Source organism: Hydrocarboniphaga sp. (genome assembly GCF_965279055.1).
GTDB lineage: Bacteria > Pseudomonadota > Gammaproteobacteria > Nevskiales > Nevskiaceae > Hydrocarboniphaga.
The window spans coordinates 1,933,549-1,991,219 of record NZ_OZ257125.1 but is presented as its reverse complement, the minus strand read 5'-3'; the positions used below and the strand labels follow the sequence as shown (position 1 = coordinate 1,991,219).

Here is a 57,671-nt window from a genome sequence, read left to right as displayed (position 1 = left end):
GCGCCGGCCACACTTTCGGCAGTTGCGCCACGTAGTTGGAGGAGTTGTTGGCCTGCGCTCCGAGGACCAGGTACGGCGCGCCGTCGACGATCAGCGCGGCCTTGCCGTCCTTCTTGACGACTTTCGGTAGGGAGGCCTTGCTCTGCGCCAGCGCAGCACCAGGATGCGCGACGCTCAGCAGTGCCGCCGCTGCGACGGCAACAGACATGGCGATGGCTCCGAGCCCGGGCCGAAAAAACGAGGCTGCAAAAACTGGTGACATTCAATCAGCTCCTCAAATCCATATCGGCACACCCGTGCCGATATCGCTTTTTTCTGTGCCCGGTGTTTCTAGGGATACATCGTCATCGCATCGACAGCGTCACCGCCCCGCGTCGGCACGATCACCAAGGTCAGCGTGTTGACGGATCGCCTTTTTCGGCCCGGACACTGCCGTCGATGGGTATGGCCACGCCGCGCTCGCACATATGATACCGGTACCACTTTTTACCGAAAGCCCATCGCGATGATCAGGCAGCTGCCAGCGGTCACAAATCCACAGTGTCTGCCTGGCAGTTAGATCGTATGAATGCGGCGTGTTCGGGCATCGATTCGGCTGCCTTCAGAATGCCCGCCCTGAGTTCGACGATCGCACGGCTCATGTGGTCGACCGGAATGCTGTCGGCCACGGGATCGTAGCTCCGCGGAACAATGCGCTGCCCGAGCATGACGGCCAGCCAGCTGTTCTCGGCGAACAATTCGTCCTTGTAGCGGAAAATCCGTCCGCTCGTGCGGAACAGTTCCAGCTTCTGCTGCAGGCTGTCCGGGATGTCCATGTCGCGGCAACGCCGCCAGAACGCGGTGTCATCGCGTTGCGTCGCCTTGTAATGCAGGATGATGAAATCGCGGATCTGCTCGTATTCTACCGTGCTCTGGCGGTTGAATTCTTCGATCAGCGCCGGCTCGAAGCCCCGGTCGGGAAACAGCGTCGCCAAGCGCGCCACTCCCATCTGAATGAGGTGGATACCGGTCGATTCCAGCGGCTCGATGAATCCGCCCGCCAAGCCGATGGCGACGACGTTCTTCTCCCACATCCTGCGCCGGTGCCCTCCTTTGAACTTGAGCAGATGCGGCTCGGCCAAGGGCCGGCCTTCGAGGGTCGCTAGCAGCCTCGCGCGGGCCGTGTCGTCGTCCAGATACTGGCTGGAATAGACGTAACCATTGCCCATCCGGTGCTGCAAGGGAATGCGCCAGCGCCATCCGGCCTGGTCGGCCATGGCACGGGTATACGGCAGCAGCGGGCCAACATTCTCCGAGGCAACCGCGAACGCACGATCGCAGGGCAGCCAGTGACTCCAGTCCACATAGCCGGTCTTGAGTGCGCCCTCGATCAGCAGGCCGCGGAATCCGCTGCAGTCAACGAAAAGATCACCTTCAACGCGACGCCCATCCTTCAAAACCACGCCCGATACAAAACCATCGTTCCTTTGCTCGACGCCGATGACGATGCCTTCCAGGCGGTTCACCCCGCGGGCTTCGGCGAACCGGCGCAGGTAGCGGCCATAGAGGCTGGCGTCGAAGTGGTAAGCGTGGCGCATCGTCGCCAGCAGACCTTTGCCACCCGAGGGACTGAAGCGATTCAGTCGCGCCGCGACCAGAGAAAGGTTGTAGTCGCTGATGTCGCCTGCATCCGCCGACAGGGCCCGAAGCTTCAGCCACATCTGGTGGAAGCGGACCTCGGGCCGGTCCAGGCCAAAACCGCCGAAAGGATGGATGTAGCGATCGCCGAGCCGGCCCCAGTCGGTGAACTCGATGCCGAGCTTGAACGTGCCCTGGGTCTGGCGCACGAACTCGGCTTCGTCGATCCCGAGCAGCTTGTTGAGGTCTTTCAGGGTCGGAATGGTCGCCTCTCCGACACCGACCGTACCGATGTCTTTCGACTCGATGAGAGTCACCGCTACCTGCTGCGGGCTCAGCACGCGAGCGAGCACCGCCGCACACATCCAGCCGGCGGTGCCGCCACCGACGATGACGACCTGACGTATGGGCTCAGCCTGCATGGCTGTTCTGCCCGCAAAACCTGGAAAGGTAGTCGCCATGCCGCGGCATGGCGGCGGTCGCCTGATCGATATAGTTGCGGACTGAGTTCATGTGGGCGTGCAGATCGGCATCCGGAATGGTGTCGACCAGCGGATCGTAACCGCGCGGGCGCAGCCCCTGTCCCAGCATCACCGCGAGCCAGCTCCGCCCTGTAAACAGATGATCGGCTCTGATCAGCATGCGTCCGCGCGCTTCAAAAAGCTCGATGGCCTCGCGAACGGCATCGGGAACGTCCATGTCGCGGCAGTAACGCCAGAACGGCGTATCGGCGCGTTGCGTGATCTTGTAATGCAGAATCAAAAAATCGCGCAGCAATTCGTATTCGCCTTGCGTGTGACGATTGAAGGCCGCGATGTCGGCCGGCTCGAACCCCTTGTCCGGAAAAAACGCCAGCAGCTTCAAAATCGCCGTCTGTATCAGATGGATGCTCGTGGACTCCAAAGGCTCCAGAAAACCCGACGCCAGCCCAATGGCGACACAGTTCTTGATCCAGAATTCCTTGCGGCGTCCGGGCACGAAGGAGATGCGGCGCGGCGCCGACAGCGCGGCGCCGTCCAGACTGTCGAGCAGCCGGCGCTCCGCGCCGTCGTCATCCAGAAACGGGCTGGAATAGACGTAGCCGTTGCCGACCCGGTGCTGTAGCGGAATGCGCCAGCGCCAACCCGCCGCGTCGGCCGTCGAACGCGTATAGGGAACCGGCTCCTCGACATTGGCGCAAGGCACGGCGATGGCGCGGTCGCAGGGCAGCCAGTGACGCCAGTCCTCGTAGGCGCTCTTCAGAGTTTGCCCGATCAGTAGAGCTTGCCGACCGGAGCAATCGACGAACAGGTCGCCCTCGACGCTGCGCCCGTCTTCCATGATCAGTGCCTGGATATCCCCGGTTTCGCCATTCTGGAGCACCTGGGCGATCTTGCCTTCCACCCGGGTAACGCCACGGCTTTCGCTGTAGCCGCGCAAAAAACCAGCATAAAGGCTGGCATCGAATTGAAAGGCGTAGTTCAGCAGCCCAACCGGCGCCGGCACCCCACCAACGGGATGGATAAACCGCCCCCGGCGCGCCGCCACGCAGCACAGGTTGTAGTCGTCCATCGAAACCGTCTCGCCGCGCGCTGCCATGCTACCGGCGTACTTGAGCCAAAGCTCGTGAAAGTAGATGTTGTTGAGATCGCAGCCGTAAGTCGTGAACGGATGGATATAGCGGCCACCGACGTCCCCCCAGTCGACAAACTCAATCCCGAGCTTGAATGTCGCCTGGCAGGTGCGCATGAAGTGCGCCTGATCGATACCAAGCATCAGGTTGAAATAGTGGATCGAGGGAACGGTCGCTTCACCGACGCCGATGGTGCCGATCTCCTCGGATTCAACCAGCGTGATCTTCAGTGCCGAGCCAGCGAACGCGCGCGACACCGCTGCCGCCGTCATCCAGCCGGCAGTGCCGCCTCCAGCGATGACCAGATGTTGAATGGCGTTCTGCATTACACATACCCCTCGGCTACGGAGTTCCGCGGCACAACGCCCGCACCGCGACCGCAAATCTCCTCGACCAGCTCGCGATGCGAAGGCAGGATCTTCATCGCCTGAGCGGCCTGGCGTTCAATGTTCCTGAAAGCCTCCTGCGCAAACTGACTGTGACGATACGCCCCACGCCGGGCGGAGAGGTCCGTGCGGAATCCCATCCCATACAGCACCTGACGCCAGTTGCCTTCAATGAAAGTGTCTTGACCGTAGTCGATATCGACGAAATCCGGCACTCGGTAACGCCAGCTCTCGATACGCGCCTGCAACGAGTCGGGAATAGATTGGCGATCGCAGTTATCCGTCCAGAACGCGCTATCGCGTCTCTGGCTCAGGCAGTAGTGCAGCTTGATGAAGTCGGCCACGTTGGCATAGCGGCCACTCATCTTTTCGTTGAACTGCTGGGCCGCGGGTTCATAGGGCCCGTCCCAGGGGAACAGCGCCGCCAGGAGCAAGGCCGCGCTTTCGACGAGTCCGATGCCGGTTGCCTCCAAAGGCTCCATGAATCCGGCCGAAAGGCCGATCGCGACACAGTTCTTGCGCCACTGCAGTTTGCGGTAGCCGGTTTCGAATCGGATATACCGAGGTTCGCCCTGGCTTGCCGCCGGCCCGAGATAATCCTGAAGCGTTCTGACCGCTTCCTCATCGCTGCAATGGTTCGACGAATAGACGTAACCGATGCCCTGCCTGTCGCGCAAGCCGATGTCCCAGATCCATCCCGCCCGGCTGGCCGTCGAGTAGGTACAGGAACGGATCGGGCCGCGCGGATCAGGATAGGGTTGCTGCACGACGACAGCGCGGTCGACAAAGAGCTGATGCCGGCAAGAGCTGAATGGAACACCCAAAGCCTTGCCGATCAACAGCGCGGAGAATCCGCTGCAGTCGATGTAGAGATCGGCCGTCATCGCACCGTTTTTCTCGGTAAGCACGCGATCAATGGCCCCGTCCTCCGAGAGCTGCACCGACAGAACCTTATCGGCGACGTGCTTGACGCCCATTCCGATCGCATGCTGCTTCAACACCTCTGCAAACACGACGGCATTGAAGTGGTAGGCGTAGGCCAGGCTCCTGGCATCGCCGTCCTTTGAAAGACGCTTGGGCGCCTTGTGCATCTCGACGGTCCGGCTTTGTACGTTGGCCACTGCGGACCACGGAACATTTCCGGCTTCGCCCAGCAGCCAGTACGGCAGCAGATCCAGACCCTCCGGCGTTTTGGCCGGCTGAAACAGATGGTAGTAGTGGTCATCGCCTCGCGCCCAGTTCACGAAGCGAACACCTTGCTTGAACGTCGCATCGGCCTGCTGAAACAACACATCTTCGTGCAGCCCGATACGACCAAGGGTTTTCAGGATGCTGGGAAAAGTTCCTTCCCCGACACCGATCGGACCGATCTCTGGCGACTCGACGAGCGTCAACGCGACTCCGCCAGGCAAATCCACCGAGAGCATGCGGGCCAGATAGGCCGCCGTGATCCACCCGGCTGATCCACCGCCGACTATCAGCACTCTTTTCGCCATCACACCGCCCCGGAACGAGGATCCGCGAACCGATAAATGTGGTCGCAGGCCGCCCTCCATCAACCACCGGAGGGAGGCCTGCGCGATGCCTCTAGAAAGAGAAGTTCACGCCTGCATCAACGCGACGATCAGCCTCATAGTAGTTGCGAGGATAGAACTTGCCCGGAAGGATCTCCATCTCGCTTATCGATGTCGCGTTGGTCAGGTTGTTCGCCTGGAGGTAGACCTTGAAGGCCTTTGTGATCTGATAGTTCGTACCGAAATCAAGCTGACCGTAGGCCTTGGCGTATAGCGGCAAGGCGTAGTGGATCTGCTCGGAGGTTCCGTCCTCCTTGTAATAGTTATAGGTGCTGGTGGTCGTTCCGGTTCCGTTGGCGTTGGTCGACATCAGAGAACGGCTGCGCCAGTTATAGGCAAAGCCGGCATAAAACGGCCCCTTCTGGTACATAAACTGGATGTTGTAGCTGTAGCGCGACATACCCGTGACCGGCAGATCCGAAAACTGATTCCCGTCCATGTCGTACGACTTCGGCGAGGGATTCTTGCTGTCGATGAAGGTAAAGTTGGCATCGATACCAAACCCGCTCCAGAAACCCGGCAGCTTGTCGAAGAAGGTGCGGGCACCAAACTCGAAGCCGCGGATCGTGGCCGTCTTGGTCGCGTTGCTGGCCTGGGTTGTCGTCAGAACGTCGGTACCCGTGGCAACGGTCCCGTCCTCCTTGGTGAAGCTGTACGGGAATGGCACATGGCTATCGCCAAAGATGATCAAATCATCGAGACTCTTGGTGAACAGAGACAGGTGCGCTGCGGTGCCTCCCTCGCCGTACCATTCGAACGCGGCGTCGAAGTTGGTCGAGATGGTGGGTTTCAGCGTCGTGTTTCCATACGACGCATTCACGCCGGTGAATACACCCAGGTACTTTTTCTCGACCGGCTGGCCGCTCGTGGGATCGGTCTCGGTGTGGTTATTTTCGTTGTCCTGGGTGGCGACCGAACCACTGCCGGCAACGGTGATGTCACCGAAGGACGGCCGCGACATCGTCTGATTCGCCGCGAGGCGAATGTACATTTTGTCCGTGAGCTTGAAGTTGATATTGAACATCGGCAGGAATCTGTCGTCGCTGCTGTCCGCGGCCATGGCCTGTATGTCTGCCGGCACACTCACGGCACGCGGCGTCAGTTTTCCTTCCGGATCCGCCTCGTAGTCCGCGTCGGCATCTTCCTGAGTCAGGTAGAAACTCGTGCTGTTGAACACGAAGTTGCCGGTAGCTTCAGTTTCCGTGCGCACATAGCGGACACCGATGTTGCCCGTATAAGGCACACCGAAAAACCCTTCGTCCTGGCCGAAATCGGCTTGCAGGTACACGGATTTGGTGACCACATTGGTAGCCGAGGTGCCGTAGTCGTTGTGCAAAGACTCATACGGTGTCGTCGGGTGCTGGCCGTTGGGCAAGGTCTTGCCGACGTTGTACCCATACGTGTTCATCAGGTAGGTGTAATCGCCAGACCGCAACAACGCCTCGGACGGCACATAGAAGCTGCTCGGAACCGCGACGTTGCCGTGGAAGAAATGGTCAAAGCCGTAGTACTCACCGTCCTCCGCCGGGTGCGGGTCGCCCAGGTATTGCTGGCCGGCCTCCCAACCATCCCAGCTGTTCCCGAACGGCTCCCAATAGGTGCCGTCATAGGTGTCGGTTTCCTTGCGCGACGCGTAGCGGACGCCGGCGCCTACCGATTTGAAGAAATCACCCTGCACGTCGAAGACGATGTCCAGGTTGGGGGCCAGCATCGTGCCCTTGTTGTCTGTCGGACGCCAGGACATGTTGCTCCAGGCGTAACTACCCGGATCGTTCAGCGCGGCTGTATCCTGGATCAGGAACTTGGGCTTGTCGCCCGTGATGTCCATGCTGTAATTGCCAACCGGCACGGACAAACCTGCGCTTAAACCCGTCGACTTGGACGTTGAATAAACGTACTGCAGGGCGCCGCTGACGCGAGTCCTGTCATTGGCATGCCAGGTAAACCCTTCACTGAAGTCGCTCGTTAGATTGTCCGTAGTCGAGAAACCGCGGCTGCTGCCGGCGCTCAGGGTTTGCGAGGAGCAAGTCGGATAAGGACTGCTACTCCAGTTCAGTGAGTAGGCCTGCGTCGCATACGGCGTATTGCAGTTGACCTGCTGATCTTCCGGTATCCAGCTCTGCCCGACCGTAGAACCGGCATTGCCGTCGCCCGGGGACCCATAGCCCATGCTACTGGCAGCTACCAGCACGCCATTCTTGTCGAACTTCGTTGTCGATCCATCGATCGGCATCGCATGATCATTGGCGACGTAGGCGCTGGTGCCGTTGTTCTCGCTCTTGTAGCGAGAGGCGAAAGCGGTCTGGAAGATCGTCAGATTGTCGCTGGGGCGCCACTGGAAAGCTTCGTAGAGACCGGTGCGCTCGCGCTGAAAATTATCATCGCCCCAGCCGAAGCCGCCCGGGACATAGACCTGTTTGCCGTCATAGTCTTTCTTGAAGTACGGCTCGACACTCAGGTGGCCGCTTTTCGATTGGAGCTTCGAGTAGGCAACGTCGACCAGCACACCCATTTCACCGATCGGAGTGTCGAAGCGCGTGGTGCCCAGCACCGAGCCCGTCGGATCCGCCTTACCCACGAGGTCGCCATAGCTGAGACCCAGCGCGCCCTGAACCGCCGGCTCCTGGTAATCGAAAGGCATTTTGGTGCGCAAGTCGATCGCGCCGCCGGTACCACCCTCGAGCATGTTGGCGCGGCCCGCCTTGTACACGTCGACTCCCGCCATCAGCTCGGGCGTCACCTCGCCCCAGCTCAGGGCTGAACCACCGTTGGCACCAAAGATCTCGCGCCCGTTCAGCATGCTGCTGGGATTCGACAGGCCGCGCACCTGGATCCCCGTTCCTTCCACGTTGAAACTATCACCGGAAGAATTCCACCGACTCATGGTAATGCCGGGGATGCGCTGCAGAACTTCGGTAATCGAGTTGTCGGGAAGCTTGCCCGCCTCATCGGCGACAACCGAATCGACCATTGTGTCCGAGTTCTTCTTGATATCCGACGCCGCCTGAATCGCCTTGCGGCGACCGGTAACAATAATCTCCTCCGCAGCGCCAGCATCAGCAGAGGCGGCAGGCTCCTCAGGCGCCGCAGAGACCGCAGGTTCCGCTGGTGCCGCAGTTTCCGCGGAGGCGGCAGGTTCCGCTGGTGCCGCACTTTCCGCAGCGGCGGCAGGCTCCGCAGGCGTCGCAACATCCTCCGCGGCCTTGGCGTTCTCGGCCTCGTCTTTTCTGATCGGCACAGCATCCTGTGCCTGCACCTGCGCCGACCAAGCGACCATTGCCAGCGCACTTGCGGCGCTGGCCATTGCCTTAAGTTTGAACTGCTTCATTCCCCGTCTCCTCAGCGCACATATCGGACTTTTCGTCGCTTTAATGTTGGTTGCGGCGCTTAGGTATAAGCGCACCGAACCCACTTATTGAGGCTGATTGTGAACATAATACCGATGTCCAACAAATAATTTTATCGAGATATCCGATACCACTTTGTGTATACGAAGTGTCTGCCCACATTCGGAACTTGGTGTGACTTCCGCCGTAATAAGTCGGCAGTGAAGACCGCTTTTTTCTGCTAGCTGATAACGGTAACCTCAATTCCACCAGAACACTCGGCGGTTGCCCATGCAGCGGGCGCGTGTCGCGCGAGATCTCAGTGAAGCCCGCCAGTTCGCACACGACGGCAGTAAAGATATTGCGGCTCTTACGCTTGCAGGCTCAGTTTTCCGAGATCACGCCGACCTCAACGATGAGTCGCACGCCGTGCACGGCCGTAGCCGATGCGCATGCCGCCGGTTCGGCATGCCCGGTTTCAGTTTTCAGCTCCCTGGCTGTCGACCATCGCGCTGACGAAACCCGAGGCCGTGCCGGGCGAAGTTTCGATCAGCACAGAGAGCTCGCGCTCGCCCTGACCCGGCGGCAGCCGCAGACTGAATTCGCGCGCTCCCGCGTCGTCCTTGCGGCCCAGTAGCTTGTCGTCCAGCCAGATCTCGGCCTTGCCGCTGAGCTGCTCGAACCGCAGCCAGTCGCCACTTTTCTGCGTTTCGGCATAGGGCGTGAAACGGACACGCTGCTGCCGCCACGACGCCTTGTCATCGGTTTCGATGCGGCCGACGCCGAGCCAGGCCCAGGAGTTCATGTCGTTGTCGAGCAGGCGGACATGCGGATCGGGGCGCGAGGCCGAGAACGGCGAGCCGCGCCAACCTTCCAGCACCAGCTGCGCATTACCGGCCGGCACCGCCGGCGGCGGCGATACGGCTGCGACGCCGATCTTCAACTTGGCCGCGCGCAGGCCCGGCGCGCTCGCGCTCAAGCGCAGCGCGCCATGGCCGCCCGGCTGTGACTGCACGATGACCTGCGCCAGACCGTTGAACAGGCTGCGCAGCGTACCCTTCTCCGGCTCGTGCGAGTTGGGATCGCCGTTGCCCAGGCCGATGATGCGGCCGTTGTCGATCGAGAACTCGACCCCTAGATTCGCAGTCGGTACCGGCCGGCCGCGCGCATCGAGCGCCTGCACGGTGACTGGCAGCGCATCACGGCCATCGCCGGCCAGCGTGCGGCGGTCCGGCAGCAGCTGCAGGCGCACCGGCTCGCCGGTGGTTTCGACGATCTGACGCGCGATCACCTCGCCGTCGCGCTTGGCCAGCGCCTCGAGCCGCCCCGGCGCGTAGGGCACCTGCCAGTTCGGCATCGTGTAGCGGTCGACGGCCTGTTCCGACACCAGGCGGCCGTTGAGGCGTAGTTCCACGCGCTCGGCGTTGGTCATCACCATGACCTTGATCGGCTGGCCCTCGCGTCCGGCCCAGTTCCAGTGCGGGAGCAGCTGCAGGATCGGGCGGTCGTCGATCCACTGCGCCTGATGTAGCCAGGCCGCGGCTTTCGGAAATCCGGCCAGGTCGAGCATGCCAAAAAAAGAACCGGCCGAAGGCCAGGTGAACGGCGTCGGTTCGCCACGATAGTCGAAGCCCGTCCAGACGAATGTGCCGGCGACGAAAGGCCGCTCGGCGATCGCCTTCCAGGCCGCGCGGTGCGTCGCGCCCCAGCTCGACGGCTCCTCGTCGTAGGAATTCATGACGTGCTTATCGAGATCGGTCTGGTAGGCGCCGCGCGTCATGAACGACGAGGTGTCCTCCGAGCTGAACATCGGCAGCTTGGGGTTGGCGGCATGGAAACGGTCGTACTCGTTCTGCTGGTAGTTGAAGCCGACCACATCCACCGCCTGCGACACGTTGGCTGTGGCGAACACGCCGTCGTTCATCGCCGCCGTCACCGGCCGCGTAACGTCGAGACGCTTCACCGCGGCGCCCATGCGCCGCACCATCTCGTAGCCGATCTCGGTGCCCTGCACCGGCTCCTCGTTGAACACCGACCACAGGAACACACTCGCACGGCTGCGATCGCGCCGCACCAGCCATTCGAGCTGGCGCATGGTGTCGTCGCTGGTGTTGAAATTGCGGTTCTCGTCCATCACCAGCAGGCCCAGGCGATCGGCCGCGTCCAGCATCTCCTTGGCCGGCGCGTTGTGCGCGGAGCGGATGGCGTTGACGCCCAGTGCCTTGAGCTCGCGCAGCCTGAATTCCCACAGCGAGTCCGGCACGGCGACGCCGACACCGGCGTGATCCTGGTGCAGGCACACGCCCTTGAGCTTCAGCGGCCTGCCGTTGAAGAAGAAGCCGCGATCCGCATCGAAATGGAAGTAACGGAAGCCGACGTCCACAGTATTCTCGTCGATGACCGCGCCCGCCTGCCGCACACGCGTGCGCAGCTGGTATAGCGCGGGATCTTCGAGCGTCCACAGGCGCGGCGCATCGACCGCGAACTCAAGCTTCGCAGCGGCCTGATCGAATAGGCCGACGTTCGCCGCGCCACGCACGCTCGCCACGGTCTTGCCTTGCGCGTCGAGCAGCTCGGCCTCGATCTCGGCCTGCGCAGCGGCCTTGCCGGCGTTGGCCAGTGTGACTTCCACCGGCACTCGCCAGCGGCCGTCTTCATCGCGACGCGGCTGCGCGTAGACACCGTCGGTGACGATATGCAGCGGCGCGCGCTTGACCAGCCAGGCATGACGATAGATGCCGGCGCCCTCGTACCACCAGCCTTCCATCGGCTCGGCATCGACGCGCACCGCGATGGTGTTCTGCTCGCCGCCGTACTTCGCCATCGGCGTGAGGTCGATGTAGAACGAGTTGTAGCCCGAGAAATTGCGCTGCACCAGGCTGCCGTTGAACCACACCGTGGCGTGCGTGGCGATGCCGTCGAACTGCAGCTCGATATGGCGTCCGCGGTCGGCGGCGTCGAGCCGGAAGTTGCGCCGGTACCAGCCGACGCCGCGCGGGCGATAGCCCTGCGACACATTGGCCTTGGGATCGAACGGGCCTTCCACCGCCCAGTCGTGCGGCAGGTCAAGCTGGCGCCACTGCGTGTCGTCGTACTGCGGAGCCGCCGCACCCCAGGCGCGGCCGGCCTTGGCGTTGGCGTAGCTCATGCCGTGGCCGCGGATTTCCGGCGGCGCTATGTCGCCCAAATGAAAGCGCCAGCCGGCGTCGAGCGATAGCGTCTCGCGTGGTAGCGGCGCAGCAGACACTTCGACCGGCAGGCTCACAACGAGCAGCCCCAGCAGCAGGCCGCGCGGCAGGTAAAGGCTTGCAAGCATCGCGATGTACGAAAGCATTTTTTGATTGGTCCTGCCGTGCAACCAACGCGCGATAGACGAGCGCCTGGGTTTTTTGAATCGATGTTCCGGATCTTCGAGTTGCCCTCACCGAATCCTCGTCGAAGGCGACGTTCACGCCGAAGCCGCTCTGCACGCGGAACGCGATGCCCGGCATGGCGCGGATGTTGTCCGCCGGCGACCTGCTGCAGGCGCCGAGCAGTCGCAGGCGCTCGGCGGAGAATCCGACGCTTTGCGGCTCGGCGACCGGGATCTCTCCGACCAGCGAAGCACTGGCGCCGGCCGACCGCCACAGCAGGCAGAATGAAGCCAGCCAGCGCTGCGGACGCGTGCTCATCGTCCTCAGCCGCCGATGCGGATTTCGGCCGTCAGCGGCGTGCTGTCGGAGGCGTTGCCGACGTACACCGTGTAGCGGCCCGCATCGACCTGCCAGTCGTTCTTCTTCACGTCGAAATAAGCGAAGGCGCGGCGGTCGAGCGTCAGGCTGACGCGCTGCGTCGCACCGGCGGCCAGCTGCAGCTTGCTGAAGCCCTTGAGCTCGCGCGCCGGACGCTTCACCTTCGGCGACTTCTGGCCAACGTAGATCTGAGCGACCTCGGCGCCTTCGCGCGCTCCGGTGTTGGTGACGTCGAAAGCCAGCGTCACGCTGCCATCGGCGGCCGGCTTGCCGACGTCGAGCTTGTCGAACTTGAAGCGGGTGTACGACAGGCCATGGCCGAAAGCGAACAGCGGCTGCGGTTTCTTCGGCTGGCTTGCATACCAGCGGTAACCGACGAACACGCCTTCGCCGTAGCGCACGCGCGGTTTTTCGCCGTCCTTGTGCGGCGGCGCGTAGTACCAGTCGTGCGTCGGGTTGTCCTCCCAGCGGCGCTCAAAACTCATCGGCAACTTGCCGGACGGTGAACGCGCGCCGAACAGCACTTCAGCCAGGGCCTGTCCGCCTTCCTGGCCGGGGTACCAGTTCTGCAACAGCGCCGGAATCTGCGGCAGCCAGGATTCGGTGGCGTAAGCGCCGCCGGACGTGACCGTAACCACGGTCTTCGGGTTGACTGCGGCCACCGCCTTGATCAGGGCTTCCTGGCCCCAGGGCAGATTGAAAGTGCGATCGTAGGCTTCGCTTTCCGAAATCGCATCGAAACCGACGGTGACAATTGCGGCATCGGCCGCCTGCGCCATTTTCAGCGCCTCCGGCGTGATCAGGCCCGCCACCGGCGCCACACCCAGGCCGATGCGTGGGTAATCAACGTCAGGCCGGTAATCGAGGGTTACGGTGACTGGCTTGCCGGCTTCCAGCACCTGTGTGGCGTACAAGGGCGCCTGGCCTTCGCGACGCGGCTGGTCGATCAGCTTCTTGCCGTCCACCGTCAGCGTATAGGTGTCGAAGCTCGCAGCCGCGGTCAGAAACAAGTGCTCGCCGCTGACGGCCGGCACGTAGCGGCCGGTCCAGCGAATGCTGCGGCGCTGCTTCGTCGAAGGCGTCCACAACTCGTGTTTCCACGATTCCAGGCGCCACGACGATTCGCTGCTCACTGCCTTGCCGGCGAAGTCGGGATTGTCGAACACCTCCATGCGCAGGCCGGGCTGGCCGGCCTCGGTGACGAAAGTGGTCTGCTTGAAGATGTCTTTCTCGGTCGGCAGGCCGGCGCTGTACAGCACGCGCACGTCTTCGCCCAGGTAGCGGCCGATGCCCGTGAGCAAGCTCACCGGCTCCAGCGGCGTGATCTTGGAGCTGCCGCCCGCAGTCGCTGTCGCCGGCCATGCGCGCGGACCGATCACAGCGATGCTCTTGAGCTTCTTGGGCTGCAGCGGCAGCAGGCCGCCGTCGTTCTTCAGCAGCACGATCGCCTCGCGCGCGGTATCGAGCGCGATTGCGCGATTGTCTTCACCGAACAACGGGATCGTCGGATCCTTCTGCTCGCGATCGAGAAAGCCGAAGCGCGTCGCCACGCGCAGAATGCGCCGAACTTTGTCGTCGAGCGTGTCCATCGTCACGCTGCCATCGGCCAGTGCCTTGAGCATCGTCTCCGGATTCATCGCCTTGCCTACCGGCATTTCCAGATCGAGTCCGGCATTGGCGGCCTTGACGCCGTCGTAGGCCGCCTCCCAGTCCGACATGAAGATGCCGTCGAAGCCCCACTCGTCCTTGAGGATGCCGCGGCTGATGCGGCGGTTCTCGCTGAGGTAGTCGCCGTTGACGAGGTTATAGCTGCTCATCACCGCGCCGACCTGCGCTTCCTTCACCGCGGCTTCGAAGGCCGGCAGGTAGATCTCGCGCATGGCGCGATCGTCGACGAGGCTGTCGAGGTTGCGGCGGTCGTATTCGGAGTTGTTGGCGATGAAATGCTTGACCGTGGCGACCACGCCCTGCTCCTGCACGCCGCGGATCACCGGCACCACCATCTTCGCGGCCAGGTACGGGTCTTCGCCGTAGTACTCCATGTTGCGGCCGTTCATTGGCGCGCGGTAGATGTTGACGCCGGGCGCCAGCCAGAAATGCACGCCGCGGGCGCGCGCGTCGCGGCCGATGGCGCCGCCGAAGCGTGCGGCAAGCGACGGGTTCCAGCTCGCCGCCAGACCGATGCCCCCGGCGTAGGCGGTGGCAGCTCCGCTGCCGCCCACGCCGTAGGGACCGTCGGACATCCGCAGCGGTGGCAGGCCGATCTCCGGCACGCCGCGCACGTAGAAACCGTCGGTGCCACCGATCAGCGCGATCTTCTGTTCGACGCTCAGCTTGTGCAGCGCGGTATCGACGCGCCGCTCGATCGCCGCCTGGTCGGGGGCGACGGACTGCGCGCCCACCAGCAAGGGAAACGCCAGCGAAACGGCCGCGGCGCAACGGAGAATGCTTCTGTTGATGCGCATGTTTCGACCTTCAGTAGTTGGCGAATCGCACCCGCAGTGCCTGCGGGATATCGGTGAAATTGAGTCCGTGGTCGGTCTGATCGCCGTTCCAGGCGCGCACGACTTTCCATTCGCCGTTTTCGTAGCTGACCTCCTCGACGCGGATCATCGTGTAACGGTCCTTGTTGTTGGTGCCGGGGCCGAAGCCGACGCGCACGTGTAGGCCGGTCAGCAGGTACTCGTTCGGAGCGAGTTCGGCAACGATGGCGCCGCCGATGGGCTGCGGGTTTCCCTTGGGCGGATCCGAGCCGAGCTGCGGCCGGCCGTAGGTCAGATAGGCCTTGTAGCGCCCGAGGTCGAGCACCTGCTCCTGCGTACCGTCGTCCGGTTCTCCGGCACCCCAGACCTTGCCCTCGTAGATCAAGCGCGCCAGCTCACCGGCGAACGGCGCGACCAGGCGGTAGTTCGCGGCGAAGGGCTCGACGCTTTCAGCATCGACTTTCTTCGCGCCCAGCGGATAGTTGGAGTAACCGGTGAAGTCCGTGCCGAACGGCGCGAAGCCGATACCGCCGTGACCCAACGTCGAGAAGAAATAGCGCGCGTACGGCAGGTCGTTGCCGATCTCGGGGACGAATAGCGGATTGTCGCTGCGCGTGTAGCGCTCCATCACCGCCGCCACCTTGGCCGACTCGCGCATGTAGATGTCCGGTGCCAGCACGTCGAGAGCCGGCGCGGCCGCCTTCCAGACATCGAGCACGTTGTCGGTGGGCCCGCCGCTGGAGTATCCGCTGCCCGGCAGCCCCGGATGGAAGGGATCGCGCAGCGCGACATTGGCGTACATCGGAAGCCCGTACTCGGCCTTGCCGGCGGTGGCGACGGTATTGATATAGCTCGCGATCGACCAGGCGTGGAAGAACTCCGCGGCGTCGTTGCCGAACACCTGCGGCCAGGTACCGGGCTGCTTGTTGAGCTTCTGCAGCAAGGCCTGCGGCACCGCGGCGTTGAACAGCTTTTCCGCGGCGGGCGAATAATCACGGTCGCTGCCGTAGGTAGCGGCTTCGTTCTCCACCTGCACCATGATCACGGTGCGCCGCGGATCGGACTTCTTCAGGTGCCGCATCAGTTCGACGAAAGCCTTGCGGTCGGCAGCAAGCGCGGTCTCGGCGTGCGGCGATATCGAGTTCAGCGTCCAGCCGTTCTTGGCCACTACACGCGGAAAGCGCTGGTGGTCGAGATCGGCCCAGTCCGGCATGTAGGCCGGGCCATTGTTCTTCCAGGTCGCAAACCACAGCAGCACCAGGCGCATGTGGCGCTCGCGCGCCTGCGCCAGCAGCGTGTCCACGTATGAGAAATCGAAGCGCCCTTCCTCAGGTTCGATCTGTTCCCAGGCCACCGGGATTTCCAGCGTGTTGGCGTGCATCTGTTCCAGCGCCGGCCAGACCTTGGGTAGCATCGCCGGATAGTTGCTGGAGTTGTTGGCCTGCGCACCGAGCATCAGGAACGGCTTGCCGTCCACCATCAGCGCGTAGCGGCCGTTGTCGCCGACGAGTTGGGGGATCGGCGCTTCGGCAGCGTTGCTTCCACGCGACGCGGCGCTCGGCACCAGCTTTTCCACAGTGCCCGCATCGCCGGCCGGGCGGCTGCAGGCAGCCAGGACCAGAATTGCGGACAGCGCCGCATGCCTGAGCGAGCGCAATCCCGCTGCACCATCACATCGCATCATCGAGTCTCCTGTTTCGTTTGTTGCGGCAGCGTCGCTCGCGTCCTCTCTGCCCGGAACGGCGAGGCCGGCAGCCCGTCGCGGTTGATCAGGTCCGCCTGCTTGGGATCGTCATTCCAGGCGTAGCGCAGCGCCTGCGGCTGCACGACGGCTTCGCTGCTGACGACGACAGCGCCGCCGTCGATCAAGGCTTGCGCCGGATGAAAGTGGCCGTCGGCACCGGACAGCTCGAACCCGTGGACGGCGCGTCCACCGCCGCGCACCGCCAGCGCGCTGTGCTGCAGATCGAAAGTGATCCGCGCCTTGGTATCGTCGAACGTCGCGGCACGAAATACCGGGCCGGAATGGACCAGGCTCTCGCCGTAGGCGACCGCGCGCGCCGCCAGCGCCAGACGGCGCCCGACTTCCTGCTTATTGCGCGGATGGATGTCGTTGGATTCGCCGATGTCGATGGCGAGTGCCTGCGCGGTGGCAGGCAACGCCAGCGCCGCGGACTGCGACTCGCGCAGTACCGCCCACGGGCTTTCTCCGGCGGTATCACCCCCGGAATGGAAGCCAGCGAGCTGCACCCACAGGAACGGCAGCTGCGGCGCGCTCCAATCCGCACGCCATCCACGGATCATCGAGGCGAACAGGTCGCGGTAGCGGAAAGCGGCGCCGGGATAGGCATTGGCCTCACCCTGGTACCAGATCGTTCCGCGCAGCGCATACGGCTGCAGCGGACGGATCATTGCGTTGTACAGCGCCGTGTCGACCTGATTGATGTCGTCCTGTGTTGAGGACAGGCGGACATCGGCAGTGCGGAATTTCCACTCGCCTGCGAGCGAACGCAGCGGGCCGCCCGCCGCCCGCAGATAGAGTTGCTCGGCGCTGCCGGCCATGCCGCCGCCGGCGCCCAGATCTGTCACCTGCACCGCGATGGTATTGCGCCCCACACGCAGCGCGGCGGCCGGCACCCGGTAGACGCGCGGCACATTCCAGCTCGCGTCCATGCCGCCGACCGGCTGTCCGTTGACCCAGACCCGATCGGAATCGTCGATCTGTCCCAGGCCGAGCGTCAGCTCCCCTTTGGTTTCGGGCGCGCTCAGCTCGAACGATTTGCGATACCAGGCTACGCCGTCCATGCCGGCGTAGCCCTGCGTCTCCCACTGCGCCGGCACGGAGATACCGGCCCACCCGGACTCTTCCAGCGCGGCCGCAGCCCAGGCCTCGGGCGACGGCGGTGCCGTGTTCCAGGCCGCGATCCGCGCGCGGGTCTGCGTCGCCGCCTGCGCCGCCGCCGCCCCCTTGGCCCGTATCTTTTCAGCCGCCACGGTGGCGTCCGCGCCGAGCATGCCGGCGCTCATCCAGGCTTCGATCGCGCTGCCGCCCCAGGTGCTGTCGACGATGCCGATCGGCACACGGGAATCACGTGTGCGCAGCTCGCGCGCGAAGAAATAACCGACCGCTGAAAAGTCACCCGCGTTGCCAGGCGAAGCGGCCCGCCAGTAGCCGCCGGCCAGTCGCGGTTCGGGCTTGTCCGACCAGGACCTGGGCACCTTGAAGTGGCGGATGCCGGCGTCGCCCGCACGAGCGATCTCGGCCCGCGCGTTTTGCGCCTTCGCTACCGGAAATTCCATGTTCGACTGACCCGAGGCCAGCCATACATCGCCGACCAGCACGTCGCGCACTCTCAGCGTTTCGCCGCCGCGCTCGGCGACGCTCAATTCATAGGGGCCGCCGGCCGCATGCACGGGCAGTTCGACGCGCCATTCGCCGCTTGACGAGGCATGGGTCTTCGCCGTGCCGCCATCGAAAGTGACTGTGATCTGGCTGCCGGGTTTGGCCCAGCCCCAAACCGGCAGCGGCTGGTCGCGCTGGAGCACGGCGCCGTCCGAGAACAGCAGCGGCAGCTCGGTCGCGTGAGCCGGAATCAGCGGCGCGAACACCCAGCCGGCGAGCACCAGCGGCAAGCTGCGAATGAAAACCGGCAGCTCCCGGTTCATCGCTGCTTCTCGTAGAAGTCGTGGATCACTTGCCACGCCAGCTTCTTGTCACCGCCTTCGGACAGCAGCCCCTTGCGGTTGTAGCCCTGCTGGAACGGATGTAGCCGCACCGGCGAGCGGAAATCCATCAGCACCCACGGCACGGTGCCGCTCAGGAACGGGATGCGCCGCAGCATGCGAAATTGCTTGCGGTAGAACTCAGCCTGGAATTCTTCGTTCCAGGCGCTCGCCACATCGTCCGAGCCGTGATTACCAAGACGCGCTTCGGCGCCGAACTCACTGATCAGCATCGGCTTGCCCGGCGCCACCCACCGCACCTGCTCCGGCTCGACTGGCCAAGGCGTATACCAGCCGAAATACTCATTGATACCGATCACGTCGATGGCGCTGAACAGCGGATCGCCGACCACGGCCTTGCCGTCATGGATGCCGGGACCGAAGAAAGCCGCCGCCACCGGGCGCGTCGGATCCAGCTGCCGTGCGCGCGCCGCCAGTGCCGTCAGCGCCGCGTTGCGCACCTCGCTGGGAAAGGTCTCATTGGCGATGCCCCAGAACGCAACCGCAGCACGGTTGCGGTCGCGACCGATCATCTCGGCGAGCATGGTTTCCAGCTTGGCCTGCATCGCGGGCGCGGCGAAATCGATGCTCTGGTAGACCGGCAGCTCCTGCCACAGCAGGATGCCCATGCGGTCGGCGAGCCGCGACAGGTACTCGTTGTGCGGATAGTGCGCGAGGCGCGCGAAGTTCGCGCCCAGCTCGCGCACGCGCTCGAGCATGCGCTGCGCATCCGCCTCGGAGCAGGCGCGGCGGCCATCGATCTCCTCGTGCAGGTTGACGCCGCGCAGGAACAGCGGCTTGCCGTTGAGCAGGATCTGGTCGCCGCGCACCGTCAGGCGACGAAATCCGATCTCTTCTTCCAGCGCGTCCTGCGGCGTGGCGAAGCGCACGCGGTACAGCTTCGGCTGCTCCGGCGACCAGGGTGTGATGTTCGCGTCGAAGGCAAACGGCGCATAGCCGCTTGCATCGGTCTTGACGCGCAGGTCCACGCCCAGTTCGTCGATGCGCAGCCGCACTTTCTGCTGCGCCGCCGTGCCGGCGACGCGGACCCAGCCCTGCACGCGGCGCGGCGAATCCGGCGCCAGCTGGATGAAGTAATCCTGGACGTACGTGGCCGGCGTTTCGACCAGATCCACATCGCGGGTCAGGCCGCCGTAGTTGAACCAGTCGTATCCCGGACCCGGCACGCCGTCATGGCGGCGCTGGTTGTTCACATGCACGAGCAGGTGGTTCTCGCCGTCGGCAAGCAGGCCTGTGATTTCGAACTGGAACGGCGTAAAGCCGCCCTCGTGACTGCCGAGCGGCTTGCCGTTGAGAAACACGTCAGCGCGATAGTTGGCGCCGCCGAAATGGACGAACAGGCGCCGCCCGGCGCGAGCCGCAGCAGCGGCGTCGTAGCCGAAGCTCTTGCGATACCACACCGAGCCTTCGAGATACATCAGCTCCGGACGCTGGGTGTTGAAGTCGCCCGGCACCTGCAGCGTGTTGGAATCGTCGAAGCCGTATTCGTAGAAGTCGGCCTTGCCGGTAGCGACGCGATCCTTCCCCACTGCCTTCCAATCACCGATGCCGGAGGCATAGGGATCGACCAGCGCCTGCCAGCTGCCGTTGAGGCTGCGCCGCTGGCGTCCGGGGAGGTTGGTCAGCACGGAAGCGTCGGTAGCCGGGGCTGCGGCAACGACCACTCCCGCGCCCTGCTGCTGCCCAGGCATTGCGGTGTAGCCCTGTGCAGCGGCCAAGCACGGCAGGCACGCCAGCAGCGCGAGCCAGTGCCAGGGCTTCAGGGCCGACATGGCAGCACCGCGCCGCATGCACGATGCGGCGCGCTTATGGTTCTCACATCCTCCTCCGTCGCAGCTGTTCGGTTCTGGCGGACGGCCGCTTTAAATGCCGGCGCTTTTGTTGGGTATTGCGATCGACATCGCGATCACAATCGCCAAAATTATGTTACCGGTAACAATATAGGGCGGGCTTTCGATCACGTCAACCCGATGCTCAGCGGTGAAAATGGCGGCGATGCGAACCATCGGGCCGCCGAAGAACGCATCCGGATCTCGCCTGATCGGCGAATGCCCTGGCGAGCTGCGCTGAACTGCCAGGAGCACAAGAAGATTCGGCCCGGTCCGCGATCGCGAACCAGGCCGACGTCCAGCTACTGACCGACGATCAAGGAGTCAGACCATCACTGAGCACTCGGGGTGTGTAGGTGACATCCCCTCCCGGCACCGGTGACGTGAAGTTGAGTGTGGCCTTGGCCTTGTCGCCCGGCTCCAGGATATCCGGCGTCACGATGATGTAGGGGTTGCCCGCCGGCAAGATACTCCCGGTCAGGCCGACAGGATCCACCAGACTCGTATTCAGCGACATCCCGTCGAGCACGAGATAAATAGGCCCCACGGCCGGCTGAGTTCCCGTGTTGCGCACCCTGACCTTCTGCTTGAGCTGACTGCTGCCGTCGTCTTCCTCGACCGTCAGGTAACGGACCTTGAACGACGCAATCGAGGGCGTCTCCGTAGTCGGGATACCCGTGACCCGCATGACCGTCGAAGACTGGTTGGGCGAAAGCTTGATCTCGTCGAGATAGAACGTCGGCTCCGTCACGCCCGAAGTGTTCATGAACCCAAAGCTCGTGATATTCGCCGCGCCCTGAACGCCGAGGGTTGACAGCGGAATTTCATACTTCTGCCAGGTGTTCGCAGGCAGCGAGTCAATGGTGTACGACGGCAAACCATCGCCATTGAAATTCACCGCGGCGCTGATCGTGATCTTCTGCCCACCGCTGGGGCCGCCGTTGGCCCAGAACACCAGAGTGTTGTAGCCCGAGGTATCCACGGCGTCGCCCTGATAGGCCAGGTACAAGGAGCCCCAAGCGCCGGCGTCCACCGAAATGGAACTGGGCGCAGAGTACGAAACCGTCGTATTGGCGGTGTCGACCGTCGCCCAGCTCCAGTTCTGCCAGCCAGCTGCCAGACTATTGTCGTAAATGCTCCAGTCCGGGCCACTCGAAGAGCCCCCGGATTGCAGCGTGAGCTGATAGGTGGCGACTCGCCCGCTCCAGAAATGGAATTTGAGCTCGATCGTGCCGGCAGGCTCTTCGGTAAAGAAGTCCTTCGAGATCGTGATGGTATTGTTCGTGTAGTCGGGCGTGAAATCACCCCAGGCCTTGAACCGAGTCCAGGACATCGGGCCCGCGTAGCTACCGTCGGCACGCAGCGCTTCCATCGCTTCCAGCTGATCACCGTTGAAGGCTGTGGGGATCACCAAATTACCTCCCGCCGTGCCCGAAGCGGACGAGAGCACCGGTGTGCTGGCGTAGCGGACGTGAAGCTGCCACGCCGGACCCGAATCCACGTTGACGGTGAGCACCGCTTTCTCGCCATAAGGTGCGGCGGCGTAGCGGGCGAGCCTGCGCTTCTTGATCGTCAGTACGCTGCCATTCGTGTTGTAGTTATAGTCGATACCCGGCAGCAGCAGCGTGGAACCATCCTTCAGCGAGACGAAGTGGTTGCCGTTCAGATTCAAGTTGATCTTGGCGTTCTGGCTCTCCTCGTCTGCGCTCACGAAGATCATATCGGTGTCGGCCGTAGTGGCACGGCCGGTCAAGGTCTGCATCATGATCGCGAGTTGGTAAGGGTCCTTCACCGCATACGTGCTGCGGTCGATCATGCTGCCGGTATCCCAGAGCATGTGGGTCATGCCCTTCAAGCGCGAGTACTGGGTGACGTACTCGTGGTACTTCAGGGATTCGCCGCGCTCGGGGTTGCCGGACAGCAGGCCTAGTTCGCCGACGATGGCAGGAACGCCTTGGCTGACAAAGGTGTTGTAGACGGCATCGAAGCTTTGGACGATGTTGTCGATCGAGGGACCGTTGAACTTCGTGTAGCCCGAGTTGTTGACGCTGAACGGCCAGAATCCATAGAAATGGAAGGTCGTGATCAGGTTCTGGTCGTTGAGGTTCGCGATCGTCGCAGCGAGCGAATCCAGGTTCTCCTGGCCCGTATTGGTATTCAGGCACGGCAGCACCAGCGGACGGGTGGCGTTCATGCCGCCAGTGCCTCGCACGATGTTGACGAAGACGGTGTTCAAGTCGTCGAGCAGCACCCGGGCGGTGGCGTCATCGACGTTTGCGAATTGCGGTTCGTTGATGCTCTCGAACATCAGCTTGTTCGGGTAGCCCACAAAGCGCTGACTGATTTGGGTCCACACCGCGCTGTACTTGTCAGTTACGGTGGGATCCGCTGGCAGTGAGCTGATCCATTGCCAGGAATCGTGATGCAGGTTGATCATCACGTAGAGTCCGGCTCCCAGCGCCCAGTCCACGACCTGCTGCACGCGGTCCATCCGCGCCGAATCCACCGTATACGTCGGCCCGGGTCCGATGTACGCCGTCCACGTGATCGGAATGCGGACACTCTTGTAGCCCGCATTGGCGTACGCCTGCAGCAACTCCTGGGTGATCGGGGGATTGCCCCACGAGGTTTCGTCGGGAATCGCGTCGAGCGTGTTGCCGAGATTGATGCCCGGCTGCGTCGCTTCGACATACAGCTGCATGGGACTTTTGGCCTGCGTTAGAGCGCTCGGCTGCAGCAGTGTTTCGACGTATGACTGGAGTGAATTTTTGGCCTGTACTTGCGCGCCTGGCCATAGCAATGAGCACAGCATGGTGCAAGTCAGGAACAACCACTGACGCAGCGGATTTCGATTCACGACGGATCTCCTGTAGTTGTTATTTTGAACAAGCTCGCCCGACCCGCGCAGCGCGCAGGCGGCCACGGACAACGACGATACCGCTACCAATTTCTTGCCGGCCGAACACCCTGCTTGATGCGCCGATCTGCTCCCGAGTGTGGTGTCGGCTACTCCTTGTTTGCCGGATTGTAGAAATATGGCAAGCCCCCCGCTAATGAACTTTTCCATACAGCGGATAACCGTTTACACATCTCCGCGCGCCTGCGGCGCTAGCACTCGTCCGCTGACCGCCTTAGCGGTCGAAGCGCACTTCCACCGGAGCGCCGACGAAACGACGTGTTTTGGTCTGTACCCGGCCGTTGTCGGCGGCTGGCATCAGTTTGATTTGAAAGCTGCGATGCTCTGTCATGCCGGGGAACTCGCCCAGCCGCGCGCCGATTCGCAACGTACGACGGGCATCGTCCCAGTCGAGCCGAACGGTCGCGTACTCGCCCGCTTCATAGCGATAGGTTTCGCCGTCGTCCTCGTACAGCGTGAAGCGGCCGTCCGCGCCGGGATAGATGCGAATCTCGTATGGCGCGTCAGGCTTCTCGTCCACGTACTGGAGCTGCGGCCCCAACGGCACGATCGAACCAGCGCGCACGAACAGCGGGAACTCGTCGATCGCATAGCGTCGCCGGATGCTTTCGCCGCCGGCGTGTTTCTTTCCGGTCCAGAAGTCGTACCAATTGGCGCCGGCCGGAAGCAAGGTGGCCTGACGCGGGTCGATCTGGCGCTGTTGCTCGGCCAGCTCGCGCCGCTGGCTGGGCGTGCGCCAGGCCAGGCGTAGCATCCGGCCGTAAGTCTTCTGGTAGTAGTCGATGCGCACGCGCACGGCCTGCGCGCTACGCAAGCTGATGCTTGCGCTCCTGTAGCGCGCGCCGCCGTCCGTCCAATCGTCAATGACGAGCCGGTCATCCAGCCACAGGCGCACGCCATCGTCAGCTTCGAGACCGATTTCGTATTCGCCGCTCTCGGTCGCGACGATCTCGCCCTGCCAGCGCGCCGAGAAGTGATCGAGGCTGTCGAGGCCCGGCGGCAGAGCGGCCAGCGGCGGGCCCGGCCAGCTGTGTTCGACGAGCGAATCGACGGTATTGCTGACAGGCTTCTCGAAGTTGTCACCCCGGTAATACGCGAGCGCGAAACCGGGCTTGCCATCGGGCGTACGCAGCTGCGCAGCGGGCACGGTCGCCGCCGACGGCAGCTCGGCATGGAACATAGGCCGTGTGATCGGCTGCACCAGAAATGCAGGACCGAACATGTAAGTGTCGTCCACATGACGCAATGCGGCCTGGTCGGGAAAATCCATCGCCAGCCCACGCATCATCGTGTAGCCCGCATGCGTGCTGCGCCAGGCCAGGCTGTAGATGTAGGGCAAGAGTTGGTAACGCAGCTGCGCCGCTCGCAGCAGCGAGTGATACACCTCCGGATCCGACTTCTTGAAGATGTAGGGCTCGCGTTCGATCGAGGTGCCATGGATGCGGTAGATCGGATTGAAAATCCCGAACTGGTTCCAGCGCGCGAACAGTTCGCGGTAGGCCGCGTTGTGCTCGCTGTACGGCGCGTTGACGAAGAAGCCGCCGGTGTCCTGCGTCCAGTACGGCAGCCCGGACATCGACACATTCAATCCGCCTGCGATCTGCGCACGCAGCGTGGACCAACTCGCCGTGGTATCACCCGACCACGGCAGCGCCGCATAGCGCTGCTGACCCGCCCAGGCCGAGCGCGTCAGCGTGAAGACGCGCTTGTTGCCGCTTGCGCGCTGGCCCTCGTAGACACCACGCGTGGTCAGCAGGCTGTAGACGTTCAGGTAACGTGTGAAATCGCCCATCGCGTTGCGGCCGAGACGCTTGATGTCGGCTTCGACCTCGGCCGGATCGTGGGCCGCGCCTCCCACCTCGACCTCGGTTCCATCCATCCACAGCGCATCCACGCCGACGTCGAGCAGTCCTTTCTTGACGTGCTTGAAGTAGATGGCGCGGCCCTTGTCGCTGAACGCGTCATAGATGCGCGCGCGTCCCGAGATCCAGTGCAGCGGCTCGAAGCGCAGGCCACTGGCGTCGAGCTCATGCGCCAGCGCGGTATCGTTGCCCACCGATGGCCAGATCGACACCATCAGCTTCGCGTGCAAATCATCGTGCAGCGTGCGCGTCATTTCGGCGGGGTCTGGAAAACGCTCGCGATCCCAGATCATGCCGCTCCAGGTGCCGTCCTTGTCGCCGCCCCAGTATTGCCAGTCCTGCACGATGGTGTCGAAAGGAAAACGCTCCTCGCGAAAGCGTCTCGCGACTTCCAGCAGGCGCTGCTGTGTGGGATAGCGCTCCTTGCTCATGTAGAGGCCGAACGCGGCCTTTGGAAACATCGGCGCTGCGCCGGTAAGCTCGCGGTAGCCGGCGATCACATCGTCCATCGTGTCGCCGCCGACGACGTAGTAATCGACGCCGGCCGGGGCGCTCTCGGCCTTGAACGCCGCACCGGCTGCGTTGTCGGAAAAGTTCATCTTCGAGTACACGTCCCACAGCACGCCGTAGCGTCGCGTGGACAGCAGGAAGGGCACCACCGACCCGATGTTGGTCTGCACCAGAAGAACGTCACGCCCGCGATAGTCCATGTACGGAGCGTTGTACTGACCGAGTCCGTACAGCGATTCGTCTGGCGTGAGCGTGAAGGTCTGGTTCATTGCGTAAGTGGGGGCGCCCGAGATTTCCACCCGCGACAAGTCAGCCATCGCTTTCTCGCGCGTCAGCAGAACGCCATCGCCCCGATAAAAGGCCAGCGCACCGCTCTGCTTGTCGACGACCACACGCAGCCGCGGAGCGACGATGCTGAGTGTCTCGTCGTTTTCGGTAACGTTGAGCGTCAATGCCTGCGGTGACGTGATCACCACGAGGCTCGGCTGCCGCGTGTAGGCCTGGCCGAGATGGGCCGAGACGCGCACCATCGAAGGCCCATAGAACAGCACGCTCTTGGTCACGCCGCGCAGCTGGAACTGCACGCCGCCCACGACTCGCAGCCAGCCGAAGCCGGACGTCTTCTCGACCGGCAGCGTTTGCAGCTGACCCGCTGCATTGAGCCCCGAAGGAACTTCGGCGCGGCTGTTGGTACAGGCGCAGGCGAGCACGAGCGGCAGTAGACAGCGCCAAAATGTCGCTGCCGGCAAGCTTCCGGATCTGCCACTTTGACGAGTCATGTCAGACCTCGCGACCACGGTGATGGCGGCGAGTCACATCCACGGTGCTCGGTCTCCGGTTGCAGGTTCGAGAATCACGGCCGCGCCGCCGGCCGGCGACGGGCGCAGCACGAGCTGGTTTTTCGCCGTCACGATGCGCTCGCTGCTGCGCAGTTGACGCACCGGCTCGCCAGCGCCTGGCCGCGCGTAGTCTGCGTCAACGGCATCTTCGCGCGTATCTCGAAGGACGCAGGTGTTTCGTTGTGGAAGCCGCCAGGGATGTAGTCCATCGGTCCCGCGAGCATGCGCATGTACGGCAACATCAGGTTGTGCCGCGGTGTGATGCGCCCGTCCATCCTGTTCCATTTGGCACCCGTCACGCCTTCCTGGGTGATGAAGTTGGGATAAGTACGCCGCAGCCCCGCCGGCAGGTGGCCACCAGCGGAATCTTGCGGTCGACGACCGTGTCCTTGCGCGCTTCCAGCGCCGGTGCGCCTTCAAGGTACAGCCCCAGCGTCGATGTCACGACGAGGGTCTCGCGACCGCGCGTCACTGAGAACGAGGCGCCGTCGGCGGTGGTACGAATGCCGACGCGGCCATCGGGTGATGTGACGAACGCATCGGCGGCATGCACCATCTGCGTCATCCCCGCGGATGCAAGTATCCATGCTGCGGCGACGATCCGTTTCGCGTTCATGCCAGCGCTGCTCCGCGAATCTGCAGCGCCACTGCCGGCGTGCCCGCCAGCCCTTCGGGCACTGTCACTTCCAGCCCCTTGCGGCTGCGCTTGAACGGCAGGCTGTCGTTCCAGCCCAAGGCCTGCACGCGCTCGATCGAACCCGGCGCCAGCGCCGAGTCCTGCGCCAGCGCGGCGATGCGCAGCACGCCGTCCTTCGGCCAACCCAGGGCGATGGCGTACAACGCGCCACTCTTGGTCGTGAAGCGGATGTCTTCGGCGGTGAGCGCCTGCGAAGCGTTCTCGCTCATCATGCCGCCGGCCACGCGCGTGGGGCCTTCGCCATAGCTGCGCCACGGCCGCGTGCCGTGGATCGCCTCGCCGTTGCGGCCCATCCAGGCGGCGATGTCCTCAAGCACCTTGCGCTCGTCGGCGTCGATGCTGCCGTCGCCGCGCAGCGGCACCGACAGCAGCAGGTTGCCGTTCTTCGAGACGATGTCGCACAGGCGGTGGATCACTGTGGCGGCCGACTTGTATTGGTGGTTGTCGAAGATCGAGCGGTTGTAATGCCAGTCGCCGAGGCAGGTGTCGGTCTGCCAGGGCAGCGGCTCGATGCCTTCGCGGAAACCGCGTTCGACGTCCTCGACCAAGCCCGCGCGGCGCTCGGGCGGCAGTATCTTGCCGTTGACCACCGCCTCGAGCTTGCCGCCGTGCCAGGCCATGCTGGCGTTGTAATAATGGGCGGCGATGTCCAGCCCGGCCTGGCCCAGCGGCAGGCCGGTATTGTCGAAATAAACCAGGTCCGGGCGGTAGCTGTCGATCAGGTCGCGGCAGCGCAAGAACCACTGGCGCGTGAAAGCGGGGTTCTGCAGCGGCGGCCTCTCGTCCCACTGGCGAGTGTTCTGGTCGTGCCAGTCGCTGGCACTGCTCGCGGTAGAGAAGCCGTCGGGGATCACCATGTTGCGGCCGGTGTAGAGCTCCTGCGGATCCAGGCCCTGCCACCACTTGCCGCGACCGTCGGCCTTGGTCAGCGTGTAGGCGTCGTAGCGCTGGCCGGCGCGTGGACCTTCGGCGTCGTAGCCGTAGGCGGTCTGGAACCAATGCCAGGAGTGCGCCGAATGGTTGCTCACGCCGAAGCGCAGGCCGCGCGCTCGCGCGGCCTTGGCCCAGCCGCCGACGAGGTCGCGCTTGGGGCCGACGCGCAGGCTGTTCCAGCCGTGGTATTTCGAGTTGTAGTTGTCGAAGTTGTCGTGGTGATTGGCCAGCGCAACGAAGTACTTGGCACCTGCCTTCGCATACAGATCGAGCAGCGCGTCGGGATCCCAGTTCTCGGCCTTCCAGCGGTTGTTCATCTCCATAAAACCGACTTTCGTTGGATGGCCGTAGGTCTTCAGGTGATGCTGGTACTGCCCGTAACCCTGGATATACATGTGGCGCGCATACCAGTCGCCCATCTCGGGCACGCACTGCGCGCTCCAATGTGCCCAGATACCGAACTTGGCATCGCGGAACCAATCGGGCGTGCGGTAGCCACCGACCAGCGAGTCCCAGCTGGGCGCGAACGCCGCGGACTCGGCAGCCCCTGCGTATGGCAGGCTCAGCGTGCCCGCGGCGGCCCAGGCCGATGCCTGCAGGAGCGAGCGGCGTGTCCAGTTCGCGCTGGTGCGTCTGTCGTCGGTACTCATCTGTCTCCTCATGTGTGGCCGGCGAAGCACGTCGCGGAACGACCACCCGCGATCACGCTGCGCCCTGTAATCAACTCGTCGTCAGGCGTTCGGGCTTCAGCAGCGGATCCATCTCGCGCTGCCGATCGCGCAGCCCTTCTCATTGGCATGCAGCAGTTCGGGCATAAGGTCTTTCGACAGCCTGCCGTCGGGCTGCGCCAGCGCACCGTTGATGTCCACCAAGATCTCCGGCGTGACCGACTCGGTGCGGTAGTCGGGGCAGTTCGTGTTGGGCTTGCCGCGGCGGGCCAGATACACGTGGGCCACGCCGACACGGCCACTGCCGACAGCGCTGGCGCCCACATAACTTTCGCGCGCGGACTCGGCAGCAGGCTTGGGCGCGACGACGCTGTCGCCGCTCAATTTCATCTGGCCTTCCCGGTGACCGACAAAAATACGCCGCTCGGAATCGGGCGCCGGAAGAACGTCGAGCTTGGAATGAGCCGTGGCGAGCGGGGTGGGCGACGCAACGCTGGCTCGAAGCACTCTAAAAATTCCGCAAACGAAAGCTTTCATTTGGAAGTAGGTGAACATCCCGGTCTCCGGATCCTGCGACGCGAGGATGCCATTGAGCAGCGCGCGCTCGTAATAGTCCGCGTACGCGGCCGAGGGTGCGGCGGTGAATAGCGCGCGCGTCAGACGCAGCCTGTTGTGCGTGCAGCAGGTCTCCATCGTTTTCGCCGACTGGAGATGCTGACCGGTCTCGGCCGGCGGGAAGAAGTGTTCGACGTCGCCAAGGCCACCGGTGGCGAAGCAGCGGCGAGCCAACACCGTGTTCCAGAAATACTGCGCTGCCCGCTGGTAGCGGGGTGCGCCGGTCAGCTCGTGCAGACGCGCGAAGCCGATCACCTTGGGAATCTGTGTATTGGCGTGCAGCCCATCCAGCGTGTCGCGCCGCTCAGCCAGCGGATCGAGCAGTGCTCGATGGTTGAAGCGCTCCGCCAGCCTCAGATAGCGCGCCTCGCCGGTGATAGCCCACATCATCGCGCAGGCGCTGAGGTAATGGCCCAGCGTATGACCGTGACAGCGAATGCTGATCCAGGGCTCCTGCGATTCCCAGCCCCGGTATTCCGAGGCCTTGGGCGGCAAGCCTGCATTGACGCGAGTGTTGTGCAGCAGCCGGTCGAGATTCAGCGACAGCAGATAGCGTGCATCGAGCACCTTCGCGGCCTTGAACGGGCCGTCGAGCGGCTGCACGTCCGATAGCGCGAACGGCCGCACGGCTCCAAAGGCCGCAGCACTGGAAATAGCGCCCCATGCGGGCGCGGCAGCGAACAGCGGCGCCGCCGCCAGTGCTTGCAACAGAGTCCTGCGGAGCTTGTCCTCCAGCCCGTGGCTGTCGTTACGCTTCGCAGACAAGCCACTCATCGGGCGGCTGGAATCTCGACGACGACGATCGACTTGGGCGGCAGCTCCAGCGTCAGCGCCGCCTTCGCCGGTTTGGCGAAATAGGGCGCCGGCACCAGCGTCCCAGTCGCGGCGAAAGTGTTGTGTGCGTCCATCGCGGCAGCAGTCAGTATCCGGCCGCGGACCGGCGCCTTCACCTTCAGGTTCGTCGCCACGCGCGCCGGGCGTTCGGGATCGAGATTGACCAGCGCGAGCAGGATGCTGCCGTCGGCCGCACGGGCGGCGCTGACGTCGACGGCCGGCAACACAATGTCATCCTGCTGCCAGTGCGGTCCTTCGACCGTGGCCTCGAGTGGTGTCGCGCCCCTGAACGGCTTGTACAGGTCGAAGACGTGGTAGGTGGGCGTCAACAGCATGCGCGTGCCGTCCGTCAGCACCATCGCCTGCAGCACGTTGACCATCTGGGCGATGTTGGTCATCTTCACGCGTTCGGTGTGGCGGTGGAAGACGTTGAACGACAGCGCCGCCACGATGGCGTCGCGCAGCGAGTTCTGCTGCCACAGCGCACTGGCGCCGGCCGGCGTGTCGTACCAGGTACCCCACTCGTCGACGTAGAGCGCGATGCGCTTGTCCTTGTCGTACTTGTCCATGATGCGCGAGACCGCGGCGATGCGGGGCTCGATGCCCATTGCGGTCTTCAGCGTCTTGGCCCAGGCGTGCGCGTCGAAACCGAGGGCCTCGCCCTTGTTCTTCCAGTCGCCCGGCAAGGTGTAGTAGTGCAGCGTGAACGCGTCCATGTGCGGGCCGGAACGCTCCATCAGCACCTCGACCAGGTGGTCGTTGGTCTCGCCTTCGCCGGAGGCCACGCGCAGCGCCGACCCGCGCAGGAACGTGGCGTACTGGTTGTGCAGGTCGGACTGGTATTCGGGGCGCATATTGCCGCCGCAGCCCCAGCTTTCGTTGCCGATACCCATGTACTTCACCGCCCACGGCCTGTCGCGGCCGTTGCGGCGGCGCTCCTCGGCCAGCGCCGACTTGCCGTCGGCCGTCATGTACTCCAGCCACTCTGCCATCGCACGCGGCGGCATCGAGCCCATGTTGCCGGCCAGGTAGACCTCGGATCCGAGCATCTCGGCCAGGTCCATGAACTCGTGTGTGCCGACGCGGTTGCTTTCCAGCCCGCCCCACCATTTGTTGGTGCGCGCGGGGCGCTTGGCCGGGTCGCCGATGCCGTCGCGCCAGTCATAGTCGTCGGCGAAGCAGCCACCCGGCCAGCGCATCACCGGCACGCCGACACGGCGCAGCGCCTCGACGACATCGTTACGCCAGCCGCGCGTATTGGGGATGGTCGACTCGGGGCCGACCCACAGACCGCCGTAGACGCCCGTACCGAGTTGCTCGACGAACTGGCCATACACCGCCGGCTCGATGCGGGGCCCGGCAGTGTCCGCCGTGACCGTCACGCGCACATCGACCGGCTTGGCGGCAAGTGCATCGACCGACATCACGGCCGCGCACAGCATCAGGCTGGCGTTGCGCAGGCTGCGCGCATTCGAGGACTTCATCGGTCTCACCTTCGGTTCATTCGACAGTCTTGGCTGCAGGCGTCGATCGGGACGTCGCCGCGCGCGGTTCGCCATAGATCACGCCGCGCCCGCTAGCGGCGAAGTAGACGCGCCCGTAGACGCGGGGATCGCCGGTCACATGGCTGATGCGGCCATAGCGATGCGTGTCGTCGTCGATGCGCGCCCACGAGCGACCGCCATCGTCGGAGCGGAACAGGCCCTGACGGCCGCCGACGCGGCCCGCCAGAAACAGCGCCGAAGTCTTGCGACCTCGCGCGGCCTTGCCGAAGCCCAGCGAGTGGGCGGCCTCGACTCCCGGCAGTTTTTCGAGCTTGCCTGCCGACCAGCGCAGCAGCCCCTGCCCTGCGGCCGCGAGATAAACAACTCCTGCGGCGTCCGGCGAAGGCCGGATTTCGGGCCGGAACCAGCCACCGTCGGCTCTCTGCATGCCGGCCTTTGCAGCGACGAAGCGCGCGCCGCCGTCGTCGCTGACGTAGAAGCTGCCGCTGGCGCCGTCGAAGGCGTAGAAGCGGCGCGGATCGACACGATCGGCTTCCACGTCGAGCGGCTGCGGCAGCCCCTGCACCGGCTGCCACTGCTTGCCGAAATCACTCGTGCGCCAGGCACCGCTCTTGTCGGGCTTCCACACCACCCACTTGCCGTCTGCGGATACCGTGATATGGCCGCCACCGTCACTGTTCGGCGGTTCGCTGGCGAAGGCGGCCCAGCTCTTGCCGCCGTCGGTCGAATACGCCGCACGGATTTCGTCGCGATGGTCGCGGATGCGGCCGCTGCGCACGATCACCTGCGGCGCGGTGCCGGCATAGGCGATGCTCTCGCTGTTGTGAAAGCGCGGCGGCGTGGCGAACTGCAGCGGTACGCTCGACAGATCATCGTGGCGAAAGCCGTCAAGATCGCCCATCGCGCTCAGCAGTGGCGCCCCCCGCGGCGGGCTGATCAGGCCCAGCGCCACCGTCTCTTCCAGCCCGGCGTTGTCGAACTGCCAGTCGACGCTGCCATTGCGGTCGGCCGCGCGCAGATTACGCGTGCCCCAGATGCCGTAGCCGGTCACGAACAGCGCGTGATCGGAATCGTGCGGGTCGATCTCAACATCGGCGATCCAGTGCGGACTGTGCTCGCGCGTCCACATGTTGCTGCTGTGATCGAAGCGCGAACGATCGAACAACGGCGCCCAGCTGCGGCCGCCGTCGCTGCTGCGGAAGATGTCGTCGTGCGGGCCGTAGCGGCAGAAGGTGCTCGCCAGCAGCAGCTTCGGGTTCTGCGCGTCCACGGCGACAGCGCCCCAGCCGAAGCCGTCCTTCTGCGTGTCGCTGGACTGCGGCGCCGGCGTGATCTCGGTCCAGGCACCGTTCTCGGGACTGTACTTCCACACGGCGCCGTTGCGCATGTTGTCGGGGCCGGGCTCGTCGCCGTAGCTCAGGTACCAGATGCCATCGGCGCCGCGCACCATGTGGTTGGGCCGCAGCCCGGTGGGCTGGCCGGCAACCGGGTTCCAGATCTTGCCGCCGTCCCTGGACACGAACAGGCTGGTCTCGCGCGTCGACACGCCGGCATAGAGCGTCGGCGTCGGCTCACCCCTGCGGCCGCTCGCCGGCTCGAACGCGACGAACACGATGCCGATCGGCTGGCGGCGCCAGCTGTTCTCGGCTGTCGCCGCCTGCGAGGTCGCCACAGCCGGGAAGCTTTCGACGCGCGACCAACTCGCCCCCTGGTCGGCGCTGCGCCACAGCCCATCGCCGCGCGAGCCGAAGAACAGCACGCGGCCGTCGTTCGGGTCCACCGCCAGGCGCTCACCGTTGCCGCGTCCCAGTTCGTTGGCGCCGAGCTTGAACGGCAGATCGCTGCGTTCAAACGTCGCACCGCGATCGCGCGAGCGCAGGATCGCGCCGTTGCCGGCCTGTTCGAAGGTGTAGGTTCCAGCCGCGAGATAGACGCGCGACGAATCGGACGGATCGACCGCCAGGCTCTCGATGCCCGTCAGATTGACGTCGTCTGCGCCGATCCAGTCGGTCAGCGCGATCCAGCGACGCGCCGATACGTCCCAGCGATAGGCACCGCCAACGTCGGTGCGGGCGTAGACGAGTCCGGCTTGGCCGGGATGGAACACCAAGCCGCTGACGAATCCACCGCCACCGATCGCGACATTTCGGAACTCGTAGCCGCCACCCGCCGCGGCGATGGCAAGGCAAGGCGCGGTCATACCGACCGCGAGCCCCAGCGCGAGCCGAGCGACCCGCTTCAGCCTGTGACGGCGCGCGGACCCGATAAAACCGGTTACCGCGCGCACTGCGTCTGCCGGCCCGGCCACGGCCCACCGTCCCGGCGTCAGCATTACTTGCCGACGGGTGGTTCGGCGGCGGCCAACTCGATCCGCGTGTCGCCTGTCAGCAGCTTCCGGCCCCACAGCCCCTGGATCGCCTCCAGGCTCCGGCCCTTGGTCTCCGGCACCCAGCGCCACACGAACAAGGCCGCCAGCACGCTCATGCTGCCGTACACCCAGTAGGCGAAGCCGTGGCTGAACAGCGCATTGAGCACGGAGTTTTCGTCGAGCACCTTGAACGACCAGGACACCGCGAGATTGGCGATCCACTGCGCCGCCACCGCGATGGCCATCGCCCGGCCCTTGATCGCGTTCGGGAAGATCTCCGACAGCAGAATCCACACGACCGGCCCCCAGGAGAACGCAAAGCCGGCGATATAGGCGAGCATCGCGATCAGCGCCCAGAGGCCCATCTGGTGCGTGGCGAACAAGGTGCCGAGTGAGAACATCGACACTGCCATGACCGTCGCACCCCAGAACATCAGCGGCTTGCGCCCCCAGTGATCGACCTTGAATGTTGCGACCAGGGTGAAAGCTACATTGGCGATACCGACGATCACCGTCTGCAGCAGCGCGGTATCGGTGCTCGCGCCCATGTTCTGGAATATCACCGGCGCGTAGTACAGCACGGCGTTGATGCCGACGAACTGCTGGAACACCGAGAGCAGAATACCGACCACGACCACCGCAATCCCGTAAGCAAACAGGGGCTCATTGCGGACGATCAGGCTCTCCTTGATCTCGCCCAAGGTCGCTTCCGGCCGGGCTTCGCCGAGTCGGTTGAGGATCGTGAGAGCTTCCTTGTCGCGGCGCTGCATGACCAGCCAGCGCGGGGTGTCCGGCGCCTTCAGCAGCAGCAGGGCGAACAGCAGGCAGGGCAAGGCCTCCGACGCGAACATCCAGCGCCAGCCGATCGCATGCAGCCATTCCTCGTCACCCTGGCCCGCGATCATCCAGTTGACGAAGTAGACGCCGACCATGCCGGTGACGATGGCGATCTGATTGAGCGATACGAGTTGCCCACGCGATTCCTTCGGCGCGATCTCCGCGATATACAGCGGCGACGCCATCGAAGCCAAGCCGACACCCACGCCGCCGATGATGCGGTAGATGATGAACGGAACCAGCGCGTCCGGCCCCATGCTGCCGATGACGCCGAGACCCAGTTCCGGGACTGCGGAACCGATCGCGGAGATCAGGAACATCACTGCCGCCAGCAGGAGTGCCGGTTTACGGCCGTAGCGATCCGAGAGCCACCCTGCGGCAGCGCCGCCAATGATGCAGCCGAACAGCGCGCTGGATATTGTGAAACCCGACAGAGTGGAACGCGCCGTTTCGGACAGCCCAAGCGGATCGATGAAGTACACGTCGATTGAACTGACGGCGCCGGAGATCACCGCCGTGTCGTAGCCGAACAGCAGTCCTCCGAGCGTTGCTATCAGCGTCAAGCCCCAGACCAGCGGTTTCGGCTGCGCAGCCATGCTTGCAGCGTTCATAGGGTTTTTCCCAGTTTCATATTATTTCTCTCCTCCAATGTGCGGACTCGTGTCCGCTTGCGTTGAACTCAGCGGACGGTCACCGGTAGCCCGCGTCGACAAAATAACTGTGCCCTGTGCACATGCGGGCATCGTCCGCTGCCAGGAACAGCGCCATTGCCGCAACGTGGTGCGGATCGACTCTTTCCTTGAGGCACTGCGCATCGAGGATCCGCTCCTCTTCGGCTGGCGTGTGCCAGAGGCGCATTTGGCGCGGCGTGCGGATGCCTCCGGGGACGACGCAGTTGACCCGGATATGATGCACACCCAGGTCGCGGGCCAGAGCGCGGGTCATGCCTTCGATCCCGGCCTTGGCGGTCTCGTACAAGGCCAGCGCCGGCAGCGCGAGATGCCAGGAGATCGAGCCGAAGTTGATGATGCTGCCGCCACCCCTGAGCTTCATGCCCGGCACGACCGCCTGGGCGCAGAAGAACAGGTGGCGCAAATTCACCGCCATGCGCTGATCCCAGTAAGCCGGCGTCACGTCCTCAATCTGGTGACGGTCGTCGCTAGCAGCGTTGTTCACCAGCACGTCGATCGGGCCATCTGCTTCGATCACCGAGATCGTGGTGCGCACCGCATCGATATCGGTCAGATCACAGTGCAGAAATCGCGGCGCGACGCTTGCGTGACGCAGTGATTGCTCCAGCTCGCGCGCTTCGCCATCGGCGATGTCGACAAAGTAAACCTGTGATTGCTGACGAACAAAGGCTTCAACGATCGACGAGCCAATGCCGGTGCCACCACCCGTGATCAGCACGCGCTTGCCACGAAGGCTGGGATAGATGGCGGCGTTGCCCGGGACCGAGTTTGCCAGCAGATTGTCGGTACTCAAGCGCGCGCCCTCGTCTGCTGCCGCTCACCAGTGCCTAGCAGACCACGCGCCGCGAGATTTTTCATCAGCGCAGAAACCCCGAAGGTCCACTGCGGTGCGTCCTCGCAGGCACAGACTTCGTTATCCAGCAGGCCCAGGCGCGGCGTGCTCACGCGCACGCGATCCCCCGGCCTGTGTGTGAACCCCTGCCCGGGCTCGCCCCGATCATCCGTCGGCGCGAACATTGTCCCCAGAAACACCACCAGGCCATCCGGGTACTGGTGGTGACGGCTGACGGTCTGCGCGATCAATTCCAGCGGATCGCGGCTGATCAGGCGCATCGAGCTTTCACCGGCAAGCCGGAAGCCATCGCGGCCCTCCACTTCGAGCTGCACCACCGCATCGCGCACGGAATCCATCGTGAAGCTCGCATCGAACAGGCGAATGAACGGACCGATCGCGGCGGACGCGTTGTTGTCCTTGGCCTTGCCGAGCAGCAGCGCGCTGCGACCCTCGAAATCACGCAGGTTCACATCGTTGCCCAAGGCCGCACCGCGCGGACACCCTTCGGCGTCGCAGACGATGACGATCTCGGGCTCCGGATTGTTCCATGCCGAATCGGAACGCACACCGACGTAGGCTCCCGACCCGACCGCCGAGAGAATCGGCGCCTTGGTGAAGACTTCGGCGTCGGGACCGATCGCCACCTCAAGGTATTGCGACCATAGGCCATCGGCAATCAACACCGCCTTGAGCCGTCGCGCTTCGTAAGAGCCCGGCTTCACGCTCTTGAGATCGGCGCCGACGCGTTCGACCAACGCGGCCCGGATATCGCGTGCACGACTCGAGTCACCGCCTGCGCGCTCCTCGATCACCCTTTCGATCGCCGAAACGGCGAAGGTTACGCCACATGCCTTGATGCATTGAAGGTCGATCGGCGCCAGCAGGCGCACAGGCGCCTGCTCTGCGTCGCAAGCCCATTGCGCACGCAAGTCCAATGCGGACAGCGGCCCGCGCGAAGTGCCTTCGGGTAATGAGTTTCTGTCGTAACGACTGAGAAACTCAGCAACGGTCGAAGCGTGCTCCGATATGTCGAAAACTTGGCCTTGAATCACCAGTACCGGACTGGGTCCTTCGCCGAAATCCATGCGCCCGAGCAGAACGGCGCTTCCCCAGTCTTGAGGCAGCATCTCGCCCCATGGCGTATCACCCAGCGGGTTTGCCTTCTTCGCCAACACCGATCTCTCTCCAGATGGGGCGCTTTGCACACGACGCGCCACGTTGTATGGTACCGGTATCATCTTCGCGACTCACAGCGATGTCAACACCGCTTACGCTTCTCTAGCCGACGTTTGAATTGGTCGAGGCGCCGGGAACCTGCGCCTCGGAGGTACCCGGAGGCCCCTCATGGCGCCACAGCCAAAACCGGATCGGCGCGATCCCACCTTGCGGCGGCCCAGTTGCAAGCTACAGGCGCGCCGATCCGCGGGGTTTACCGCGTTCGTGCCACCCGCCTAACCGGGGTGACGCCTGTTTTCGCTCTATATCCCTGCATCAGATGCTCGAGGCGCGTCTGGCGAGGCATCGATAGGTCATTGAATAAAATATACTTATTCAAGCTATCCTCGATCATCTGTATTCGTCGGCCCTCCGCCGCGTCGGCGTGTCCCGGACCTCCGACGCTCTTCAAGTGCTTTGTGTCGCGCGCAGCAGTTCCGATCGGGACGCATCCTGCAGGGAGTTTGGGGCGCGACCAGGATTTCCTTATACTTCGGCCGATGGTCAACAGTGGTGTACGGTGTCCCATTCGCTGCCCGCCGGAACCATCCAAGGCAAGCCCGGCGATTGGCGAAGAAATGCTCGCGCCCCAGACAGAAGCACACTATAAGGAGTCGATATGACCGACCAGCAGCACGAGTTCGAAAAGCACGATTTCTTCCGCAGCGACCGGTTCGTCAACGATCCCTATCCCTATTTCGACTACCTGAGGGAGCAGTCGCCGGTCACGCGCGAGCCGCATCAGGGCATCTTCATGGTCACCGGATACGACGAAGCCCTCGAGATCTACAACGATCCTGGTCGTTTTTCTTCCTGCATGTCGACCACCGGCCCATTTGCGGGCTGCCCGATTCCGCTGAAGGGCCACGAGAACGAAGACATCTCCGCACTGATCGAAGCCTGGCGCGACAAGACGCCGTTCTTCGATCAGCTGCCGACCATGGATCCGCCGGTGCATACCAATCACCGGGCCTTGCTGATGGCGCTGATCACGCCAAAGCGCCTCAAGGAAAACGAGGACTTCATGTGGAAGCTGGCCGATCAGCAGATCGACACCTTCATCGCCAAAGGCGAGTGCGAAATCATGGCCGCCTTCGCCCAGCCTTTCGCCGTGCTCGCCGTCTCCGATCTGTTGGGGGTGCCCGCCGAGGACCGGATCAAGTTCCGCCAGCAACTGATCCGGCAGGAACGTGAAAGCGCGACCATCGGCGGCACCGAGGATCGCGAAGCCCACCACTCTCCGCTGGAGTGGCTGTACAGCACCTTTTCGGCGTATATCGAAGACCGCCGACTCAATCCCAAAGGCGACGTGCTTTCCGGACTCGCCAAGGCCACCTTCCCCGACAAGTCCGTGCCGACGCCGCTGGATGTCGCCCGCATTGCCGCCAACCTGTTCGCCGCCGGACAGGAAACCACGGTGCGACTGCTCAGCTATGCTTTCCAGATCGTTGGCGATCGCCCCGACATCCAGAAACGCCTGCGCGCGGACCGCAGTCTCATCCCCAATTTTGTCGAGGAATGCCTGCGTATCGAGGGCCCCGTAAAGGGCGACTTCCGCCTGGCAAAGAAACCGACGCAGGTCGGTGGCGTCGACATCCCGGCTGGTTCCTTCCTCTATATCGCCAACAGCGCCGCCAATCGGGACACGCGCAAGTTCGAAAACCCTGGCGAGTTCCAGATCAACCGTGAAAACGCGAATTTGCATGTGGCATTCGGTCGTGGCCGCCATGCCTGTCCGGGCGCTCCGCTGGCGCGGGCCGAGGCGGTTGTCAGTCTGAACCGCACGTTCGACAGGACTGCTGATATTCGCATCTCGGAAAAAATCCACGGGCCGGCGGGCGCGCGGCGATACGGCTATCTACCCACGTTCATCCTGCGTGGACTGACTCACCTCAATCTGGAGTTCGACCCGGTGTCGGAAGGCGCAAAATGAAGGTCCGTCTCGACTCTGACGTCTGCGCCGGCTTCCGTGCGTGCCTGGGGCTCTGCCCGCAGGTGTTCGAGATGCACGATGACGGTTACGCTCTGGCGCGGGTCAGCGAAGTGCCACCGGAATTCGAGGAGGTGGTACGCCTGGCGGCCAGCCAATGCCCAACGGGCGCGATTTCCGTGAATGAGGATTGCGGGTAGGTTCGCCGGCGCAAACGGTGTCGCTGCCTTATTCGGCGAAGCGGCGTGTTGCAGGAGGCTGCAACGCGCCGAGTTTAAGCGGGTAAAGAAGCAGTTCGTCAGCGACAGAGACCGGGCGACGACAAGAAGAGCATCACACTCGAAGCGCCACCCGCATCGACGCGGATCAAACTGACCTGGATCAAGGTGGAAGTGGCGATAGACGCCCAGGCTGACCGCCTGTCCATCAGCGCGGGATCGTCCATGAAAAATCTCCTGATTCCTTACGACGGCTCCGAATCCTCGAGCCGCGCACTGCAATACGCCTTGAATCTGCCCGCTGATGCTGCCCCGGCGTGCATAAACCTGCTCAATGTACAGGCGTGGCCGATGATGTACGGCGAATACCTGATGGCGGGGGATATTCAACTCATCCAAGACATGCAGATTGCCGAAGGACACAAGATTCTGGAGCCCGCTATTAGCGAGCTCAAAAAGCACGGCCGCGACTATCGCGTCCAAGTCCTGATGGGAAATCCCGAGCAGGCCATCGCCTCACAGATCGATCGACTGAACTGCGACCATATCGTGATGGGGACACGAGGACTCGGTACCGTGAAAGGCATGTTTCTCGGTAGCGTGGCGATGAAGGTAGTTCACCTCGTCACGGTGCCGGTCACCCTGATCAAATAAAGCGTTCGGCATCGGGGCCGCGAAGGCAGATGCTCGTGTTGACGAGGTGTCTGTAGATTATCGAACCGACATCCCGTTGCCCGCAGCTTCGAATCGGACGAGGTTGAAGATTGACGAAAGAACTCAAAGCGGAAGGCCCACGTAATTTTCAGCCAGGACTTTCTGGGCATTCTCGGAACGAAACAGATACTCCAACTCCGAGCGCTGCATCCGGCGTGAGAATGCATCGCTGCCGGGGAAATGGTGAAGCTGAGATGTCATCCACCACGAGAACCGTTCGGCCTTCCAGACCCGTTTCAGTGCTCGCACGGAATACGAGTCGAGCACGCTTTCCGACGGCGAGCGGAAATACTCGCTGAGCGTCTGTGTAAGGTAGTACACGTCACTCACGGCGAGATTCAGTCCTTTGGCACCCGTCGGCGGAACAATATGGGCCGCGTCACCGGCGAGAAAGAGTTTCCCGAATCGCATCGGCTCAGCAACAAAGCTGCGCAGAGGCGCCACGCTTTTTTCCAATGAGGGGCCGGTGGTGATGCGTGAAGCGACGTCCTCGCCGACGCGGCGCCGCAGCTCTTCCCAAAAACGATCGTCCGACCAGTCCTCTACTCGCTCGGCCACCGGTACCTGTACGTAGTAGCGACTGCGAGTGAGCGAGCGCATGCTGCAAAGCGCAAAGCCTCGCTCCGAGTTTGCATAGATCAGTTCTTCGGCGCAGGGCGGAACATCGGCCAATACGCCAAGCCAGCCAAAATCATATACGCGCTCGTAGGTCGTAATTGCACTCGGCAAAACGCTCTTGCGACTTACACCGTGATAGCCATCGCAGCCCGCGATGATGCTGCAGCTGACCTTATGAGCCTGGCCGTTCTTGGTGTATCGAACGAAGGGGGAATCTCCATGCACGTCGTGGAGCTCAACCGATTCGGCCTCATAAATTGTCGTCAAGCCTTTCGAGGCTCTGGCCTCCATCAGGTCACGAGTGACTTCGGTCTGTCCGTAAACGGTGACGGTCTTGCCTATCAGCTCGCGAAAATTGATTCGCAAACGCTCACCTTCGCAGGACAGCTCCACTCCATCGTGAACCAGCCCCTCGGCATGGAGGCGATCCGCAACACCGAGACCCTCCAGAATCTCGACCGTCCCCTGCTCGAGGACGCCGGCGCGGATTCGGCTCAATACATAATCCGGGCTGCGTTGTTCGATGATGACGGCATCGATGCCGTGGTGATGAAGCAATTGGCCGAGCAACAGTCCAGCGGGGCCGGCGCCAATGATGGCGACCTGAGTTTTCATTTCATTCTCCTGCGACATACCGGCAGGATGTCACCGCGAACATTGGGTGGCGATGGAAGAATGGCGATACTTCTTGGACATTTTCCCGGCTCGGCATAAGCTGTCACACCGCAATCAGCCGATCTTCACCTTGCCCCGGATCGCTCGCCAGACCGTCCCGAAATACCAGCTGTACGGCGAGCACAGCACAGAAGTGGACGATCGATATGTCCATGTCGAATCGATTCGCGCGCGAAGCGAACCCAACTCCTGGCACATAAGGCCGCACAGTCACCGCGATCTGCACCACCTGCTGCTGGTGCTGACCGGCGGCGGACAGATGCACGCCGAGGACCGCTTGTATGACTTTGCGGCGCCGGCGCTGATTCGCGTGCCTGCCTGCTTTGTTCACGGGTTCCGCTTCGCCACTGGCACGGAGGGATGGATCATCACGTCATCCAACGCCCTGCTTGGACGTTTCCAAAACGACTACCCGGAGCTGGAACCGGTATTCAGTCGCGCGGTGGTACTGCCGCTTCTGTCTCCCGGCCCAGTCCAGGCCTTGTTCGACCGGCTCGTTGCCGAGTTCCAGTCACCGGGGCCGGCCCATCGCGCCGCCATGGAGTCGAGTCTGGTCAGCCTGCTGGTTGCCGTGCTTCGCTTGAGCGACGACAAAACGTCTAGCCCGCCCGATCGCAGTGCCGATTCTCCGCTGGTGATGCGCTTCCTTCAGCTCCTGGATGCAGGCTTTCGCGGCACTCAAAGCATTGCCGACTACGTCAGCATGCTCCATGTCAGCCACGAGCGGCTTCGCCAAGCCTGCCTGCGTCTGACGGGTGTTCCCCCGCTGGAACACCTGAGCTGCCGCCGCCTGCTCGAAGCCAAGCGTGAGCTGCTGTACACCAACATGTCCATTGCACAGATCGCGGCCAGTTGCGGCCTTCAGGATCCCGCCTATTTCTCGAGATTCTTTACCAAGCGCTGCGGCGTATCGCCAAGCGTGTTTCGCAGTACGCGTCGCGGTATGGGCAATGCGTGAGCGAGGCTTGCTTCGGCTCGATGGGGTCGCAGGTCATCGCTGCAACTGATTGCTGTCCAACTTTTCAAAATACAGCGCTGCCGCGCGCATTCGCATGGATCGTCGGAGATGCGCGACTCTATTCGCCGGCGACGGGGCCGAGCCTGATGGCCTCCAGGCTCACACTCTGAGCGCCCAGTTGCACGCGTGCCGTGGCGGCGCCGTGGAGGGGATGATCGACCGTGATCTCGTACTCGCCGCTTTCGGGCAAGAGGCCGTCGAAGCGGAATTCCCCGAAGGCACCCGTTCGCGATTGCATCGCTGCCGCTCCGTCCCGGCTCAGGCTTACCTTGGCGTCCTCGACGCACTCTTCAACCCCGTTGACGAGGGCGCACACTTCGCCGCCGACGAAACAGTGCGAATAGCGGTATAGGTTCTGGTAGTACACACGAGGCCGCGTGCCGAGCTCCGGCCGCAGCACGGCGAGCTGCTCGGTGCTCGCGCGGCGCGCCATCGCCTGGTCCGACAGTTTTACTGCCTCCATGGCCCGTGTCGGGCACACCTGGACGCAGCGCGGCACCTTCCAGCCCTGGTCCAGCAGATGCGCGTCGAAGATCCAGGTCTGCGGCAGCTGCTGCTCCTCGTTCCATACGATGGCGTGGTAGGGGCAGGCATCCACCAGATCGCGACGACCCTTTGCCTTGAGCGGATCGATGATCACGATGCCGTCATCGCGCTTGCGCACCGCACCGCCGCCCGCCTTCACGCAGGGCGCGTCATCGCAGTGGTTGCACAGGCTCGGCAGGTAGGCCGCATCCACCTGGCTGCCGCTGCCGCGCACCTTGCGGTGGATCTTGACCACGCTCTCGCCACTGGACTCATGCGGCGCCGAATAGCCGGGAAAGTCATTACCGACATGCTCGTCTTTCGCCGCCAGCGCGCAGTTGTTGCAGTTTTCGCACAGAGCGACATCGATGATCAGATTCCACTTATCCATTTCAGGCAGCCTCGGGCATCGGAGTGGTCCATCTTTCTATCTGCACCAGGCAGGAGTTCGGCGCCATTGATTCGGTGTCGGGTGACTGCGAGCGGCCCGGCGTCAGCGTATTCATGCAGCCGCCGAAGTCCACGCGCTCACCGTTGATGATGCGCACCGCGTAGACGGCACTGGACTCGAAGCTCTTGACCACACCGCGCGCCACCAGCGGCGAGACATCCGCAGCGCAGATCACGATGCCGCGGTCGTTGAACACCTTGATCAGGTCATGATGGGTGATACCGCGCTCGGCGGCGTCGTGCGGATGGACCCGCAACAGCCAGTAGTGATGTCCATCGATCAGCACGCGATGGTCTTCGACATTGTTCAGGAAGCTGTTCTTGCCGTCGGCCTGGGTGTGGAAGCTGTAGCGCGTGTGCGAGGTGATCAGCGGCAGCGGGTAGCGTCGCACCAGCTCGGTACTATGGGCGCCCTCCCATGCCGGGATGTAGCGATTCAGCGGTGGGCGCAAGCTGAGGCCCTTGGGATCCACACGCGTGAGTGTTTGCGGTATGAACTCGAATTTGCCACTCTGCGTCGGTAGACCCAGTCCGAATTCACCCGAGTACTGCGAAGGCAGCGGCGCGGGTTCAGGCTCGTCCTTGTGCCGTCCTTCCGCGAACCAGCGCATCGTGACCGGCGGACGCGCGCCGTCTGCAGCCGGCGCGACCACGTAATAACCCTTCTTGAGGAAATCGCTCCAGGAAATGTGCTTCGGCAGATCCGAGGAATCGAAAACGCGCTTGCACCAGTCCAGCTCGCTGCAGCCCTCGGAGAAGATCGCCCCCAGGCCCATCCGCGTCAGGATGTCGAGGAAGATCTGGTAGTCGGACTTGGATTCACCGAGCGGCTCGATGCACTTGTGCTGCATCACGACCACGCGATGGTTGAGATGGTTGAACCCGTGTGGCAGATAGCCACCCGGATTGCACCACTCGCTGATATCGGTCCGTTCGAGCTGCGTGCAGGCGGGCAGAATGATATCCGCGAACTGCGCATCGCCCTCGTTCCAGATCGCCTGGCAAACGACGAATTCCAGGCTCTCGTGCTGGTACATCTTTTCCCAGCGAGAGGAGTTGACGATGGTGCTGAACGTCGAGGTGCCGTAGCGGTACAACATGCGGATCGGCGAATAGCCGGCCATCGGGTACGTGAATGGCGCGAACTGGGCCTCGGTGGAGGTACCGTCCCACAAATAGCCCGAGGCCGAGCCTTCCATGATGGCTTCCGGCAGACGCTGGCGCGGCACGATCTGCTTCACCGGATTCATCGACAGCACATGCGGCATGCGCGTGTAGTTGTTGACGGCCGCTGCCGTCCAGGCCAGATCGCCGGAAATGCCGCCGTCGGCATAGCCGGGGAAATAGAAGGCCAGGTCCACGGGCGCATCGGTGGTGAGATTGCCGAAGTTGATGCCCGGCTTACCCCAGCCGCGCATGGCCATCAGCATGACCATGCAGCGCGCCCACTGCGCGCCGGTGGCCGAGCGGCAGGCCCCGCCGAATCCGCCGCCGGCAGCGCCCACGGCGAGGTAGGTTTTTTTCGTGCCCCACTTGCGCGCCAGCGCGCGTACTTCGCGCGCCGGAATGCCCGTTTCCAGCTGCTGCCATTCGGGTGTCTTGGGCACGCCGTCCGACTCGCCCAGCACGTAGGCGCGCCATTCGTCGAAGCCGGTGGTGCGGTTGGCGACGTAGTCCCTGTCGTAGAGTTCTTCCGTGATCCACACGTACATGATCGCGATCGCCAGCGCCGGATCGGTGGTCGGCTTGATCGGAAACCATTTGCCGCCGAGCAGCTGCGCCGTCGGGTTGAAGTGAGGATCGATGTGCACGAACTCGATGCCCAGCTGCTTGGCCCACAGCCGCCGCTGTGTCCCCTCGTATGCGGCATAGGCACCGTTGGTGCTCTCCGGGTCGCTCGACCAGAACACCATCATCTCGGCGTTTTTCAGGCAGTCTTCGGTCGTGCCGTAGTTACCGGCGATACCGACGCGCATGCTGTTGCCGAAGTGGTGCTGCGCACCCCAGTACCAGCCCTCCCAGCTGTCCGGATTCGGATGCACGCGAGTGAAACCGATCAGGTTGCCGAAGCGCAGCAACGCGGACAGGTAGTAACCGACGTTGCCCCACTGGTGATGAGAGCCGGTCTGGATCGCGATGGAACCGGGGCCGTGAACTTGCTTCTGGCGTTTGATCTCGTCGGTGACGATGCTCAGCGCCTCGTCCCAGGAGATGCGCACGTAGCCTGATTTGCCACGATTCTGGGGATTGCGTTCGCCCTTGGGATCGAAATCCACGCGCTTCATCGGATACTGCAGCCGCTGCTCCGAATACACCGTGGACTTGAGCGCCAAGCCATGCGGCGCGACCGTGGTGCGGCGCTCGGGCGTGAACTGCCGGCCGCGCGCCTCGATCGTCCAGCTGGACGCATCGCCCGCCTCCAGCTCGATCGGCGTGACGCGCACGATGCGGCCGTCCTTGACGTAGATGAAGAGCGGGCCGGCATTGGTGTTGGTGGTGAAACGCGCACAACCGTCCGGCGTCGTCGTGCCCTGCGTCAACTGCACGGTCTGCGAGCGGTTCAGGAGCTGCATGAACGCGACCACGAGCTCGTTGCGGCCGAGCACCAGCACTTTGAAGTTCTTGGCCGCGTGCACGACCTCGGCCATGTCCGCGTTCGGCTTGAGCATGCTCAGCGCCGTGTCCACGTCGTGGAAGATCATCTGCACGTCGGCCGGGCCCGCCAGTGACGACGTCGACTCGATGCTGCCTTCACGGATGGTGTAGGTACGACCGACGCTGCCGTCCTTGAGCTTGATCTGCGCGACAAAGTCGTATTTCTTGAGCGCCGCACGAAACTCCGGATGTTTCGCCGCGGTGCGCTTGAGCATCGGCGTCAGCGCGAACAGGATGACGCGAACAATCAGCCGCTTCATGACGGTATCCCCCTGCACGAACAGCGGCCCGCGACACCGCCGGCATCCAGACGCAGGGATTTCACCTCAAGTGACGCGCCGGAGAGCAGGCTGGCCCGGCGGCGCGGCCAATTGCGCATCGCGATCGATTCCAGGCTCCCGACGCACGGGTCGAGGTGAAAGCCCGCGCCGCAACTCTGTCGTGACAACTTCATCGACTCTCCCATGGCTCATGCATGTCGTCTTTCGATCCGGCCGACGATGGTCAGCGCGACCGTATCCGATTCATATTGACATGATAGTACAAATCGATATCCAATATGGGACGATGCGCGGCGCAAGAACGTCGAAAACAGGCGCACAGGTTTTGGAGGAGACACGATGGCTTTCTCAAAGGCACGGCGCGGCGCATGGCATCGATTGCCCGGCGTCGCCGGCCCATTCCTCGCCGCTTTCGTACGCGGCGCTGGTACAGATTTGCCCCGCACGGTTGGACGAACCAGTGGAGAAAACAATGCGTACAGGTAACCGCCGGGTCGCGCTATCGGCCGCCCTTGAGTCGCCGCAGTCTCGTCGGTCAAGCGCTGTTGCGGTTGCAGCGGGAAGACCGTCGTGAAATGCACAGCGCCGCATACTGCGGACCGTCGCCGGGCGCCGCTCCCATCGCTCCCAACCGGCCGGCGCCGGGCAGCGCGCCCCTGGAGAGCCTCATGAAGACGAAGTCGCGGCTGTTCGCCCCACATCGGGCGCTGCTCGCTTTGATGCTGCTCGCCCTGCCCGCGATCAACGCCCACGCCGCCGAGTCCAGCCTGGACGGCGTGTGGAAATTGTCGCCTGCGCAGTCCGAACTTCAGCCGGTCGATGGCAAGAAGCTACCGTTCACTGACGGCGGTCGCGCGCAGTATGAAAAAAACCTCGCCGCCGCCGCCCGCAAGGACTACAGCTTCGACGCCACGACCACCCGATGCTCGTCACCGGGCCTGCCGCGGTTGATGCTGACGCCCAAGCTGATCCGGATTTATCAGCGCCCCCAGATCGTCACCATGCTGTTCGAGTGGAACCGCCTGTTTCGCCAGATCGAGATGCGTCCTGGTAAGCGCGAGAAGCTGGATACGGCGACCATGAACGGTCAAAGTTTTGGCCGCTGGGAAGGTGCGACGCTGGTGGTGGAGTCGTATGACCTTTCCGAGCGAAAGCTGCTGGACGGGCTGATACCGAATAGCGAGAAGCTGGAACTGGTCGAACGCATCCGCCTGCGCGACAGCGCCACGCTCGAAGATCGCATCACCATCAAGGATCCGGAGATTTTCAGCCGCAGCTGGGACGCGGTCCTGACCTACAAGCGTCAGTCGGATGCCCTGTTCCCATTCTTGGAAGACGTGTGCCTGGACAACAGAGCCGGTGTACCGCCACCGCTTGGTCCGTCATCACCGTGATAGGAAACCGCGCCATGACGCTTCGCTTCAGCACCATCAGATCATTCGTGTTCGTGATTTGCCTGGCTCATGCCGGGCTCTCGAACGCACAGCCACCGCCGGGCGCGGCTCCGCCACCGGGCGCTGCGCCTCCGCAGGGTGCAGCGCCACGCCAGGGAGTGACGCCCGATGACCTTGCGGGAATCGACCCCACCCTGCTTCCCGACTACCTGCCACCGCTGCCGCCGGATGCGCCCAAGCCCCCGGCCGATCCGAAAAATCTCGAGGGCGCCTGGTTCCACGACCAGCCTTTGGTTTTCCGCAACGCCACCGACATGTACGGCAACAAGCTGCCGTTCACGAAAAAGGGCCGGCGCATACTGGATGACCGCGTCAAAGCCACTTACCAGGACGGAACGCCGTATTCCAATGCCTCGGCCGCCTGCCTTCCGCCGGGACAGCACTGGCAGTACGACCTCAACTTCCCATTCCAGATCTATCAGACGAAGAACGACATCGCGATCGTGTTCCAGGAATACCACGGCATCTGGACGATTCGCCTGAATCAGCCGCACCGCAAGTCGAATGCCTACATGGGCGACTCTGTCGGGCATTGGGACGGCAATACCTTGGTCGTCGATACGATCGGCTACAAGTGGCCCACCTGGATCGACGTCGACGGCACGCCTGCTTCGAAGAATGCGCACTGGACCTTCCGCATCCGCAAAATCGAGTACGGCGTTCCCAAGCTGGAGATCGTTTCCACGCTCGACGACCCCGAGATCTACACCGCGCCGGTATCGTTCGTGCGCACCTTCGCATGGCGCCCCGACAAGAACATCTTCAACGAATACAACTGCGAATACCAAATCGGCGCGCCGGGTGGCGTATCGAGCTACGGCCTGGTTCCCGAGCCCAAGGAGAATCTGCGATGAGGGGCTGGAACGCAGTGATAAGAAGAACGGCATTCGGCGTTGTTTTCGTGACGGGTGCCGTGATGGCAGCGGCCGGCGTTTCGCTGGATCGCGGCAAGAGCACGCTCAGCGTCGAATTCTCGCAATTCAACGTGCCGGTCGATGCGCCGTTCACGAAATTCACCGGAACGATCAGCTACGACGACGCGGCGCCAGGCAATTCCACGGCGCACATCGAGATCGACATGACCAGCTTCGACATCGGCGACGAAAGCTACAACGCCGAGGTGCGCAAGAAGGAGTGGTTCGACAGCGCGCAGTTCCCGAAGGCCAGCTTCGATGCGCTCAGCCTGAAGTCGCTGGGAGACGGCAAGCTTGAAGCCACCGGCAAGCTCAGCCTGAAAGGCAAGTCGCAGGTTCTCAAGGTTCCGGTGACATTGAAGACCGAAGGCAAGACGCGCGTATTTGCCGGCGCGGTGCCGATCTCCCGTGCCTACTTCGGAATCGGCGATCCGCTATGGAAGGACACGGTCGCCGATCAGGTCCAGGTGAAATTTCGCATCGTGGTGCCGCAGGCAAGCTAACGGAACAGCTTGCTGCTGGTCTCGGGCGGCATGAACGGCGGCAGCGGCTTGCGCATGATCTCGTTGATTTTCTTTTCGGTCGCGCCGAGGCCGCGCAAAATCACGCGCACCGCATCGTCCGTAGAAACCGCCTGCCCGGGGCTGGCGGCGATGCGTTGTATCGTCTGGTATGACGTACCGACCAGCAGATCATGCGCTGCCTCGAAATGCGGCACGTTGAAGTCGCCCGACCGCACGCCTCCCTGGATATCACGTCGCACCTGGCGCTCGGCAAACGGTCCGATATGCGGGATCTTGGCCATGAAGGCTGACCACTTGGGATCGGAAGCGGCCCAACGCAAATACAGCCGCATCGCGGTGGCCAGCCGATACGCGTCGTCCTTGATGCCCTTGACGTGCGGGTCTATCGCTTGGGTGATGTCGTCCGCCATCCAGTCGATGGTCGCGTCCAGCAATGCCGGGGTTGTGTCGAAGTGGTTGTAGAACGTGCCGCGCGATACGCCGGCGGCGCGAATGAAGTCGTCGATCACCGCACCGTCGGCACCGGCCTTGGCGAAAACGATCGCCGCGGCCTCGATGATTTTCAAGCGGGTCTTCTCGCGGCGGATGCGGCCGACTCGTGTCCGGTGGTTGGTTTCCTCCACTTCGGTAGGAGCAGTGGTTTTTTCGGCCAGACTTTTTTTCTTGACGATTTTTCTGGCCATCATGAGTTGAGCCGTTGGTTGAAGACGCGACTGTAAATTTTTGTTTAGTTTGACATCTGTGTCAAGCATGACCTTCTCCGTGAAGCTGTACCGATTATTCATACTGACATTTCTGTACAAGTTGGGATACAATGACCGGCGGCCCGCTATGTGGCTCGGAGAAAAGATGATCAAAGTTCAGGACGTTGCCTACGTTCGTTTCGGCGCTCCGGATCTGGATGTCATGGAGCGCTTTCTGACGGATTTCGGCTTGAGCACAGCACTGCGTACGGCCGACCGGCTCTACATGCGCGGCTTCGGGCCGCAGCCGTTCGTGCACGTTACCGAGCGGATCGAAGAGCCGAAGGTTTTGGGCTTCGGCCTGCTCGCGCAGAGCCTGTCCGACCTCGAACAGCTGGCTACCGCTCACGACACCGCTGTTCAGGACAATGTCGAACCTGGTGGCGGATATCACGTTCGGCTGGTGGACCCGCAGGGCTTGCAGGTCGACGTCATCTGGGGCCATGCGCCTGCCCCGCCACCGGCGTCTTCCCTGCGCGCGCCGCTGCAGCTCAACAACTCCGGCGAGTTGCGCCGCTTGGGCGGCACGCAGCGTCCGGGCGACGGTTCGTCGCATGTGATGCGGCTCGGGCACGTGGTGCTGAAGGTTCCGAGCCTCGAACCTTCACTGCAGTTCTATTCGGAGAACTTCGGCTTGCGTGTCGCCGACGGATATTTCGCCGGCACTCCGGAAAATCGTATCGCTGCCTTTCTGCGCTGCGACCTGGGATCCGAGTACACCGACCATCACACCGTCGCCCTGATTGCCGGAGGGACGGGATTCGAGCATTGCGCGTTTGAAGTGCTGGATTGGGACGATCTGATGGCGGGACACCACTACCTGCACGCCCGCGGCCACAAGCACTCCTGGGGCATCGGTCGCCATATCCAGGGCAGCCAGGTGTTCGACTACTGGCGCGATCCCTTCGGCAACAAGATCGAGCACTGGACCGACGGTGATCTGATCAACGAACAGTACGCCGGTGGCTATGCGCCGATCGGACCGAACGCCCTGGCTCAATGGGCTCCTGAAATGGGCCCGGACTTCATGTTGTAAGCCTGCACCGGTGTCGATTCGTTTTCCGAGCAGAGCATGGATGAGCTCGCAGCGCTTGCTGAAGGCGGACGACCGGATGGGCATCCAGGTCGGTGGACCTGGCCACCCGAAGCAGGCGGTGATTCAAAAAGCGTAGGTCCGGTAACGAAGCTTGGACATCGATGCTCAAGCTCATTCCCGGGTCAAGCGTATAGCGGTGAGCATCCGGGCGGCGAGCGCAAATCGATCGCCCATTTCCATCTGAGGAGAACACGATGAGCTTTGAATTCAAACCCGGCGTTCGTTACCGCATGCCCGCCGTCTTCGGTCCTGCACCCGGACCGCGGCAGAAGCCCGACGGTACGCCCTGGCTGCCGGCCGAGACCGGCACGATGAACTGTCAGTGGACGACGGTTTACTACCGTACCGACCGCGCCAAGATGGAAAAACTGCTGCCGCCGGGTTTCGAGATCCGCGGCGAACCGATCGTCGCGGTGTCCTTGTCTCACTTCAAGAATCTCTACTGGTTGGCCGGCCGTGGCTATGGAATCCTGTTCGTCGACTTTCCGGTGGTCTATACCGGCAAGTCTGAAACCATCAGCGGGCATTTCTGCCCGGTGCTGTGGGAAGGCAGGCCGGACGCGATCATGACGGGCCGTGAAGAACTCGGTTTCCCGAAGCTGTTCGCAGACATGCCCGACCTGAAAGTCGACGAAGCGACCGGGGCGGTGTCTGCCGAGGCATCGTGGTTCGACTTCAAGTTCTTCGATATTTCGCTGAACGGCCTCAGCGAAGTACAGGGGGACAAGACGCTACCCGGCAATGGCGGTCCGGCGATGTTCTACAAGTACATGCCGCGGACGGGCGTCGGCGCGGGTGCCGATGTCGCCTACGTCACGAGTTCGCAGCCCCTGCCGGGCATGCCGCTCGACGCGGCGCCGATCAAGTTCGGCGATGCCAACTTCAGGAAATGGAAAGCCGAAAGCGGTTCGGTCAACTGGCACCGTGCGAAGTTCGAGCAGCTGCCGACCACGTTTCATGTGGTCAACGGAATGGCAGACCTCAACATCATCGAGTATGTGGGCGCGGAGATGATCGAGTTTTCGGCGCCCGGCATCGCGGTGTCCGCCACGACGATGCGTCCCGTCGATCCGGCTTGACCAACAGACCCGGCGGGCCGCTCCGCGTAGTGGCGCCATCGTAATTGGCCCCTGCCGCTCGCACTTGCATCAGGCTTGGGCGCAGATGCGGTACGACTGGCAGGCAGGCTCGCGACGTTGTTCCCGCAGTGAACCGCTCCGCGTTCGGACACGTCCATTCCTTCTGGAGAGGAGAATCCTGTGCAGCTGAAGGAAACCGAGGTATTGATCGTCGGCCTGGGACCCGTGGGCGACGTATTGGCGGCACTGCTCGGCCAGGCGGGCATTCGGGTCATCGCCATCGAGCGCGAGCCTGCTGTTTATCCGCAGCCGCGCGCGGTGGTCTTCGACGCCGAGATCATGCGCACCTTCCAACAACTCGGCATTGCAGAGAAAGTGTTGCCACACACACAGGATGGCAGCACGTATGAATTTGTAAATGCGCAAGGGCGGACACTGCTGCGTTTCGAAAGCCGCGACAGCACGGCCGGCTGGGACTCCTACCTGTTCTATCAGCCGGCGATTGAAGCCGTACTGCGCGAACGCATCGCGGAGCTCGGCAGCGTCGAGACGCGACTGGGTCACGCGTTCGAGCACATCGTCAGCAATGACGAAACGGGTATCGTCGCGCTGTGTCGCGATGCATACGGCAATCCCTACCAGGTCCAGGCTCGGTTCATGGTGGGCTGCGACGGCGGATCGAGCAGGATACGCAAGGCGCTGGGCGTGAGCTTGTTCGACTACGGCTTCGAGGAGCGCTGGCTGGCGATCGACACCAAGGTATCGGACGAGTCGGGGCTTAGTCCCCATACCCGCCAGATCTGCGACCCGCAAAGGCCCGTCACCGAGGTTCCTTTGGGTGCCGGCCGGCGCCGCTGGGAGTTCATGTTGCGGCCCGGCGAAGAGCGCGAGGCGATGTTGGCCGACGTCCAGATCAGCGAACTGCTGCGTCCCTTCATCGCGCCGGAAAAAGTCGAAGTCGTCCGTCGGGCGGTCTATCGCTTTCACGGTCTGGTCGCGCGGCGCTGGCGTGTCGGGTCGACGCTGCTGGCGGGTGACGCCGCGCACCAGATGCCTCCGTTCCTCGGGCAGGGCATGTGTGCGGGCATTCGCGATGCGGCGAATCTGGCGTGGAAGCTCGCCGCCGTGCTGCGGGGCCAGGCAGGCCTGGCGACGCTCGATTCCTACCAGCTCGAGCGAGAGCCGCACGTTCGGCACGTCATCGAATTGGCCATCAGCCTCGGCCGCACGATCTGTACGCTCGATCCTGAAGTGGCGGCGCGGCGCGATGCCGAGATGCTGGCCGTGCAAAGCGCCGGCGCGGCCCGCGAAGGGATCAGGCTGCCAGGCCTCAGCGGCGGAATTTTCAGCAAGACGCTGGCGGCGGGGCAGCTGTTCCCGCAGCCGCAGGCCAGCTTGGCGGATGGGACGGCAGGGCGCCTCGACACGCTGCTCGGCGATGGCTTCTGGCTGCTGACAAATCAGGCTTATGCGGGCGCCCCGGTACCCGGCCTGCGCATCGTGCATTGGGGAACGGATGCGCGTGACGAAGGCACCGTCGACGCCTGGCTGAGCAAACATCAAGTCACATCGGTCATCGTTCGCCCGGATCGCCACGTCTTTGGCGCGGGTGATTCCGGAGAGCTGGTTCGGGCGCTGAAGCTGGCACTGGAGAGCTCGACCGTCTCACCCTCAGAATCGGCAGAGGAGGCCCAGGCATGAAGCTCTACTACGCTCCGGGCGGCTGCTCCGTCGGCATACACGTCCTGCTCGAGGAGATCGGGATTCCGCACGAGCTTCAGGCCTTGTCGATGCAGGCCGGTGACACACGCAAACCGGCGTTTCTGGCGATCAATCCCAAGGGCAAGGTTCCGACGTTGCTGAGGGATGATGGCTCGGTGCTGACCGAGTACGGCGCCATCGCCCATTGGCTGGCGCGCTGCCATCCGGATGCGCAGCTGCTGCCGGTCGATGCGCAGTCCGAAGCCCGCATGCACGAAGTCCTCGACTTCTGCGTCGGCGGCATTCACAAGGAAGGCTTTACCCGCATCTTCCGTCCTGCCTATTACTCGCCGCGGGCCGAAGACCACGACACGGTGCGCAAGCAAGGTCGCGAATTCATCGAGCAGGGCTTCTCGCTGCTGGGCAGCGCGCTCAGCCAGAGCGAGCGCTGGGTGATTTCGTCCTATTCAATTGCGGATAGCGCCTTGTTCTATCTCGAACTGTGGTCACTGCATGTCGGGATCGCCCTGCCCGATCGCCTTCAGACTCACCTCGACAACATGCTCGCACGCCCGGCCGTGCAGCGCGCCCTGCGCGCAGAAGGCCAGGAAATCCCGCCATTGCGCCGTCCGACCTGATACGACACGGCGGCGCTTCGGCCGTCGGCACCTTGAATCCGGATCGCCGGATACGATCGGACACGAGTGTTGCTTGCGCTCGGCCGGCCTCGCGTAGGTGTCTCTGCCCGCGCCTACTGCATGAATTGTTCGTTACCGACGAGACCGATCTTGGTCACGCCGTGACGTTGGGCCGAGGCGAGGACCGCGGCGACGTACTTGTACTCGACCAGCTTGTTCGGGCGGATATGGAATTCGCTCTGGTTCTCGCCGGCTTCGCCTTCGCGGCGGAAGTTCGCGTCCAGCGTGCCGCGGTCCATCGGTGTGCCGTTCCACAGCACCGTGCCGTCGAAGTCGATCTCCAGGTCCACCGCCGGCGGCGGCGGCGCGTCGCTCGCCGGCGGGTTGGCGCTGGGCATATCCAGCTTCACCGCATGCGTCTGGATCGGGATCGTGATGATCAGCATCACCAGCAGCACCAGCATCACGTCGATCAGCGGCGTGGTGTTGACGTCGACCACGACTTCCGGATCTCCGGAGCCGCTGCCGCTTCCTAGGTTCATTCCCATCGTTGCCGCTCCATTTGTTGGCTTCAACCTGTCATTCCCGCGAAGGCGGGAATCCAGTGGGCAGAGAGCCGCGCCTTACCGTCTCTGGATTCCCGCCTTCGCGGGAATGACGGGGGTTCGTGTTGGCTTCAGCCTCGCGGCGGCGGTTCGGTGATGAAGCCGATCTTGGCGATGCCCGCTCGCTGGCAGGTGACCATCACCGTGCCGATCGCCTGGTAGCGCGCGGTCTGGTCGCCGCGGATGTGCACTTCCGGCTGCGGCACTTTCACCGCCTCGACCTTGAGCTTTTCAAGGAGGGTGTTCACGTCCGGGATCGCCTGCGTGTTCCAGTACATGTTCGCTTCCTTGTCCACCACGATCGTGATGTTCTCGGGCTTGGTTTGAAGCGCCTGGTTGCGCTCGTTCGGCAGCTTCACCGGGATCGTCTGCGTCACCACCGGGATCGTGATCAGGAAGATGATCAGCAGCACCAGCATCACGTCCACCAGCGGCGTGGTGTTGATCGCGGAGACGACTTCGTCTTCGTCTCCCGATCCTTCACTGCCGATGTTCATGCCCATCGGATCAGGCCTTGTCGCCGACGCGTGAGCCCGACAGCAGCACGCTGTGCAGGTCGGCCGAGAACGCGCGGACCGCTTCCATGCCGGCCTTGTTGCGACGTACCAGCCAGTTGTAGCCCATGACCGCCGGGACGGCGACCGCCAGACCGATGGCGGTCATGATCAGCGCTTCGCCCACAGGACCGGCGACCTTGTCGATCGAGGCCTGGCCGCTGATGCCGATCGCGGTCAAGGCGTGGTAGATGCCCCAGACCGTGCCGAACAGGCCGACGAAGGGCGCGGTGGAACCGACCGTGGCGAGCACCGCGAGGCCACCCTGCAGGCGCGACTGGATTTCATCCACGGCGCGGTTGATGCTCATCGTCACCCAGCTGCTCAGGTCGATCTGCTCGACGAGCGTGCCTTCGTGGTGGTTCTGTGCCGACACTCCGCGATCGGCGATGTACCAGAACGGGCTGCCGGCGGCCAGAGAGTTGACGCCATCGGGCACCGAGCGGGCTTTCCAGAACGTCGCGTTGGCGGCTTTCGCCTGGCCCATCAGCTTGGTCTGGTCGATGAACTTGACGATCATGATGTACCAGGTCGCACCCGACATGATCAGCATCGAGATCAGCACGAAGCGCGCGACGAAGTCGCCCTGCTTCCACAGCGCGCCGATGCCGTAGGGGTTTTCGACACTCTCGGTTTTCGCTTCGGCCAGCGGCGCTTCGGCCGGGGCGGCGACTTCCGTTGTCGGCGCGGCAGGCGCCGGGTCCTGTGCGAACACCGTGCTCGACAACACCACCAGGGCGGCTCCGGCCAGCGACTGCTTCAGCGTTTTGACGAACGACATATCCATCCTCCAGATGTACTTCATTAGACCGATCAGTCCTGCTTGCGGAACGTGTATTTGAGCTGCGCCCAGGCCGGCGCTGGCGCACCGTCGACGATGCCGGGCTCGAACTTGCAACGCGACAACGCCTGCTGCGCCGCCTTGTCCAGGCGATCGAATCCGCTGGATTTTTCGACCTTGCTGTCGGTGACCTTGCCGTCGACGCCGACCAGCAACTGCAAGGTCACCGAGCCGGTTTCGCCGAGACGTTCCGACACCGCCGGATAATCCGGCTCCTTGCAGGCCTTGGCCTTGACCACCGGCGCCTTGCTGACGCTGGGCGCGCGCGGCGCGGCGACCGGTGCCGATGGCGGCGGCGCCACCGTGGTCGTGGTGATGGTGTTGACCGGCGGCGGCGCGCTGGCGATGTTGATTTCCGGCGGCGGCACGAACGGCGGCGGCGGAATGTCGAGCTGCGGCGGCGGTGGCGGTGGCGGCGGCAGTTCCTCCTGCTTCACTTCGTCGAGGATCTTGGTTTCGATCGGCGCCGGCAGCAGCTCGATCGCCTTGCGCGCCAGACCATTCACCAGCCCCCAGACCAGCAGCACGTGAAACACCAAGACACCAAGCAAACCAACTACACGACGGCCTGAATTCTGCTGCTCTCCGAACTCCACGAAACCTCCGAATCAGATGGAAACGCCGGAACGCCAAACACGCGAATCGCGCGTGAACTCCGGTCCGACACGACAGCTCCGTTGACACTGATCGCCTGAGGCAAGCAAAAACCATTTGCGATTTCCGCCGTTCACCACAGACCGCTCAACTGCAACCGGCATGTGACCGCGGGACCCGACGCGTGGCGAACCCCTATTGAGCAGAAGACGGCG

General features: G+C 63.4%; 42 protein-coding genes (2 of these 42 only partly in view). 11 read left to right on the top strand and 31 right to left on the bottom strand.

What is annotated here, in order from left to right:
* The 22 genes from ACQZF9_RS08960 to ACQZF9_RS08855 form a co-directional block, all read right to left on the bottom strand.
* On the bottom strand, positions 1-208 hold the 5' end (the start) of the coding sequence (locus tag ACQZF9_RS08960) for a DUF5597 domain-containing protein (protein WP_428312891.1). The gene continues 1,430 nt to the left of window position 1, outside the view; the window shows 208 of its 1,638 coding nt (coding positions 1-208); the start codon lies at positions 206-208; its stop codon lies beyond the left edge, outside the window.
* Positions 209-527: 319 nt separating this feature from the next.
* Positions 528-2,039, bottom strand: coding sequence for a tryptophan halogenase family protein (locus ACQZF9_RS08955; protein WP_428312890.1), 1,512 nt, complete (start codon positions 2,037-2,039; stop codon positions 528-530).
* Positions 2,029-3,555, bottom strand: a complete 1,527-nt coding sequence (locus tag ACQZF9_RS08950) for a tryptophan halogenase family protein (RefSeq protein ID WP_428312889.1) — start codon at positions 3,553-3,555, stop codon at positions 2,029-2,031. The genes ACQZF9_RS08955 and ACQZF9_RS08950 overlap by 11 nt, the downstream gene beginning before the upstream one ends.
* Positions 3,555-5,111, bottom strand: a complete 1,557-nt coding sequence (locus tag ACQZF9_RS08945; protein WP_428312888.1) for a tryptophan halogenase family protein — start codon at positions 5,109-5,111, stop codon at positions 3,555-3,557. Before ACQZF9_RS08945 ends, ACQZF9_RS08950 begins: the two co-directional genes overlap by 1 nt.
* Before the next feature lie 91 nt (positions 5,112-5,202).
* Positions 5,203-8,517, bottom strand: a complete 3,315-nt coding sequence (locus ACQZF9_RS08940) for a TonB-dependent receptor (RefSeq protein ID WP_428312887.1) — start codon at positions 8,515-8,517, stop codon at positions 5,203-5,205.
* A 476-nt stretch (positions 8,518-8,993) separates the two neighbouring features.
* Positions 8,994-11,849, bottom strand: coding sequence for a beta-galactosidase GalA (gene galA, locus ACQZF9_RS08935; RefSeq protein WP_428312886.1), 2,856 nt, complete (start codon positions 11,847-11,849; stop codon positions 8,994-8,996).
* 342 nt (positions 11,850-12,191) lie between these two features.
* On the bottom strand, positions 12,192-14,711 hold the full coding sequence (locus ACQZF9_RS08930) for a beta-glucosidase H (RefSeq protein WP_428312885.1): 2,520 nt from the start codon (positions 14,709-14,711) through the stop codon (positions 12,192-12,194).
* A gap of 10 nt (positions 14,712-14,721) precedes the next feature.
* Entirely contained in the window at positions 14,722-16,410 is a 1,689-nt protein-coding gene (locus ACQZF9_RS08925) for a DUF5597 domain-containing protein (protein WP_428313397.1), read from the bottom strand.
* Entirely contained in the window at positions 16,410-18,395 is a 1,986-nt protein-coding gene (locus ACQZF9_RS08920) for a sialate O-acetylesterase (RefSeq protein WP_428312884.1), read from the bottom strand. The genes ACQZF9_RS08925 and ACQZF9_RS08920 overlap by 1 nt, the downstream gene beginning before the upstream one ends.
* The gene (locus ACQZF9_RS08915; RefSeq protein ID WP_428312883.1) at positions 18,392-20,245 is read right to left on the bottom strand and encodes a glycoside hydrolase family 2 protein; all 1,854 of its coding nucleotides are present in this window, start codon (positions 20,243-20,245) and stop codon (positions 18,392-18,394) included. The genes ACQZF9_RS08920 and ACQZF9_RS08915 overlap by 4 nt, the downstream gene beginning before the upstream one ends.
* A 90-nt stretch (positions 20,246-20,335) precedes the next feature.
* Entirely contained in the window at positions 20,336-20,557 is a 222-nt protein-coding gene (locus ACQZF9_RS08910) for a hypothetical protein (protein ID WP_428312882.1), read from the bottom strand.
* Positions 20,558-20,618: 61 nt separating this feature from the next.
* Positions 20,619-23,159 (bottom strand): cellulase family glycosylhydrolase, encoded by a 2,541-nt coding sequence (locus ACQZF9_RS08905; protein WP_428312881.1) that lies wholly within the window; start codon positions 23,157-23,159, stop codon positions 20,619-20,621.
* A 274-nt stretch (positions 23,160-23,433) separates the two neighbouring features.
* Positions 23,434-26,301 (bottom strand): TIM-barrel domain-containing protein, encoded by a 2,868-nt coding sequence (locus ACQZF9_RS08900; protein ID WP_428312880.1) that lies wholly within the window; start codon positions 26,299-26,301, stop codon positions 23,434-23,436.
* Between the two features lie 197 nt (positions 26,302-26,498).
* On the bottom strand, positions 26,499-26,729 hold the full coding sequence (locus ACQZF9_RS08895; protein WP_428312879.1) for a glycoside hydrolase family 97 catalytic domain-containing protein: 231 nt from the start codon (positions 26,727-26,729) through the stop codon (positions 26,499-26,501).
* On the bottom strand, positions 26,726-27,046 hold the full coding sequence (locus ACQZF9_RS08890) for a hypothetical protein (protein ID WP_428312878.1): 321 nt from the start codon (positions 27,044-27,046) through the stop codon (positions 26,726-26,728). The genes ACQZF9_RS08895 and ACQZF9_RS08890 overlap by 4 nt, the downstream gene beginning before the upstream one ends.
* Complete coding sequence (locus tag ACQZF9_RS08885; protein WP_428312877.1) at positions 27,043-28,710, bottom strand: alpha-L-fucosidase; 1,668 nt, start codon at positions 28,708-28,710, stop codon at positions 27,043-27,045. The genes ACQZF9_RS08890 and ACQZF9_RS08885 overlap by 4 nt, the downstream gene beginning before the upstream one ends.
* A 96-nt stretch (positions 28,711-28,806) precedes the next feature.
* Complete coding sequence (locus tag ACQZF9_RS08880) at positions 28,807-30,117, bottom strand: beta-L-arabinofuranosidase domain-containing protein (RefSeq protein WP_428312876.1); 1,311 nt, start codon at positions 30,115-30,117, stop codon at positions 28,807-28,809.
* A complete protein-coding gene (locus ACQZF9_RS08875) occupies positions 30,114-31,661 on the bottom strand; it encodes an alpha-N-arabinofuranosidase (protein WP_428312875.1) in 1,548 nt (515 codons plus the stop codon). Before ACQZF9_RS08875 ends, ACQZF9_RS08880 begins: the two co-directional genes overlap by 4 nt.
* Positions 31,662-31,677: 16 nt before the next feature.
* Positions 31,678-33,882, bottom strand: coding sequence for a cellulase (locus ACQZF9_RS08870; RefSeq protein ID WP_428312874.1), 2,205 nt, complete (start codon positions 33,880-33,882; stop codon positions 31,678-31,680).
* 131 nt (positions 33,883-34,013) lie between these two features.
* A complete protein-coding gene (xylE, locus tag ACQZF9_RS08865) occupies positions 34,014-35,498 on the bottom strand; it encodes a D-xylose transporter XylE (protein WP_428312873.1) in 1,485 nt (494 codons plus the stop codon).
* Positions 35,499-35,577: 79 nt separating this feature from the next.
* On the bottom strand, positions 35,578-36,372 hold the full coding sequence (locus ACQZF9_RS08860) for an SDR family NAD(P)-dependent oxidoreductase (RefSeq protein ID WP_428312872.1): 795 nt from the start codon (positions 36,370-36,372) through the stop codon (positions 35,578-35,580).
* Positions 36,369-37,541, bottom strand: a complete 1,173-nt coding sequence (locus ACQZF9_RS08855; protein WP_428313396.1) for a fumarylacetoacetate hydrolase family protein — start codon at positions 37,539-37,541, stop codon at positions 36,369-36,371. Before ACQZF9_RS08855 ends, ACQZF9_RS08860 begins: the two co-directional genes overlap by 4 nt.
* Positions 37,542-38,248: 707 nt before the next feature.
* Here ACQZF9_RS08855 and ACQZF9_RS08850 point away from each other — a divergent pair.
* The 3 genes from ACQZF9_RS08850 to ACQZF9_RS08840 all read left to right on the top strand — a co-directional run bounded on the left by ACQZF9_RS08850 (position 38,249) and on the right by ACQZF9_RS08840 (position 40,431).
* The gene (locus ACQZF9_RS08850) at positions 38,249-39,562 is read left to right on the top strand and encodes a cytochrome P450 (RefSeq protein WP_428312871.1); all 1,314 of its coding nucleotides are present in this window, start codon (positions 38,249-38,251) and stop codon (positions 39,560-39,562) included.
* On the top strand, positions 39,559-39,759 hold the full coding sequence (locus tag ACQZF9_RS08845) for a ferredoxin (protein ID WP_428312870.1): 201 nt from the start codon (positions 39,559-39,561) through the stop codon (positions 39,757-39,759). The genes ACQZF9_RS08850 and ACQZF9_RS08845 overlap by 4 nt, the downstream gene beginning before the upstream one ends.
* Positions 39,760-40,002: 243 nt before the next feature.
* Positions 40,003-40,431: a universal stress protein gene (locus tag ACQZF9_RS08840; protein ID WP_428312869.1), complete on the top strand. Its 429-nt coding sequence runs from the start codon at positions 40,003-40,005 to the stop codon at positions 40,429-40,431.
* 123 nt (positions 40,432-40,554) lie between these two features.
* Here the strand turns inward: ACQZF9_RS08840 and pobA are convergent, their stop codons facing one another.
* On the bottom strand, positions 40,555-41,724 hold the full coding sequence (pobA, locus tag ACQZF9_RS08835) for a 4-hydroxybenzoate 3-monooxygenase (RefSeq protein ID WP_428312868.1): 1,170 nt from the start codon (positions 41,722-41,724) through the stop codon (positions 40,555-40,557).
* 73 nt (positions 41,725-41,797) lie between these two features.
* On the opposite strand from pobA, the gene ACQZF9_RS08830 reads away from it, so the two are divergent.
* Positions 41,798-42,742: a helix-turn-helix domain-containing protein gene (locus ACQZF9_RS08830; RefSeq protein WP_428312867.1), complete on the top strand. Its 945-nt coding sequence runs from the start codon at positions 41,798-41,800 to the stop codon at positions 42,740-42,742.
* Positions 42,743-42,860: 118 nt separating this feature from the next.
* Here ACQZF9_RS08830 and ACQZF9_RS08825 read toward each other — a convergent pair whose 3' ends face one another.
* Positions 42,861-43,718 (bottom strand): 4Fe-4S dicluster domain-containing protein, encoded by an 858-nt coding sequence (locus ACQZF9_RS08825; RefSeq protein WP_428312866.1) that lies wholly within the window; start codon positions 43,716-43,718, stop codon positions 42,861-42,863.
* 1 nt (position 43,719) lies between these two features.
* A complete protein-coding gene (locus ACQZF9_RS08820) occupies positions 43,720-46,692 on the bottom strand; it encodes a molybdopterin-dependent oxidoreductase (protein WP_428312865.1) in 2,973 nt (990 codons plus the stop codon).
* A 689-nt stretch (positions 46,693-47,381) separates the two neighbouring features.
* Between ACQZF9_RS08820 and ACQZF9_RS08815 the strand changes: the two genes are divergently transcribed.
* Genes ACQZF9_RS08815 through ACQZF9_RS08805 form a run of 3 tightly spaced genes read left to right on the top strand, consistent with a single transcriptional unit; the run spans position 47,382 to position 49,584 of the window.
* Complete coding sequence (locus tag ACQZF9_RS08815; protein WP_428312864.1) at positions 47,382-48,107, top strand: hypothetical protein; 726 nt, start codon at positions 47,382-47,384, stop codon at positions 48,105-48,107.
* A gap of 14 nt (positions 48,108-48,121) precedes the next feature.
* The gene (locus ACQZF9_RS08810; protein WP_428312863.1) at positions 48,122-49,021 is read left to right on the top strand and encodes a hypothetical protein; all 900 of its coding nucleotides are present in this window, start codon (positions 48,122-48,124) and stop codon (positions 49,019-49,021) included.
* Positions 49,018-49,584, top strand: coding sequence for a YceI family protein (locus ACQZF9_RS08805; protein ID WP_428312862.1), 567 nt, complete (start codon positions 49,018-49,020; stop codon positions 49,582-49,584). The genes ACQZF9_RS08810 and ACQZF9_RS08805 overlap by 4 nt, the downstream gene beginning before the upstream one ends.
* Here ACQZF9_RS08805 and ACQZF9_RS08800 read toward each other — a convergent pair.
* A complete protein-coding gene (locus tag ACQZF9_RS08800; protein ID WP_428312861.1) occupies positions 49,581-50,357 on the bottom strand; it encodes a TetR/AcrR family transcriptional regulator in 777 nt (258 codons plus the stop codon). The genes ACQZF9_RS08805 and ACQZF9_RS08800 overlap by 4 nt on opposite strands.
* A gap of 97 nt (positions 50,358-50,454) precedes the next feature.
* On the opposite strand from ACQZF9_RS08800, the gene ACQZF9_RS08795 reads away from it, so the two are divergent.
* From ACQZF9_RS08795 to ACQZF9_RS08780, 4 genes are all read left to right on the top strand, one after another.
* Complete coding sequence (locus tag ACQZF9_RS08795; RefSeq protein WP_428312860.1) at positions 50,455-51,384, top strand: VOC family protein; 930 nt, start codon at positions 50,455-50,457, stop codon at positions 51,382-51,384.
* Between the two features lie 254 nt (positions 51,385-51,638).
* The gene (locus ACQZF9_RS08790; RefSeq protein WP_428312859.1) at positions 51,639-52,523 is read left to right on the top strand and encodes an acetoacetate decarboxylase family protein; all 885 of its coding nucleotides are present in this window, start codon (positions 51,639-51,641) and stop codon (positions 52,521-52,523) included.
* A gap of 180 nt (positions 52,524-52,703) precedes the next feature.
* On the top strand, positions 52,704-54,224 hold the full coding sequence (locus ACQZF9_RS08785; protein WP_428312858.1) for a bifunctional 3-(3-hydroxy-phenyl)propionate/3-hydroxycinnamic acid hydroxylase: 1,521 nt from the start codon (positions 52,704-52,706) through the stop codon (positions 54,222-54,224).
* A complete protein-coding gene (locus ACQZF9_RS08780) occupies positions 54,221-54,862 on the top strand; it encodes a glutathione S-transferase family protein (protein ID WP_428312857.1) in 642 nt (213 codons plus the stop codon). Before ACQZF9_RS08785 ends, ACQZF9_RS08780 begins: the two co-directional genes overlap by 4 nt.
* A gap of 113 nt (positions 54,863-54,975) precedes the next feature.
* On the opposite strand, the gene ACQZF9_RS08775 is transcribed toward ACQZF9_RS08780, so the two are convergent.
* The 5 genes from ACQZF9_RS08775 to ACQZF9_RS08755 all read right to left on the bottom strand — a co-directional run.
* The gene (locus tag ACQZF9_RS08775; protein ID WP_428310398.1) at positions 54,976-55,410 is read right to left on the bottom strand and encodes an ExbD/TolR family protein; all 435 of its coding nucleotides are present in this window, start codon (positions 55,408-55,410) and stop codon (positions 54,976-54,978) included.
* Between the two features lie 128 nt (positions 55,411-55,538).
* Complete coding sequence (locus ACQZF9_RS08770) at positions 55,539-55,970, bottom strand: ExbD/TolR family protein (RefSeq protein ID WP_428312856.1); 432 nt, start codon at positions 55,968-55,970, stop codon at positions 55,539-55,541.
* A gap of 4 nt (positions 55,971-55,974) precedes the next feature.
* On the bottom strand, positions 55,975-56,802 hold the full coding sequence (locus tag ACQZF9_RS08765; RefSeq protein WP_428312855.1) for a MotA/TolQ/ExbB proton channel family protein: 828 nt from the start codon (positions 56,800-56,802) through the stop codon (positions 55,975-55,977).
* 32 nt (positions 56,803-56,834) lie between these two features.
* Positions 56,835-57,398: an energy transducer TonB gene (locus tag ACQZF9_RS08760; protein ID WP_428312854.1), complete on the bottom strand. Its 564-nt coding sequence runs from the start codon at positions 57,396-57,398 to the stop codon at positions 56,835-56,837.
* Between the two features lie 253 nt (positions 57,399-57,651).
* Positions 57,652-57,671 carry the end of a nuclear transport factor 2 family protein gene (locus ACQZF9_RS08755; RefSeq protein WP_428312853.1) on the bottom strand. The gene runs 499 nt beyond the window's last position, so 20 of the gene's 519 nt are visible here — the last part of the coding sequence; its start codon lies off the right edge, out of view; the stop codon is at positions 57,652-57,654.

What these genes read in the sequence shown, in the direction of transcription:
- ACQZF9_RS08955 (WP_428312890.1), bottom strand. Translation starts at nt 2,039, where the DNA reads ATGCAGGCTGAGCCCATACGTCAGGTCGTCATCGTCGGTGGCGGCACC.
- ACQZF9_RS08950 (WP_428312889.1), bottom strand. Translation starts at nt 3,555, where the DNA reads ATGCAGAACGCCATTCAACATCTGGTCATCGCTGGAGGCGGCACTGCC.
- ACQZF9_RS08945 (WP_428312888.1), bottom strand. Translation starts at nt 5,111, where the DNA reads ATGGCGAAAAGAGTGCTGATAGTCGGCGGTGGATCAGCCGGGTGGATC.
- ACQZF9_RS08940 (WP_428312887.1), bottom strand. Translation starts at nt 8,517, where the DNA reads ATGAAGCAGTTCAAACTTAAGGCAATGGCCAGCGCCGCAAGTGCGCTG.
- galA (WP_428312886.1), bottom strand. Translation starts at nt 11,849, where the DNA reads ATGCTTTCGTACATCGCGATGCTTGCAAGCCTTTACCTGCCGCGCGGC.
- ACQZF9_RS08930 (WP_428312885.1), bottom strand. Translation starts at nt 14,711, where the DNA reads ATGCGCATCAACAGAAGCATTCTCCGTTGCGCCGCGGCCGTTTCGCTG.
- ACQZF9_RS08925 (WP_428313397.1), bottom strand. Translation starts at nt 16,410, where the DNA reads ATGCGATGTGATGGTGCAGCGGGATTGCGCTCGCTCAGGCATGCGGCG.
- ACQZF9_RS08920 (WP_428312884.1), bottom strand. Translation starts at nt 18,395, where the DNA reads ATGAACCGGGAGCTGCCGGTTTTCATTCGCAGCTTGCCGCTGGTGCTC.
- ACQZF9_RS08915 (WP_428312883.1), bottom strand. Translation starts at nt 20,245, where the DNA reads ATGTCGGCCCTGAAGCCCTGGCACTGGCTCGCGCTGCTGGCGTGCCTG.
- ACQZF9_RS08890 (WP_428312878.1), bottom strand. Translation starts at nt 27,046, where the DNA reads ATGAACGCGAAACGGATCGTCGCCGCAGCATGGATACTTGCATCCGCG.
- ACQZF9_RS08885 (WP_428312877.1), bottom strand. Translation starts at nt 28,710, where the DNA reads ATGAGTACCGACGACAGACGCACCAGCGCGAACTGGACACGCCGCTCG.
- ACQZF9_RS08880 (WP_428312876.1), bottom strand. Translation starts at nt 30,117, where the DNA reads ATGAGTGGCTTGTCTGCGAAGCGTAACGACAGCCACGGGCTGGAGGAC.
- ACQZF9_RS08875 (WP_428312875.1), bottom strand. Translation starts at nt 31,661, where the DNA reads ATGAAGTCCTCGAATGCGCGCAGCCTGCGCAACGCCAGCCTGATGCTG.
- ACQZF9_RS08870 (WP_428312874.1), bottom strand. Translation starts at nt 33,882, where the DNA reads ATGACCGCGCCTTGCCTTGCCATCGCCGCGGCGGGTGGCGGCTACGAG.
- xylE (WP_428312873.1), bottom strand. Translation starts at nt 35,498, where the DNA reads ATGAACGCTGCAAGCATGGCTGCGCAGCCGAAACCGCTGGTCTGGGGC.
- ACQZF9_RS08855 (WP_428313396.1), bottom strand. Translation starts at nt 37,541, where the DNA reads ATGCTGCCTCAAGACTGGGGAAGCGCCGTTCTGCTCGGGCGCATGGAT.
- ACQZF9_RS08850 (WP_428312871.1), top strand. Translation starts at nt 38,249, where the DNA reads ATGACCGACCAGCAGCACGAGTTCGAAAAGCACGATTTCTTCCGCAGC.
- ACQZF9_RS08845 (WP_428312870.1), top strand. Translation starts at nt 39,559, where the DNA reads ATGAAGGTCCGTCTCGACTCTGACGTCTGCGCCGGCTTCCGTGCGTGC.
- ACQZF9_RS08840 (WP_428312869.1), top strand. Translation starts at nt 40,003, where the DNA reads ATGAAAAATCTCCTGATTCCTTACGACGGCTCCGAATCCTCGAGCCGC.
- pobA (WP_428312868.1), bottom strand. Translation starts at nt 41,724, where the DNA reads ATGAAAACTCAGGTCGCCATCATTGGCGCCGGCCCCGCTGGACTGTTG.
- ACQZF9_RS08825 (WP_428312866.1), bottom strand. Translation starts at nt 43,718, where the DNA reads ATGGATAAGTGGAATCTGATCATCGATGTCGCTCTGTGCGAAAACTGC.
- ACQZF9_RS08820 (WP_428312865.1), bottom strand. Translation starts at nt 46,692, where the DNA reads ATGAAGCGGCTGATTGTTCGCGTCATCCTGTTCGCGCTGACGCCGATG.
- ACQZF9_RS08815 (WP_428312864.1), top strand. Translation starts at nt 47,382, where the DNA reads ATGAAGACGAAGTCGCGGCTGTTCGCCCCACATCGGGCGCTGCTCGCT.
- ACQZF9_RS08810 (WP_428312863.1), top strand. Translation starts at nt 48,122, where the DNA reads ATGACGCTTCGCTTCAGCACCATCAGATCATTCGTGTTCGTGATTTGC.
- ACQZF9_RS08805 (WP_428312862.1), top strand. Translation starts at nt 49,018, where the DNA reads ATGAGGGGCTGGAACGCAGTGATAAGAAGAACGGCATTCGGCGTTGTT.
- ACQZF9_RS08800 (WP_428312861.1), bottom strand. Translation starts at nt 50,357, where the DNA reads ATGCTTGACACAGATGTCAAACTAAACAAAAATTTACAGTCGCGTCTT.
- ACQZF9_RS08795 (WP_428312860.1), top strand. Translation starts at nt 50,455, where the DNA reads ATGATCAAAGTTCAGGACGTTGCCTACGTTCGTTTCGGCGCTCCGGAT.
- ACQZF9_RS08790 (WP_428312859.1), top strand. Translation starts at nt 51,639, where the DNA reads ATGAGCTTTGAATTCAAACCCGGCGTTCGTTACCGCATGCCCGCCGTC.
- ACQZF9_RS08780 (WP_428312857.1), top strand. Translation starts at nt 54,221, where the DNA reads ATGAAGCTCTACTACGCTCCGGGCGGCTGCTCCGTCGGCATACACGTC.
- ACQZF9_RS08775 (WP_428310398.1), bottom strand. Translation starts at nt 55,410, where the DNA reads ATGGGAATGAACCTAGGAAGCGGCAGCGGCTCCGGAGATCCGGAAGTC.
- ACQZF9_RS08770 (WP_428312856.1), bottom strand. Translation starts at nt 55,970, where the DNA reads ATGGGCATGAACATCGGCAGTGAAGGATCGGGAGACGAAGACGAAGTC.
- ACQZF9_RS08765 (WP_428312855.1), bottom strand. Translation starts at nt 56,802, where the DNA reads ATGTCGTTCGTCAAAACGCTGAAGCAGTCGCTGGCCGGAGCCGCCCTG.